Raw genomic sequence first — 57,671 nt, 5'->3', positions numbered from 1 at the left:
CTCGCGGTCGTTGTTCCAGCTGTTTCCCCCATTCCATCGGCGTCGTGGCCGCGAATCGAACGGTTCGGCAATGTAAGCGACAAGGCTATCGCCTTTCTGCTCGAACTGAAGCTGGAATTCTTTCTTACCCGTTTCCAGATCCTGGTTGTTTTTTGCCGTAATAGACTTATCGACCTCGATCACGACTTTATCGCCTGAGTAACCTTCGACTTTGATAAAGCCGTTGACGTTGTAGATCGCCAGCGCGCTGTTCGCGGCTTTCGACACAGTGAACTCTTTGCTGATGTGCTCCTTAAATTCCTGAGCAGTTGCCGGCGATTGAGCACAAGAAAGTACCAGCCCCGCCAGTACGGGGATTATTAATCGTTTCATCGTAGTTGATTGGGGTTTACGTTTCGTTATGCGTTTTTGTCATCCTGAGGCCGGAAGGGTCTTTGGTAGTGAGGAAGTTTAATGTCTTTCCGGCGTCAAGATAATTCTCTAATACTTTGCTCAATTTTACCTTTTACCAGCCCGTTCAGGTTATCGTCCCGTAGCAATTGCCGCAGGTGTTTGATCGAGCGTTTTTCCTGCAACTTCACCATCACATCGGCCAGCGCCGACTGAACCAATGGAGAATCCTGCCGGGCAATCGACTGTACCAGTCCTTCGCGTACTTTCGGGTTATCGGCTAATTTGGCCAGGGCTTCCAGCGTAACCAGCCGCACATTCACATTCTGGTCGTTGTTGAGCGTTGTCAGCAGGGCGTCGACGACCTGCGCGTTCACTTCACTGATTTCTTCCGTATAACTTACCGCCCGAAGCCGTTCAGAAGCCGCCGGGTTTTCCAGCCCCGACAGGAGCATCATTTGGCGCATTTCCTGTACCTGTGTCGATAAGGTATCAATCTGTTGCTGATAGGCTGTAGTTGGTACGGCCGTGCGATTTAGCCAATAGCCACCGGCTATGCCAACGCTTATCAGAACAAGACTATAGGCCAATCGATAAGCGAACTTGGGCGTCCATACTTGCCGCAGTTTGGCTAGTAACGTATCCACCACGCTTTCCTCCTGAATGGTAACGGTATCCTTATACGTATCGAGCATGGCCTGGAACCGAACCCGTGCCGTGGCACTGGGCTCTGGTGTGGGTAAGTTGCCCATAAGTTGCCAAAGCTGGCGAACCGAGTTGGCTTCGGCCATACAGGCAGGACACTGCTTCAGGTGCATGTCGAGACGGGCCCGGTCGGCGTCAGACAACCGATCGCTTAACCAATCGGCTAGCTGCTCGTTTGTCTGTTCACAATTTAGGGGCTGTTCGTTCATGGTCAATAGTCAGATAAATTCTCTTCAACTCGTTCATCGCGCGGTGTACCCGAACTTTTACGGCTCCTTCGGTTGTGTTCAGCACCCGCGCAATCTCGTCGTATTTCAACTCCTGAAAGCGGCTCAGTACCAGCACTTCCCGGTGTTCGGTACTGAGTTTGGCCATCGCGTGGTGAAGCGTATCCATCTCCTGCTGTTTCAGGATTCGCTCATCAGCGGCTGGCCCACCGCCCACCCGTTCCGCCACATCCGCCAGGTCATACTGCTGGGCCGACCGTTTGTTTTGCTTGCTTTGGTCGACCAGCACATTCCGGGCCAGGTGGTACATCCAGGTTCGAAATTCGCCGTCGCCTGTGAAGGTGTGGCGGTATTTCAGCATCCGGTAGAACACGTTCTGCAGCATGTCTTCGCTCGCTTCGCGCTGACTTGTCATGTGGAAAAGGAAGCCGAACAGAGGCCGATGGTATCGCTCAAAAAGCAATCCCATCACATCCATATTGCCTGCCTTTACCTGCAGCATGAGCGCGTTATCTGTCAGAGCGTTCAACCGTCTAAGGATTGTGTTTGGTGGATTTTGGACTGGAAACCGCGCGAAACCGACAAGGTTACAGCGAAGAGTAAAAAAATTATTTTTTATTGGTTCAATGGCGCGAGGCTCCGGCCTCGCGCCATTGAACCGCCATCAAAACACGAAACAGGCCACCGGGTAGGGCGGCCTGTTTCGTATGAAAGGTAGGACGTATACTGTGAAAAGAAAGTTATTGATTGCCTGTTTTGATGCCGAAGCTACGTTCGGTCTCTCGGATAATCGCTTGTTTTTCGCGCTCCGTTTTCCCCACGACATTGGCTGTCCGTTCGATAACCAGTTCTTCGCCATCTTTCTGGAACGTGTACTGCATCCACAACCGTCCGTTTTCTTTATCCTCCCGAACCAAGACTGAAGAGGGGGCAACATCGCTGGGAGAGAGTGACGAACTAGCGTTGGCTTCCATACGGTCAGCCTGCGTCTCGGCAACGCCTGACGAGTAAACAATGTGTTCCTCCGTTGCCTTTCTTATGCGCTGATTTTCGTGTTTTTGTTTACCGTTTCTCATCGAAACCGCATCGGAAGAAGCCCGGTCCAGCGAATCGACAATGTGGTTTTCAAGCGCTTTTACGGCGCTCTCGTCCATCTCCGAAACGTCGAACGAACGACGGTAGTGAATGGAGCGGTCGGGCTGCTCAATGTCTATGCGAATACGAAGCTGCCGACCATCGTTCGTTATTTGTTTACTGGACGAACGTTGTGCTAACGCGCTGAAACCAACTGTAAGCAGGAACAGAGTAAATAGCGTTTTCATATGTATCGGCAAAAATAATTAGATCAGGTAAGTAGAATTACGCTATCCATGATCGTGCCATCTATACATGCTATTGTCTATCAGCAAGTTAACACATGATATAAGCGACAATTGTCCACTATCGGACAAAATCTGTACGACAGCGGACAATTGGTCGATCACGCAAAGCCGGGTGCTTAATAACTATCGTTTTGCTTCAGGTAACCCGGTAGGTTAGACGCCCCATCAATGGCTGTTTGCGGAATCGGGAAAATTCGTTTCAGCTTATCGGTGTTGGTCTTTTCGGTCCAAGTTCCTTCGTATTTGCCGAAACGGATCATATCGGTGCGCCGGACCATTTCCCAGTACAGTTCGAAACCCCGTTCGCGGAAGAGCAGATCAAGATTCATAGACGTAAGCGCAGGCGGGGGTGTTGTTGTGTTCCGGGCGGCCCGAACGGTATTTACATCGGCCAGCGCACTGGCGGCATCCCCATTTTTACGCAGCTTGGCTTCAGCCCGCATCAGGTAAATATCGGCCAGGCGCAGAATAATAATGTCGGCTTCTCCGAAGTTACGGCCGCTCACCGATTTCTTGCTGAATTCGTATTTTTCGACGCGATAGCCGGTGTTATACTCACTTCCCGCCACGGTATAGTCAATTTTCTCGGTGAAGTTTACGGGCAGCGTGGGTTTATTACGGGTATCGTTAAAGAGTTTACCCACCTTGAATTTTCCATCCGGGCACTTCAGGAAAACACCGTTTTTACGAATTAGGCCGTACTGCTGTCCGCGCAGAATACCCCGGTTGATGTTGAAGTCAGCTTCCGCTACGCACGAATCTGCCGGGTTGGAATAGATGCTTAAATTCTGCTTGTAAAACCGTGGATCGACCGCTGGGTCTTTGGGCGCATAAGCCGTTACCCAGGTTTGGTAATAATCAGGCGTAATGGCGGGGCCATCGGTACCATTGGCTGCCGGATAAGCCGGTATGGGAAACTGGTCGCCCGATATCGAAAAATAGGCCATACGGTTGTGCCCGTTAAGATCGGCCCGCTGATCGACGGCGAAAATCAACTCCCTGTTGTCGTGGTTAGCTGAGCCGAAGATCGAAAAGAAATCATTCGACAATGAATACTGCCCGGATGCAATAATCTTGTCGCAGTACTCAACCACCTTATCCATGTCTGCCGGAGCAAAGGTAAACGAAGCGGCAAAACGGTCGCGGTATACCGCCGAATTGAGGTAAAGCCGGGCCAGCAGCCCCCAAACGGCTCCTTTGGTCAGGCGACCTGGTCCAACGGTCGTTTCCAGATTCGGCTCAACGGCCAGAAACTCCTTCATCAAATAATCCAGTGCTTCTGCGTTTCGCAGAATAATCGATGTAGCACCCAGATCGTCTTTTAAGAATACGACCCCAAACATGTCGAAGAGCAGCATGTTGTAATAGGCCCGCATACCCCGCGCTTCGGCCAGATAGGTTTTAGCGGATGGGTCCTTCAGAGTGGGCAGTGTATTAATGGCTGTGATGGATCGGGAGAGCCCCTGTAAAATAAAGCCCCACGTACTTCGAATGTTTGGGTCGGTACTGGTGTGCGTGTGCTGGTGCATGGCAATGTAAATGCCATTGTCGCCCCAGTCGGCACCACCCCGATAGGGAAGAATGGCCTCGTCGGTCGAAATTTCCTGCATCGTGAAGTAGTTCGTATGCAGGAAGATATCCGGCAGCCGGGCATACACAGGGGCGATAATGCCATCGGCGGCCTGTTTGTCGGAAAGGCCCGTCGCCGATGTTTCGTCCAGAACAACTTCGTTTAGGTTGGTACAACCATTTATGAACAGAATGCCAACCAGTGTCAGCAAAATAGGTAGTTTCAGTTTCATGATGTTTTGCAGATTAGAGCGTCAGGTTCAACCCAAATACAACCGATCTTGCTTTCGGATAGCTCAGGTAATCAATCCCGTACGATGAAATTTCATTGATTTTTCGGTCTGAGTTTACCTCTGGATCATAGCCGTTGTATTTCGTGATCACGAACACATTCTGACCCGTTACGGACACCCGTAAGCCCGATACCCAGCGTTTGATGCCTAATGCTTTGGTATTGACATTATAGCCCAGCGACACGTTATTCAGCCGGAAGAACGAGCCGTTTTTCAGATAGCGCGTGGAAACCGGCGCTGCGTTGTTGACGGATTCGTTGGGGTAAGCGATGGCCTCCGGCGTAGTATTAAGCCCTTTCGAGAGCCGCAGTTTGTAGAAGTTGGAGTTGGCTGTGTTGTCGTACAGTTTGTTGCCCGATACGCCGTTGAAATTAGCGGAAAAGTCAAAGCCTTTGAACGACGTATTCACGTTGATGTTGAATTGCTTCGTTGGCAGCGCACTGCCAGCCGCAACCCGGTCTTTATCGGTGATCAGTCCATCACCGTCGGTATCGCGGTAGGTACTTAAGCCTTTATCGTCGAAGCCCGTGAACTCTTTCAGGAAGAACGTGCCAATGGGTTGCCCGTTCAAATAGCCATTGATCGTTGCCGAGGTTAGGCCCGAGCCCGACGCTGAACCCGACGGGATAACCGAATACGGTGAGTTATTGACGATGTTATCGATAAACGTAACGTTGCCGCCTAGGTCGAAGCGGAAGCCGCTTTTCGCCATGTAGTGGTACATCAGTTCCAGTTCAAGCCCTTTGTTGGTGATGGTCATATCCGGCACATTGGTCCAGAATGTACCCGCTGGCTGAACGGGGTCGGCTGGAATAACTTCGAGCAGGATATTGCTGGATACTTTTCTGAAATAGTCGATACCCCCGGAAATAGCGCCGTTGAACAGCGCGAAGTCCAGACCCACATCGGTCTGGTTCGATACTTCCCACTGAATATCAGGATTGGCCAGCCGGGAATATGATGTACCAGCCGGGTAAGGACCCGTAGCCGTCAGCGGATAACTGGTTGATGCGGATACCTGCGAGGTGAACAACGCCTGGGTGATTTTGGACGGAATTTCCTGGTTGCCCGTCCGGCCCCAGCCCGCACGAATTTTCAAATCGCTAAATGGCGACGACTTCATAAACGCTTCTTCGGACAGACGCCAGCCTGCCGAGAACGAGGGGAAAATCCCGTATTTATTATTCGCGCCAAACTTCGAAGAACCATCCGCCCGGACGGTGGCCGTCAGCAGGTATTTGTCCTTGTACTGATAATTGACGCGGGAGAAAAACGATTGCAACTCATTGAGGGTCGCATAACCCGTCGGTTTGTTGTTCGTCAGCGTCAGGTCCTGCCCCAGGCCCGGATTGTAGATCGGTAGAATATCCGAAATAGGGAATTTGTTGATGCTGTACGCGCGCCCCTGAATCGAAAACTTCTGGTATGAGTGTCCGGCCAGCGCGGTCAGGTTGTGATCGCCTTGTGTGAGGGTGTACGTCAGGTAGTTTTCAATGAGCCGGTTGTTGTTATACGTATTGTTCGTTTCTAACCGGCCATCCTGAAAAGGTACTGCATTGGGCAGCGTTTGCAGATCACGCGTAGAGCTGGAATTGTCGATACCAAAGTTTAGTTTGTAGACCAGCCCTTTTATAATTCGGAAGGAAGGCGATATGTTTCCAACAATTCGGGTGATCTTGGTAATGTCCTGGTTTAACTGGAGGCTGGTTAGCGGGTTCGAAATTAACTGGTACTGAGCCGGTTTGCCGAGGGCATCATAAGCCGGATAAGTCGGGTTGTTCGAAATGGCGCTACCCAGCATACTCTCGATCGGTGGCCGCTCATTGTTCGTGTATGATGCACTGAGGTTGGCATCAATAGTCAGCCGATCCTCTAGCAGTTTCTGCGACACATTAATTCGCCCCGTATAGCGATCCATCTGACTACCCTTCAAAATACCATCCTGATTTTGTAGACCAAACGAGCCGTAGAAGGTCGTTTTTTCTGAGCCACCGCCCAGTGATATATTATGGTTTTTGGTAAACGCTGTTCGGGTAATTTCCTTTTGCCAATCAGTATTGCCTTTCAAATCATCCAGAACACCTCCAACGAGTGGCACCTGTTGCCGATACTCATCGGGCGAAAACACAGGCAAAGCCCGCGCCAGGGTAGAAATCCCGTAACTGGTCGAATAGTTGAGCGTCGATACACCCGATTTGCCCTTCTTGGTTGTAATGAGCACAACACCGTTCGCGCCACGAGAGCCATAAATAGCCGTTGCGGAAGCATCTTTCAATACGTCGATCGACTCGATGTCCTGCGGATTCAAAAAATTGAGCGGATTGATGGCTCCGCCACCGCCCGTACTCGAATTATCAAGCGCGAGGCCGTCGAGCACAAAAAGAGGTGTGCTACCGGTCCGGACGCCCCCCGGTCCGCGAATCGTAATCGATTGAGCACTGCCCGGCTCGCCACTGGCGGAGGTAACGTTGACCCCGGCTACTTTACCCTGTAGCAGTTGTTCGGGCGAGTTGATGATCCCTTTGTTGAATTCAGTGCTTTTCAGCGATTTCACCGCGCCCGTCATGTCCTTCTTGGCCGCGCTGCCATAGCCAATAACGACCACCTGCGACAGTTCGGACGCTTCGGCTTTCAGCTCAATGTTAAGAACTGTCCGGTTACCTACAACAACTTCCTGCTTTTCGTAGCCAATGAAGCCGAAAACCAGCACGGCATTTCCATCGGGGACAGATATGGAATAGTCACCATTAGCGTCTGTTGTTGTGCCGCGCTGGCTTCCTCTAATCACAACGGTACAACCCGTTAGCGACTCGTTGGTAAGGGCGTCTTTGATGCGTCCTTTCACGATAATATCCGCTGTTTTGTGGCGTTCGGCTACTCGTATATGGCCGTAAACCTGCGGTGTCTGAATCGCCAATGCGATAAGCAGACAACTCGTAATCAAAAACTTCAGCGGTGGAGGAGATGTGTAAAATCGACTCATAGTTGGCTTGATTAGTGGGGAATAAATGGACAATAGTAGGGTTAATAAAATTATTTACAAAGCCAGGCGGGCCTGTTAATGATTAGATAACAGGGCACTGATTATTTGTAATCCTTATTTCTGGTAAAATCAACTAAATACGGAAATATACTCAGAGCGAATGCCGGGAAGTAACCAGACTCATTAAGTAAATATGAAAGCAGGATTAAGCCCGAGGGCACAATCCTGCTTTCATACGCATGCCAACTGTCCTTGCGTAAACAGAATGAATCGATTAGATATATTACGCTATTGTTAACAAGAAGCTGCTGCTGGTTTACCGGTGCGGGCTATACGTTATTCGGACCGAAGCGATTTAACCGGATTCATCAGAGCCGCTTTTATACTCTGGAAACTTACGGTTAATAAGGCAATGACCACAGCCAATATGCCCGCCAGCGCAAACACCCACCATTCGATGTCAATCTTGTAGGCGAAATCCTGTAGCCAGCGGTGCATGGCGTACCAGGCAATGGGGCTAGCCAGCGCAATAGCAATCAAGACCAGTTTCAGGAAATCTCTCGACAACAGCGCAATGAGGCTCGATACGCTGGCACCCAATACCTTCCTCACCCCAATTTCTTTTGTCCGCTGTTGCGCGGTGAATGTAGCCAGACCTAGCAGCCCTAAGCAGGCTACCAGCATGGCCAGGAGGGTAAAGAAGCTAAACACCTGACCAAACCGCTCGTCGGCCCTGTATTGCTTGTCATACCGTTCGTCTAAAAAGGAGTAATCGAAGATATCGTCGGGGAAGTACTGCACCCAGGCCTGCTTCACGAGCGCAATGGTACGAGCCGGGTTACTGTCGGCCAGCTTGATCGATAACCGGCCATTCACTTCAGGGTCAAGGCGCAAAATAAGTGGTTCGTACGCTTCGCGAAGCGATTGCTGGTGGAAGTCGTCGACCACGCCGACAATCCTGAGTTTGTCGCCCCAGAAATCGATCGTTTTACCAATCGCTTTTTCGGGACTGTCGAAGCCCAATTGTTTAATGGCAGTTTTGTTGAACATCACGGCATCCTTGGCCCCTAGCTTATTATCAAAATTCTGTCCGGCAATCAGCTTCATGCCGAATGCATGCACAAAATCATAATCGACGCCAATTACCCGGTACTGCTTGCCTTCCGCTTCAGGTGCGCCTGCCAACCGGATACCACCCGCGTTAAACTCTACTTTTTCGCCAGGAATATTACCCGATACGGTGACACTTTTAACAATAGCTTGCTGAAGTAATAATTCCTTGAAAGCCTTTGTGCGACCTATCCGCGTGGAATCGTTTGACGGCCGACTTAGGACTAGCGTCTGGCCAATGTCAACGCCCAGGCTCTGGCTCCGCATGTATTGCAATTGCCGGAACACGGTGATGGTGCCAATCAGCAGAAAGATCGATGCTGAAAACTGGATGACAACCAGCGATTTTCGTAGAAAAACATCCTTCCGAAATACCTTAATACCGCTTTTGAGTACCGACACGGGATTAAATTTCGACAGAACAAAAGCCGGATACGCCCCCGATAAAAAAGTACCGACACAATACATGGTGCCCAACGAAAGAAAGAACGGTGCCGATGCCACGAATGCGTAGGTCAGGTGCTGATCGGTAAACGTATTGAACAGGGGAATTGCGGCCATAATGAGCAGAAAGGCTACAACCACCGCGATAAAATTCAGCAACGCCGACTCAACCATGAACTGGCTGATGAGCTGGCTGCGGAATGAACCAACGGCCTTCCGCACGCCCACTTCCTTGGCCCGACCAACGGAGCGGGCCGTAGCCAGATTGATATAATTGATCCAGGCGATGGCAATGATAAAAAACGCCACGCAGAGCAGGATATACACCGAATTGCCATCACCATTGGCGTTGGCCTCGAACATCAGATGTGAGTATAGATGAATGTCGGGCAGGGCTTGCAGATGAAGCACAAGGCCAGAGCCTTTTTTGTTATCGATCAGATCATGTTTAGCCAGGTAGACCGGAAATTTTGCGTCCAGTTTTTGCGGGTCAACGCCCTGTTTTAATACCAGGTAGGTCAGGCAGCCGTCCCAACTCCAGGCATTATCCAATTCTCTGTCGGGGTCGTTTTTGGGGTTGACCAGTCGTTGAAACGTGCTGAACGACATCAGGTAATCAGCTTTCAGGTGTGTATTCTGCGGAAAATCCTGGTACACACCCGTCACCTTGATCGGGAACTCACGCTCTATTTTGATGACCTGGCCCATCGGGTTTTTGGTGCCGAAGAGCCGCTTGGCCAATGAGGTTGAAATAACGCCTGTATTCGGCTCCGTCAACGCCGTTTTCGGATTGCCAGTCAGTAATGAGTAGGAGAACACATCAAAGAATGATGCCGTCACAAACGCTCCCTTTTCAACGGTCATTTTTCGGTCATTTGCTTCTAGAAATAGGTTATCTCGCATAGACACTTTCACGTAGCGCTCTATTTCTGGAAACGCATCGGCCAGTTTATTCCCCACAGCAAATGGGCCGCCTGCCCATTCGGTCGAGAGCATACCCTTTTCGTACCGTTCGGCTTTGACCCGAAAAATACGATCGGCTTTTTCATGAAACTGATCATAGCTCCGTTCAACCGCTACATATTGAAAAATGAGCAGCGTAGCCGCCATCCCCACCGCTAATCCAGTGATGTTGATAACCGCGAATCCTTTGTTGCGGATTAGATTGCGAAAAGCGATCTTGACGTAGTTGCTGAACATAATATTGCTGGGATTATTCGGACCGTAATGATTGGACTGGATTCATCAGGGCGGCTTTTATACTCTGGAAGCTCACCGTTACCAAGGCAATGCCTACTGCCAGTAAACCCGCCAGCATAAACATCCACCATTCGATGTCGATTTTATATGGGAAATCGGCCAGCCATTTGCTCATGAAATACCAGGCTACCGGCGATGCGATGAGCAATGCAACCAACACAAGCTTGACAAAATCAATAGAGAAAAGGCTGAAAATATGCGAGGTCGATGCACCCAGTACTTTGCGGATGCCCACCTCTTTCGTGCGCGATTCGGCCATGAACGCCACGACGCCATAGAGACCCAGACAACCAATGAAGATAGCAATGCCCGCCAGTAAGCGGAACAGGGAGTACATCCGCTCTTCGCTCTTATAAAAGTTGGACAGCGTCTGGTCCAGAAACTCGTACTTGAACACAAAATCAGGGAACGTGGCATTCCAGTGCCGTTCGACCTCGCTGATGAGTTGGCGTATGGCTTCGGTACCACCCTGCTGGGTTGATAGCTTGATGCCAAGCACGTGATATGCATCCCGGCGGGAAGTCAATACACTTGGATTTGTTTGCTGATGGAGCGAGAAGGTGTTGAAATCTTTGACAACACCCACGATTTGCTTATTGACATTACCGCCTGCGTCCACGGCCAGGTATTTCCCGATAATCTGCTGCGGCTGCCGAATGCCTAATTTTTTCACTAATGATTCATTCACTACCACTTCCAGCGTTGTATCTGCCTGCCGATACAGCCGCCCGGCAATCAGTTTCAGGCCATACGTATTGAAATAGGCTGTATCGGCGAAGCGCATAACGACACCAAAATCAGCCTCTTTAACAGCATTGTTGTAGGTAAAACTTGCCCACCAGTTGCCATCCGACGATGGGATCGAGATGCCATAGCTCAAGGATTTTATGGTAGGTAGGCCAGCTAATTTAGCCTTCAGGGTTTCCAATTGCCCTGGTTTGCGTTCGGGAATTTGCACTGTCAGTACAGCATCTTTATTATAACCCAGATCGGCAGTGCGAACGTAGGTCATTTGGCTATAGGCGATGATCGTACCAATAATCAGTATTTGTGAGATCGCAAACTGAAACACAATTAAGCCCCGCCGAAGCGTTAACTGGCTGTTGCCGATCATACGGATTTTTCCGCGAAGGGCCATCACCGGTTGATAACCTGACAACACCAGGGCCGGATAAAAACCGGCCAATATCGTTGTCAGGCTTGCCAGCAATACAACAAAGCCGACAACCGATGGGTTGACTAAAACAAGGGCAGCGGCTTTAATGTCGAGCAATTCAGCCACATAAGGCAATGACAGGTAGGCTACAATAAAGGCCAGCCCAACGGCTAAACCCATTAATAATCCCGTTTCGCCCAGAAACTGCCGCACTAACTGTGCCCGTGTACTGCCCAGTACTTTCCGAACGCCCACTTCTTTGGCCCGCCGAATGGCCTGCGCCGTGGCCAGATTGATGAAGTTGACGCAGGCTGTAATCAAGATGAACAAGCCAATCAGCGCCATTGCCCACACCATTCGTTTGCTAACCGTTCGGTTAGCCGAGTTGCCTGTGCGCGTGTCGAAATGAATGTTGGTTAGCGGTTGTAATTCGTACTGCAAATGCTTGGCATCCTCCGGGCGCATGTATTTATTGACGAACGGCACCAACGCTCGCTCCATCTGAACGGATGTCAGGGTTGGCGGCAGGGTCAAATATAGCTGAGCACCACTGTAGGTAGATTTCCAATCGTCCCAGCCGCCGTTGGTTCCAAATTGCTTTAACGACGCAAAGGAAAGCAGCACCTCAAACGGTACACTACTGGTGACCGGTGGATTTTGGACCACACCGGTCACAACGAAATCCATCTTGTTTTCAACCCGAATGGACTTGCCCAGCGGGTCAGCGTTGCCAAAATATTTACGGGCCATTCGCTCCGACAGCACCACCGTGTTTGGGTTTTTAACCGCCGTTTGTGGATTGCCTTCTTTCCATTGGTAATCGAACAATTTGAAATATTCAGGCTCCACAAAAGCCATAACACCTCCGTCTTCGAGAAACTTACTGGATGTCTTGTCGCCTAGTTTCACTAAGCCGCCATATAGCTCATAGACCATCGTTAGCTGATGTTTCAGCTGGGGGAACTCGTTGCGAAGAGCGGCTAAAGCCGGGAGTGTAACCCCCGTATTACGGTCATCGCCCTCCGAGTCACGATAATAGGTGATTATTCGGTAGGTGTGGTCGGCGTTGGCGTGGTGCCGGTCGTAGCTGAGTTCATACCGAATAGCCAGGAATAATAGCAGGCAGCAAGCCAGCCCGAAGGTAAGCCCGACAACATTGATTACCGTATAATTCCAATTACGCTTCAGGGCGCGGAGGGCAGTGGTAAAATAGCTTTTCAGCATAGCCTTATTCTGATTTTAAACTCTCTATGGGATTTGTCAACGCAGCTTTCACGCTTTGGAACCCTACTGTGAGCAGGGCAACGCCTACCGCCAGTAAGCCCGCCAGCGCAAACACCCACCAGGCAAGGTCCACTTTGTAAGCAAAACTCTGCAACCATTGACTCATGGCGTACCACGCTATTGGTGTGGAAATGACAATCGCGATAATGACCAGCTTCAGGAAATCTTTGGAGAGTAGGGACACGATGCTGATCACGGAGGCTCCTAACACTTTGCGGATGCCAATTTCTTTGGTGCGCGCTTCGGCAGCCAGGGCGGCTAGTCCGAACAAGCCCAGACAGGCAATCAGGACCGCCAGGATTGTAAACGAAAGCAACAATTGTCCCTGCTTTTGCTCGGCTTTGTACTGTTGGGAGAAGTTCTCATCCAGAAAGTGGAAACTGGGGCTGGCCGACGGGTCGAACTGCTGGTAAACCGTTTGGATGTAGGCCAGGGCTTCTTTGGCTTCACCGGGCCGGATGCGGATGTAGAGATTGTCCTTTTCAAACGGGGCGGGCATGTCTAACACCAGGGGTTCTATTTTGTGCTGGAGAGAATACGTATGAAAGTCCCCAACCACACCAATAACCTGCGCTTCAAACAACTTATCTTTATCAAGATAAGATTTGACGCGTTTGCCAATAGGAGATGTCCAGCCCATTTTTTTTACCAGTGCTTCATTGACCAGAACCGCTCCCATGGCATCGCCGGGAAACGATTCCGAGAAATTACGACCCTGCTTCAGCTTAATTTGTAAGGTGTTCAGGTAGTCTGCATCGACAGCAAATTTCTGGACGGCCTGCGTACCGGTAGGCATAACCCCGTTTTGCTCGAAGATCATCCCTTTCATACCGATGTTGTTATTGCCAATGGGGTTGCTTGCCCCTGATACCGCTTCGATGAGCGGGCTTTTTCGTAATTCTTCTTTCAGCGATTGAATCTGTTTGCGGGCGGCTTCGCTTTCCAGGTGGAAGGTAAGCACCTGATCTTTGTTGAACCCTAGGTCTTTGTGAAGCACGTAGCCCATTTGCTGGTAGATGACCCACGAACAGGCAATCAAACCCACAGCCGCTACAAATTGAAAGACCACCAGCGCCTTCCTAAAGCCAATGCCGCCAATCTTGCTGCTCGTTTGCCCTTTCAGCGCCACTACCGTTCGGAATCCGGATAAAACTAAAGCCGGATAAATTCCGCTCCCCACCCCTAACAATAAGGCAAACAGCGCCACAACACCCAGCATCAGCCACGGGCCGTAGAGTGTCAGTGACAATGACTTATCGGCCAACTCATTGAACAGCGGTAAGGCCATGTTGGCAAATACGATGCCAACGAGGCTGGCCAGCAGCGCCATCAGCACCGACTCGGTGATGAACTGCCCTACAAGTTGGCTCCGTTGCGAGCCAATCGCTTTCCGAACGCCCACTTCACGCAGTCGACCTATCGACCGGACGGTGTACAGATTCACGTAGTTAATACCCGCCAGGAGCAAAATAAGGGCGGCTACCAGCGCAAAAATGTAAACGGTTTGGCTATTGCCATTGGCGCTGGCTTCGTAGTCTAGATGCGAGTGGAGGTGAATGGAGGGCAATGGCTGGAGTTCCATCCGGTAGGTCACGCCATCGCCCATTTCCTTCTTCAGGTATTTGGGGAAGAAGCCAGCTAACTTGGCTTCCAGGCCTTTGACATCGGCGGCTTTATTGAGTAATACGTAGGTGTACAACTCGAAATTCTGCCAGCCGTTGGTGTAGTTGGTTGGCATCGACCGCAGGGCGCTGAATTGCAGGTGTGAATTCGTCGGTACATCGGCAATAACTCCAGTTACGATATTGGCAAAGTGATTGCTGAATTCGATCGGTTGCCCGACAGCTTTGGACGCATCGCCAAACAACTTCTCGGCGAGGGTTTTAGTGATTACAATACGTTCGGGCTGAGCCAGCGCCGTAGCCGGATTGCCGTAGAGAAAAGGAAACGTAAAGACATCGAACACCGATTGATCGGCGAACATAACATCGTTGGTTTCGATTTTTTTGTCCCGGTAGGTAATCAGTCCACCGCCTTCGGGATAGAGCCGAACGGTCTTTTCTATTGCGGGGTAATCATTTTTCAACGCACCCGCGAACGGGGCCGATGTAGGGGCTAGTTGCAGGTTGCCGCCCGCCCATTGTGCATACTGCACGACCCGGAAAATCCGGTCGGCATTGGCATTGAATCGGTCGTAGCTCAGTTCATGCCACACATACAAAACCATCAACCCTACGGCGGCTATACCCACGCCCATGCCGACAACGTTCAACGTGCTGAACAGCCGGTTTTTCCAGAGATTTCGGAAAGCAATCTTGAGGTAACTGCGAAACATGGGCGATTAGGGTTTAAGACAGTTAAGAATACGCATAGTATGCCAAAAGTTGTACCACAATAATAAATTGCTGACTATTAGGTGGTTAATATTCTGAATGATCCGCGATGTCCGAATGTGGACAAGTTTTTGTACAGTTGCGGACAACTTTGTTTGTCTGCAGATAGGGTTGTCAACGTAGCTGCTTTCGGGCGAAAGTCGAACAAGTTGATGTCGTTTGGCTTTTACTGTTTACGGGCTGAACCGCGAACGATATGAAAACAGAGTTGGAAAAGATGCTGGCCGGCGAATTATACGACGCCAGTGATGCACCTTACTTCGCATGCGAACCAAGGCCCGGATGTTGTTCTCTGAGTTTAATCGGACGCCTTACGATGCCGAGCCGGAGCGGCAAGCCATTCTGGGCCAATTGTTGGGCGGCATGGGTGCTAACCTGAATATTCAGCCGCCGTTTTATTGCGATTATGGGTCAAATAGTAGTATCGGCGCAAACGGATTTCTGAACTTCAACTGCATCTTTCTGGATTGCGCCCGGATCACAATCGGTATTAATTTTCAATGTGCGCCCAATGTTCAGTTATACGCAGCCTACCATCCTGTCATTGCGGCTGAGCGCATCAAGGGGCCGGAGTTAGCCGCTCCTATTACCATCGGCGACAATACAGCAATCGGAGCCGATAGCGTGGTTACGAAAGACATTCCCGCTACTGTATTTGCGGCTGGAAATCCCTGCCGCGTCATTCGAACATTGGATTGATTTTATTATTTATACAGATGGCACAAGGCCAGAGCCTTGCGCCATCGCGTCTCCTGACCGGATGGTGTTGCTGACGCACAGGAGACGCAAATATGTGTCTTTACTCACTCCGCAAACTTTTGACCGGGTTCATCAGGGCGGCTTTTACGCTCTGGAAGCTTACGGTCAGCAAGGCAATACTAACGGCGAGCACGCCGGCCAGGGCGAACACCCACCAGGATAGCTCTATTTTATAGGCGAAATCCTGCAGCCAGCGATTCATGACGTACCAGGCCACGGGTACCGAGAGCACGATCGCTACCCCGACCAGCTTCAGAAAATCTTTGGAGAGCAAGGCCACGATACTGGCGACGGATGCACCGAGGACCTTCCGTACGCCAATTTCTTTGGTGCGCTGCTCGGCCATGAACGTGGCCAGACCGAACAGGCCCAGGCAGGCGACAAAAATGGTCAGGCCCGCAAACAAACCCAGGATTTGCCCAATTTTTTGCTCCGTCCGATAGGTATCGTTGAAGCGTTCATCCAGAAACGAGTAGGTAAATGGAGCCTCTGGCGCCAGTTGGCTCCATTGTTTTTTCAGATTGGCCAATAGGCCCGTCAGGTCTTTGGTTTTTACTTTCACAATGACCGTACCAGTAGCATTGCCCAGCACCATGACCAGGGGCGAAATGCGCTCGTGCAGCGATCTAAAATGGAAATCCTTGACTACACCAATGACCCGATACGTGCCTTTGTTTCCTTCGTTATTCGTGTTGGTTAGGGTGTGCCCGATGGCTTTGTCGCCCCAACCTAGCGTTTTGGCGGCTGTTTCATTCAGAATGACACTAGCTGAGTCAGTACCGTATTCCTGAGAGAAATTTCGTCCGGCGGCCAGTTGCATACCCAGGGTTGGAATGTAATTGTAGTCGACATCATACCGCAGCGTTTTGACCAATTGAGTGGAATTCGCTTCGGGATACACCATGAAGTTATTGTTATTGCTGGGGCCAGCGGGCAGGTAACCCGATGTGCTGACATTCAGTACGCTGGGGTCCTGCATGATCTGACTGCGGAACACGTCTTCTTTCTTTCCTAACAGCCAGGTTTCCGGCAATACTAGTACCTGGTCTTTGTTGTAGCCCAGCTTTTTGTTTTGAATATAGCTAAGCTGGCGGTAGACCACCGTGGTGCTGACAATCAGAGTGATCGAGATGAAAAACTGAACTACGACCAGCCCGCTCCGCAAGCCGATACTTTTGCTATCACCGGTAAACTTGGCGCCTTTCAGTACGGCCACCGGCTTAAATGACGAGAGGAAAAAGGCAGGGTAGCTCCCGGCCAGCACACTGACCAATACCCCGAAAAGCAGCAGCCCCGGTAAGAGCCAGGCATTCGCCAGGAAATTGATCGTCAGCGTTTTTCCGGCCAGTTCGTTGAAGGTGGGCAGCGACGCGTACACGATGCCAGTGGCCAGTAATAACGCAATACCTGTGAGCAACATGGATTCGATCAGAAACTGGCTGGTCAGGCTTTGTCTGACCGAACCGAGCACCTTCCGAATACCTACTTCTTTGGCACGTTTGGCCGCTCCGGCCGTGGATAGGTTCATGAAGTTGATACAGGCAATCACCAGCATGAACAGGGCAATAGCCCCGAAAATGTAGACGTACTGAATGTTGCCGGGAGGGGAGAGGTCGTAGGCAAAACTCGAATACAGGTGAATGTCCGTCAGGGGCTGTAAGAACAAACCAAGATCATTGCCCCTCTTCCGGAACTGGCTCATGCTCATCCCAAACGACTGCTGGATTTGCGGCCCCATGTATTTGTCCACCACCTGTGGCAGCTTGGCTTCGAGTTGTTTGTAGTCGTAGCCTTTGGGTAAGACCAGATAGGTAAAAAATTCGGACGTCATCCAGGAGGATGCCTTGGCTTCCGGAAAGCTCGCCATGGAGGCAAAGAAGTCGGCCTGGATGTGGGAATTCGTTGGCATCCGGTCAATTACACCCGTCACCTGAAATGTTGTATTCCAGCTTTTGATCGTCAAAACCTTGCCCAGCGGGTCAGCATTACCAAAATATTTATGGGCTAATTCCTGCGTGATAACCGCCGTGTTGGGGCGTACCAGGGCTGTTTTGGCATCTCCCTGAAGAAGCGGGAACGTGAATATCTGGAAAAAGTTGGAGTCTACATAGGCGAGTGAGGCATCGCGGAAGGTCTTATCGCCATAGGTAATGAAGGGTGAACCACCCTTGCGCAGGCGTGTTGCTTCCTGCACTTCCGGGTAATCTGCTTTAAGCGTTTGGGCAACGGGTGGCATCACATGGGCTTCGTTCATCTTTCCGCCCTGCATAGACCCTCGAAAGAACACCCTGACAATACGATCTGCTTTTTCATTGAATCGGTCGTAGCTCAGTTCATCGAGCACGAACAGGCTAATGAGCATGCAGGTTGCCAGGCCAAGCGCCAGCCCAATGATGTTGATCGCTGAGAAGGCTTTGTTGCGAATCAGATTCCGCCAGGCAATTTTAATGAAGTTCGTTAGCATGGGACACGGTAGTTTTCCGGCAATGTACTAAACCCTGTATCCCAAATGGCGTACCATGATTGCAATCTTCTGTTTATCATTAAGTTATAATTAGCCAGAAACAAGCCGTGTCCGCAAACGGACGGTTTTCGTTCAGTTGCGGACACGGGTAATCAGATACTATTGTGAAGTGTTATTCGCTGCGTAAACTCTTCACTGGATTCATCAGGGCCGCTTTGATGCTCTGAAAGCTAATGGTGAGCAACGCAATGCCGATAGCCAGTACGCCCGCCAGCGCGAACACCCACCACGATAACGCTACTTTGTACGCAAAGCCCTGCAACCACTCGTTCATAGCATACCAGGCCAGTGGCGACGCAATGGCAATCGCCAACAAGACCAGCTTCAGGAAATCTTTGGAAAGTAACCCAATAATACTGCTTACGGATGCGCCCAATACTTTGCGCACGCCGATTTCTTTAGTGCGCTGTTCGGCTGTAAACGCCGAGAGCCCAAACAGACCTAAACAGGAAATGAAAATAGCCAGGAACGCAAAGTAATTGGCCAGACTGCCCACAACGGTTTCGCTCTTGTACAGCTTCTGGTATTCATCATCAGCAAAGCGGTAGGCAAACGGAAACTTCGGGTTCATCTGCTTCCACAAGCTTTCGATACTGGCCAGTGCCTGCGTGGTTTGTCCCGGTTGCGTCCGAATGAGGAAATTCTGTGAGCCAGGTTCAGTGCTTAACCGGATGATCAGGGGCGCAATGGGAATGTGCAGCGACTGAAAATGAAAATCCTGCATGACGCCGATGATCTTCCCCGGTTTGCCCCACATGGTAATTGGCTGCCCCACTGGGTTTTTATAGCCAATGCGTTTGGCGGTCGCTTCGTTGATGAGGTAGTTGGTCGTGTCGGTTCCAAATTCGGGGGAGAAGTCCCGGCCGGTCAGTTTCACCTTCAGCGTTTTCATGAGGTCATACCCCGCGGCTGTCTGGGTGATTTCAATATTCACATTCGGGTCTTTTCCCGGCCAGGTTACCCCGCCGGTGCTACTGCCGATGTTGGTCGGGGCCTCCTGCATGGACGATACCGCCAGGATACCAGGTTGCCGAAGCAACTCATCTTTAAATGTTTTGTAGTTCGACTGACTGGTGAGTTCGCCCTCCACTGGAACGTAAATCAAATTCTCCCGCTCGTAGCCAAGGTTAGTCGTTTGCACGTAGTTAACCTGCCGATACACGATGATCGTCCCTGCGATGAGCAGCATGGACAGCACAAACTGAAATACGACCAGCCCCTGCCGAAAGAACCGGGCCCCGGCTCCGAATTTTAGGGTGCCTTTTAAGACCCGCACTGGCTCCAGCGATGACAGAAACAGCGCTGGATAACTACCCGCTAGTAGCCCGGTAAGCAGCGTCATGACAACCAGACCCACCCAAAAGGAAGGCTGTATGGTTTGCAAACTGATGTGTTTGCCCGTCAGCGAATTAAAGGAGGGAAGCGCCAGGAAAACCAGGAATAAGGCAATGCCTAAAGCCAGCACCGTAAACAATAAAGCCTCCCCGATAAACTGACCCGCCAGGATGCTCCGGACTGCGCCAATAACTTTCCGAACGCCTACCTCCCGAGCGCGTTTGACGGAGCGGGCGGTGGCCAGATTCATAAAATTGATGCAGGCGATCAGCAATAGGAAGACAGCGACAATGGCAAACAAACGCACATACTCGATACGACCGCCATCCTGTTGGCCATTCTTGAAGTTCGAATACAGGTACCCGTCCGGGTAAGCTTGTAAAAAGAGCTGGGCATCGAAACTTTTGCCAATGTCTTTATTATACTTCCTCAGAAAGGGTTTCAGCTTGGTCTCAAAAGCAGCTATGTTGACCTGTCCGCCATTGTTGTCGGAGCGAAGCATGATGCGCGTGTGGGGGCCATTATTGCCCCACTCTTTCATCCATGGATTCCGCGTCAGACAGTCGTACCAGTTCAGCAGGAAGTCGTAGCTGTCGGACGAGGTTTCAGGCAGGTTTTCGAAGACAGCCGTAACCTGGTAATCGTTCTTGTTATCGATACGAATGCTTTTGCCAAGAGCCGCCACAGGATTGCCGAAATAAAACTCGGCTACTTTCCGGGAGATGGCCAGGCTGTTTGGCGAATTCAGGGCCGTGGCAGGCGTACCGGCCAGCAGGGGAATGCTGAGCATCTTGAACCAGTCCGCACCTGCCCAATGGCCTGTTTCTTTGTTGATCTTCTCACCAGCGGCAAACGTTACATTGGCGGCCCATCCCGTATAGCCAGCTGCATACACGACTTCCGGGAACTGCCTTTTCAGTTCATCGGCTAATATGCCGGGCGTAAATCGGCCTGTCTGCACCTGTCCGTCGTAGAACTGCCGTTGCATAACGTTGTATAGATACGGGCCGTTTGCATGGTAGCGGTCTATGCTTAGCTCGTCCTGAATCCACAGGAAAATGAGCAAACTACAGCCCATACCCAGCGCCAATCCCAGAATATTGATCGCCGAAAAGGCTTTGTTGCGAATGAGGTTTCGCCAGGCAATTTTGATGTAGTTCGTCAGCATCGGGGTTCGTTATTTTCGGGTTGTGGGCACGCCTATTTCTTTCTCAATAGTGTCGATGATGCGTTGCCGCTCCTGCTGCGATTTATTTTGTGCATCGAGGGTTCGGTCGTAGGTAAAATCGTCACCATCTTTCCGGAACCGATAGCGCAGGTGCAACTGCCCCGATTCTGAATTGTAGTTCACCTCTTTAGTATAGGGTTGTTTTCCACCCACGGCCACCGTCATGTTATCGCCATTGTTGATCGATACAATCGTCTGATCACTGCTGTTGATGTCAATCGACTCTGGCTGACGAGGTGGCGTAGGGGGCTTGGGAACACCCGGCGTGCGTGGAACCAGCGCGGCACGCGGAGCAACGGGCGGCCGGGGTGGTTCAGGAACGGCCACATTCAGTGAATCCAGAATGTGTTCGCGCAGGGCGTTTCGCTCGGCTTTGTTCAAACTGGACACATCGAAGGTGCGATCATAATCAATCGGCTTATCGTCGACGGTGCCTTTTATCCGGATCGATAGCGTTTTGCCGTCGTCGTTGATGCTCCGGCTGATGGATGAATGCTGGGCAAGAGCCAGCGATGTGGTAAAGGCCAGTAAAGTGGTTGCGAGCGTTTTCATGTTGGTTATTGATTGGTCGGTTTCGATAAGCTGCCCCAAAGTCAATGGATCAGGCGCGAAGGCAGTTATTAGCTAACAGACACCAAATTCTGCTTTACGTTGCTCCATACCTCACTCACTCCGTAAACTTTTGACTGGGTTCATCAGGGCGGCTTTGATGCTCTGGAAACTCACTGTTAGCAACGCAACGCCTACGGCCAGCAGGCCCGCTAGCGCAAACATCCACCAGGCTATGTCGATTTTGTAAGCAAACTTCTGGAGCCATTGATTCATAACGTACCAGGCTATGGGCGAACTCAGTACCAGCGCTACCAGCACCAGCTTAACGAAATCGAAGGTGAACAAGCCAAAGATATGAGCCGTCGAAGCGCCCAGGGCTTTGCGGATACCCACTTCCTTGGTTCGGGTTTCGGCCATAAAAGCGACCACGCCATACAAACCCAGACAGCCAATGAAGATGGCAATCCCCGCCAGCAACTGGAACAGCAGGTACATCCGTTCTTCGGTCTTGTAGAAATTGGCAAGTGTTTCGTCCAGAAAACTGTATTTAAAGACAAAGTCGGGGAAGGTGGCGTTCCAGTGCGTTTCGATCGTTTTCAGGAGTTGGCTGATGGCTTCAGGGCTGGTTTGGCCCGCGGCTAGTTTAATTCCCAGACTCCGGTATTGATCGCGGTAAGAGGTCAACACACTGGGTTCGATGTGCTGATGCAGTGAAAACGCGTTGAAATCTTTGACGACGCCAACAATGGGCTTTTTCATTTCTTCGCCGTTCACCGTCATCAACTTGCCAATCACCTGCTCGGGCTTCTGGAAACCGAGCCGTTTCATAAAAGCCTCATTGATTACCAGCTCCCGGATGGTGTCGGCGGGCTGGTACATGCGTCCGGCCAGCAGCCTGAGGCCGTAGGTATGCACGTAGGCGGTATCGGCCGGGCGCATCAGCACACCATAGTCGGGTTCTTTGTCTGAGTTACCGAAGCGAAACCCCGTTGTCCAGTTGCTGCTTGAGGACGGTGTTGTCATGGCAAAACTCATGGACTGTATACCGGGTAGACCCGTCAGTTTCGCTTTCAGACTTTCGAGCTGACCGGGCTTTTTCTCCGGTATCAGCACCGTTAGCACGGCATCCCGGCTGTAGCCTAAATCAGCTGAGCGGAAGTACTTCATCTGGCTGTAGGCAATGATCGTTCCAATAATGAGCAATTGTGAAATGGCAAATTGCCCCACAATTAATCCCCGGCGGAGCGATAGCTGCGCGTTGCCCCGACCCGATGCCCGGATCTTTCCTTTCAACGCCAAAATGGGTTGGTAACCCGACAGGACCAGGGCCGGATAAAAGCCTGCCAGTGTGGTGGTCAGTATCCCCAGGACACACAGAAAGAAGATAACGGTTGGGTCGAACAATGTTGCGCCCCCCGGCTTTATGTTGAGTAACTCGCCCACATACGGTAGTGATGCCTGTGCAACGATAAAGGCCAACACCATCGACAGGGCTGTCAGCACGCCGGTTTCACCCAGGAACTGACGAACCAGTTGACCACGCGAACTGCCCAGCACTTTCCGAACGCCTACTTCTTTGGCCCGCCGAATGGCCTGCGCAGTAGCCAGATTCACAAAGTTGACACAAGCTGTGACGAGGATAAACAGGCCAATTAGCGCCATTGCCCAGATCATTTCCTTGCTGACCGTCCGTTTGGCATAATTGTCGGTACGCGTGTCGAAGTGAATGCTGGTCAGCGGTTGCAACGCGTAGATCAGGTCACGAGCATCATCGGGTTTGTGGTATTTGCTGACGAAGGCAGCCAGTTGTTTGTCCATCTGGGCGGCAGCCATCGGTTGATCAGCTGGGGCATTGGGCAGCTTCAGATAGATCTGCGCCCCACCGTATGTCGACTGCCAGTCGTCCCAGTTGGTGCTGGCGCCAAACTGTTTTAGGGAAGCAAACGACAACAGGACACTGAAGGGCACGCTACTCGTGGTGGGCGGCTCCTGCACCACACCCGTTACGACAAAATCGGTCTTGTTTTCAACCCGGAGGGTTTTACCAATTGGATTGCCTGCACCAAAGTATTTTTCAGCCATACGCTCGCTCAACACAACTGTATTGGGATTGTTGAGCGATGTTTGCGGACTGCCGTTTTTCCAGGTGTAGTCGAACAGGCGGAAGTATTCGGGCTCCGCGAAGGCGATGACGCCATCACCTTCCTGAAATTTTTTAGTCGCTACATTCGCTCTCCCCCGCACGCTGACAACCACATTCGCCAATCGATAAACCATTGTTACATCGTGTTTCAACGATGGGAAATCGTTTCGGAGAGCCGGTAGCGCCGGAAGTGGAAGGCCAGCCTGCCAGCGGTCTTCCGTTGATTGTCTATTGCCCGAAATTAGCCGGTAGGTTTGCTCCGCGTGTGCATTGTGCTTGTCGAAGCTTAGTTCATAGCGAATGGCCAGAAACAAGAGCAGACAGCAGGCCAGGCTGAGTGTTAGCCCCAGCACGTTGATGATCGAATAACTCCAGTTGCGCTTCAGGGCGCGGAGGGCGGTCGTAAAATAGCTTTTAAACATAATGTTGGGTATTTGTGTAGAGCCGCAATCTCTTGCGGCTCCTGTGCGTCAGCAATTTTAGTATCTACAAAACCATCCGGTTGCTGAGCCGCGAAGGGTCGCGGCTCTACAAGTTTATTCCGATCGCAACGATTTAACGGGGTTCATCAGGGCAGTCGAAATCGTTTTGCCACCAACGGATACCACTACCAGTAACAGGACAAGAAGGGCGGGTGCAGCAAAAAGCCACCAGTCTAGCTCGATGCGGGCCGCGTAACTGGCCAGCCACATTTTGACTAAAAAATAGGTAATCGGCAGGCCGATTAGTATGGAGAACAGGACCGTTCGTATAAAATCGGTCGAGAGTAAAATCATCAGGTTTGTTGTACTGGCGCCAATGACTTTGCGAATGCCAATCTCCTTCGTTCGTTTAGAAACGGTGAACGTGGCCAGGCCGAACAGGCCTAAGCAGGAGATCAGAATGGCGAAGCCCGTCAGGGCGCCAAACACCTGCTGAAAGCGGTCGTCGGCTTTGTATTGTTTATCATATTCACTGTCCATGAAGAAATAGCTAAACGGCGAATAGGGAAAATTAGCCTCGTATACCTTCTTCAATGTCGCGAGTTGTTCCTTGGAATTTCCCCCGGCAAACTTTACGCTGGCGAATGAATCGAAGTTGGGCGAATACATATGGATGATCGGAATGTAGGCCGCCTTGGGCGATTCGTAGTGGTAATTTTTGACAACGCCCCGAATCGTTGCCTTGCGCCCCCAGAGGTCTACCCGTCTGCCAATGGCTTGTGCGGGTGTCGGGATTTCCCAGAGCCGGAGGGTTTCCTCATTGACAATAAGTTGCCGATCAGTTGTATCCGAAAAGCCGGGCCGGGTGGTAGCATCGAAGTTTCTGCCCGCCAGCAACTTGATACCCATCAGGTCAATAAACGAGGTGTCTATCTGAGTCAGGTAATAATTGTAGGAGGTTTTTTTGTCGACGTCCGATAAATTAATACCCGTTGTCGTATTCATCTGGGTCGATCCCATGCCCGGTACGGTACCGGACAGAGATACGGCCTTTACCTGTGCCTGATCGATCAGCATTTGCCGAAACGCTCCGTAATCCTGCTGCGCCTTGCTTCCCACCGGCGCTTTTACCACAAGCGTGCGATCAATGTTCACCCCCAGGTTTTGTTTCCGTAGAAAATTGACCTGCTGATAAACGGCGAACGTTTGTACCAGCAGAATCAGGGTAATGGCGAATTGAAAAACCACGAGCGACTTGCGCAGCAACGTCCCTTTGCCAGAGCGCGAAAAATTACCTTTGAGAACGGTAATCGGATCGAACGAAGACAGAACAAAAGCTGGATAAAAGCCCGATAAGGCAACACTTAGTACTAAAAACGCCCCAACGCTCTCCCAGAAAAATACGTCCCCGAATACGGTAAAGCCATCGGGCAGGCCCGCCACCTCAACAAACACCGACCGCAGCGCACCGACTAATCCCACGGCCAGGATTCCGGCAACAATATTGACCAGAACGGTTTCTGTGAAGATTTGTAGTCTTATCTGGATCTGGGTCGAGCCAACGACCTTTCTCATGCCAATTTCCCGTGCTCGGTCGAGGGCTTTGGCGGTGGTCAGATTCACGTAATTGACAAAGGCACTGAAGAGCACCAGGAGCGCCACGCCCAGCAGAAAGTACACGGACCGGGCGTCGCCATTCGGTTCGGTTTCGAAGTTCTTATGCGAGTAGAGGTGAATGTCGCTGATTTTCTGGCCGATCATCCGGTGATTTCTGACCTTCTTTTCGCGAATCAATCGGTTATTGAGGGCCACCAGCGATTTTGTGAACCCTTCATAACGGGCGTTATCGGCTAGTTGCACATAGGTGAGGGTATTGTTTCCATCCCAGTTGTCTTCCTGTTCACCAAAGTCCGACAGCATCGTCGGATACGAGAAAAGCATATCAAATTTCAAGTGTGTGTTAGCTGGACTATTCGGTACGACGCCTACTATTTCGAATAGAACGCTGCTTTCCGATCTTGGGATTTTCAGGGTTTTGCCCACTACATCGAGCGTATTGAAGTAGGTCAGCGCCATTTTTTCTGTCAGCACAACCTGCCGGGGCTTGGTAAAGAGATTGGTTCGGCTTCCCCGGAGTAGCGCGTAATTGAACATCGAGAAAAAGGAAGAATCGACGGCGAAGACATTATCGACCAGGTAATACGTATCGCCAATCTGAACCGTTAACATGGGCTCACCAATGGGATAAGCGCGGGTGAAATTGACGACTTCACTCATTTCCCGCTTCGCTTTAGGCCCAAGTGGAGGATTGGTTTCCGTGTCCTGTGCGTCGACCGAGCCACCGTTCATGTAGTCGATGGTGAGTCGCACAATCCGGTCAGCCAGCGGGTTGGTGTTCTCATAGCTCAACTCGAACCGCACATACTGGATAATGAGCAGCGCCACGGCCAAACCGGTGGCTAGCCCCACCACGTTGATGAGCGTGAACGTGGTGTCTTTCCTGAAAATTCGCAGGGCGATTTTGATATAGTTTCGTAGCATACGTGTAGGTAGTGACGCAATACCTTTCGGCTGTTTTAGGCAATAAACCCATTCGGGTCAAAAGCCAGTTGGGTGCTGAGACGCGAACGATCGCGTCTCTACATTATTCGGATCGTAATGAGTTGACGGGGTTCATCAGGGCCGCCTTGATGCTTTGGAAACTGACCGTCAGCAAGGCAATGCCGATTGCCAGAAGGGCGGCTACCACAAACATCCACCATTCGATGTTGATTTTGTAGGCAAATTCCCCCAGCCAGCGGCTCATAATATACCAGGCTATCGGAATCGCCAGGACAATAGCGATGAACACCAGCTTCAGGAAATCTTTGGAAAGTAACGTAACAAGGCTGGTAACTGACGCGCCCAGCACTTTCCGAACCCCAACCTCTTTAGTCCGTTGTTCAGCCGTGAACGTAGCCAGACCAAACAAGCCCAGACAGGCAATGAAAATAGCCAGGCCCGAAAAAGCCAGAAACAGATTGCCTTGACGCTCGTCGGACCGGTACTGTTGGGCAAATGTTTGGTCCAGAAAGGTGTACTCAAAGGGTTGGTTCGGGTTAACCTGTTTATAAACGGTGCTAACATACGCCAACGCGTCGGGTATTTGCTGTGCCGCAACTCGCACGAAAAGCTTGTCGCCCCGATCCGCATGCGTAACCAGAACTAGCGGCTCTATCTGGTTACGCAGCGAACGTAAATGAAAATCGTGAATAACGCCGGTAATGGGTATCCGCTTCGAATCAAATTCTACCAGACCATCTTTAAAGGATTTCCAGCCCAGTCTTTTAAGCATGGCTTCGTTAACGAGTACCGCTCCTGTCGAATCGCTGGCTAAGTCAGCCGAAAAATTTCGGCCTTCTTTCAACTTAATCTGCAAGACGTTGAGAAAATCGCGATCCACGGAGAAGTATTCTGTACTAACGGGTTGCTCTTTACCACTGGCATAGAAATCAAATGTGGATTTGTCGTTTAGTTCACCACCTATTGACCCATCGGTTAGCGTAGCACCTTTAATAATAGAATTTTGTAATAGCCTATCTTTCAAAACATTGGCTGATCGTTGAGCCGTTGGCGCTTTGAGCGAAAGCACCATAACCTGTTCCTGGTTGAATCCCAGTTGTGTATGCCGCATGTATTGTAGTTGGCGATAAACAACGACCGTTCCCACGATCATGACAATCGAAATTGTAAACTGTAAGACGACCAGTGATTTACGTAAAAAAACGCCTTTGCCACTGGTCGAGAAGGTTCCTTTCAGAACGGCGGTAGGATTGAAACGGGAGAGTACAAAAGCTGGATAAAGCCCACCCACTAAGCCAACCACCAAACTGAAGCCGAGCAACAAACCAAGCGTCCTGATGCTCCAGAAGTCAATAGTCAGTGTTTTATCCGTTACGTAGTTGAAAAGTGGAAGCAGACCATTTAACAGGAGCAGACTAACCACAAGCGCCAGTAACGACAACAGGATCGACTCAGACAAGAATTGGCCAACTAACTGAAGACGCAACGAACCGACGGCCTTTCGGATGCCGATTTCACGGGCTCGGCCGGCCGACCGCGCCGTTGCGAGGTTAATGTAATTGACAATGGCAATCAGCAGAATGAACAAGCCAATGGCTGAGAACGTGTAGACGTAAGCCATATTACCTACATTTTCTTCTCCCATCAGGTGGCTCGAAAAAAGGTGCATACGTGTCAACGGCTGTAACGCAATATCGAACGTAACCCCCTTTCCCGTCTCATCGCCGATGGCCCGGGCAATGTACTTTTTATAGAAAGCGGGCATTTTACGAGCCAGCTTTTGTGAATCACCATTGGGGTGAAGCATCAAATAGGTAGCTGAGCCAAAGTTGTCCCATTTGTCTGGCTGAATGCCATTGAGCGGGGTATTGCTATAAGGCAGAATAGCGCCAAATTTCAGGTGGTGATTCGTTGGAGTATCGCGAATCACCCCCACCACGGTCAGCGGGTGCTCGTCTTTTACGTTGACTATCTTACCCAATAACCCCTCCGTTTTGCCAAATAGCGACATGGCCAGTGTCTGAGTCAGCACAACGCTGTTCGGTTTTAACAAAGACAGCCGAGGATTGCCATCGAGAAATGAATAATCGAAGAACGAAAACAAAGTCGAATCGGCGTAAATGACATTCTTAACGTAAAGCGCTTTCTCACCAATTCGGAACAAAATTTCGTGGCCGGGTTTAACCCGCAGTACATGACTGACTTCGGGATATTCCTGTTGAAGGGCTGGTCCCATTGGCGCTGAAACAACCCCCAGATTCAGATCATTATCGCCCCATTTGACATGCAGGTTTAGCCGGTAAATATCAGCTGCACGGGCATGGTATCCGTCGAACGTGAGTTCGTCATAAGCGTAGAGCCCCAGCAGAATAGCGCCGACCATTCCACTAACCAAACCCAACAGCGTGAGGGCGCTATATAGTTTATTGCGAACCAGGTTTCGCCAGGCGATTTTCAGATAGTTTGATAACATAATGCGGGGCATTTATTCGCTTCGCAGCGATTTTACCGGATCCATCAGGGCGGCCTTTATACTTTGGAAACTGATCGTCAGTAAAGCAATGCCTACTGCCAGCAATCCTGCCAGGGCAAACATCCACCACGAAAGATCAATCCGGTAGGCGAAATCTTCTAGCCAGCGATCCATGGCAAACCAGGCAATAGGTACGGCCAGAACAATAGCGATCAGCACCAGCTTTAAAAAATCCCCGGAAAGGAGTGCAATGATGCTGACAACGGATGCGCCCAGTACTTTTCGAACACCGATTTCTTTGGTCCGTTGTTCGGCCGTGAACGCGGCCAGACCAAACAGACCCAGGCAGGCAATGACAATAGAGATCACGGCAAAAACTGTAAACAGCTGACTCGTTTTCTGTTCTGCTTTGTAGAGAAACGCAAACCGATCGTCCAGAAATGAATACGTGAACGGAGCCGGTGGGTTAAATGATTCCCATTGTTTTCTAAATGAAGTGATGATATCAGAAACATCGGCCGCTTTAACTTTCACGATGATAGCGCCAGAGTTTCGTCCGAGGAGCATCATCAGAGGAGCTATTTTTTGCCGGGCCGAGGCATAATGAAAGTCTTTCACAACGCCAATGATGGTGAACTCATGTTGTCCGGAACGAACAATTGTTTTGCCAATCGGACTGGTATTTCCCAGCCCTAACTCACGAACCGCCGTTTCATTGATAACGGCGGCTGTTGAATCGGTTGAAAATTCTTTGGAAAAAGACCGGCCTTCTTTCAATTCCATGCCCAGCGTTTTAAGGTATTCCTCGTCGACATGATAAATGTTGGTAGTAATTTCGGCGTGGCCTTTCGTGTCGTTTTCCCGTTTGGCGTAGATCACGGACCCATCCATATTGTTCATGCCAACCGGGATGTTGCCAGAAAGGCTGGCTTGAATAACGCGGCTATCTTGCTGAAGCTGCTGTTTGAAAACGGGCTCGTTTTGCCCCAGCATATACGAGTCCTGAATCACCAGCACCTGGTCTTTATCGAAGCCAACTTTCTTGTTTTGCATGAAATGCAACTGTTGGTAGGTTACCATCGTGGCCACGATCAACGTTCCGGAAACGGCGAACTGGAACACCACCAGGCCACTCCTGAGGCTGCTTCTGCGACTGGTTTGCACCGCTGATCCGCCTTTTAAAATCGTCGTTATTTTTGAGAAAGAGAGCAGAAATGCCGGGTAAGCACCCGCCAGAATACCGACGAAAAGGCCAAATGCCAGCAGAATACCAACATGTTTCACCGACAGTAAGGTACGAATCGACATATCTTTTCCCGCCAATTCATTGAAGGAGGGCAAGAGTAAACCAACGGCCAAAACCGCCAGCAGCAGGGCAATGAAGGTCAGCAATGTAGACTCAAGTAGAAATTGCCTGATCAACTGGGTTTTGACCGAGCCCATTACTTTACGAATGCCAATTTCTTTTGAGCGCCCCGCAGCACCCGCTGTCGATAAGTTGGTAAAATTGACAATGGCCAGGAGCAGAATAAAAACCGCCAGAATACTGAATATGTATACCGAATTAATGTCGCCGTTAGCAGCCAACTCAAATTTAGATGCCGAATGCAAATGAATATCGGTCAAGGGCATCAGGAAAAATCGGAACGTGTTCACCGATTTCTGCGCTTCGGCCAGACTAACACCCATGTCCGCCTTTATTTCGGGCACCACGTATTTCGCTACCAGCTGGGGGAACTTCGCTTCCAGCTTCTGGGCATCTGTGCCTTTGTTCAGGACTATGTAGGTGTAAAACCCAACATTGCTCCAGGTTGGCGACTTGACAGGCATATCGGCTGTACTTAGAAAGGCGTCGAAGTGGAAGTGCGTGTTGCCGGGGATTCGGTCAATGATACCGGTCACTTTTCGCACCTCTTGCCCTTTGCCAAAGAGAAGAGCCTTACCCATGGCCGGGCTTGTACCAAAATATTTTTGAGCAAAGGCTTTAGTAATGACAATGGAACCGGGCTCTTTCAAGGCGGTTTTTACGTCGCCCTCCAGCAAAGGAATAGAGAACATCTGCAGAAAGTTAGAGTCGGCCATGGCAATGAATTGCTCCTTGAATTGCTTCTCCTGGTACCGCATAAATACTTGGCTCCACGGTACCAGCCGGGTAACCGCCAGTACCTCCGGGAATGCAGCCTGGATGCCCGGCCCGACAGCCGCATCAACATTGGAGAAATCCGTAATGCCGCCATTTTCTGTCAAATGAAGCTCCACCCGATACATCTGGTTTGCCTGAGTTGGATAGCGGTCGTAACTCAGTTCATCCGTGACAAAAGCCGCTATCAAAATACAACAGGTCATTCCGACGGCCAGACCCACAATGTTGATGAATGAAAAAACCTTGTTTTTCATCAGGTTCCGCCAGGAAATTTTGAAATAGTTTTTGATCATGTTTGTGTAGAGCCGCAATCCCTTGCGGCTATTTCTGGGAATAAAAACCATCCGGGTAAAAAGCCATCCGGGTGCTGAGACGCGATACTTCGCGTCTCTATATTATTCAGATCGCAACGATTTCACCGGATTCATCAGGGCGGCTTTTACACTCTGAAAACTTACGGTGAGCAGCGCAATCAGGACCGTCAGGCCACCCGCCAGCAGGAAGACCCACCAGTGGATGTCCGTCCGGTAGGCGAAGTCGTTCAGCCAGGTGTGCATGGCATACCAGGCAATGGGTGAAGCAATCAGCAAAGCTACCAGCACTAAACGCATAAAATCTTTGGAGAAGAGGGCAACTAAACTCGCTTCCGACGCCCCCAGCACTTTGCGAATACCAATCTCCTTGGTCCGTTGCTCGGCCATAAACATCGACAGGCCGAATAAGCCCAGGCAGGAAATCAGAATGGCCACACTCGCGAAGACGCTAAATAGGGTTTGCTGGGTTTGCTCCCGGGCGTAGAGCCGGTCAAAGCGCGAATCCAGAAACTTGTAGTCGAAGGGACGTTCCGGAAAAAACTGCTTCCAGACCGACTTGACACGCTGGATGGCCGCCGGAACATTGCCTTTGATGGGAATGGAAATCCAGTTGAAATTTTGTTTGCCCATCACCATCGCAATGGCGGCCATCTGCTGATGCAGCGACTCGAAATGGAAATCTTTCGTTACGCCAATGATTTGCCCGTCGGCCCGGCCGTAGCGGAAGCGCTTGCCGATGGCCTGTTCGGGTGTCCAGCCCAACTGGCGCACAGCGGTTTCGTTGAGGACCACCATGGACGTATCGGTAGAAAACGAACGCGAGAAATTCCGTCCGGCGGCCATTGGAATCTGGTACGTGGGGATGAAATCATAGTCGACACGTAAACCACGCAGATTAATCTTCACTGGCGCCATGCTGTCCCCTTTTGGGGCTGCGGCATCGTAGGAGTCCAATAAGCGGGACGATGGTATCCGGGATGAGCGGCCCATATCGGCCACAACGCCCGTTTGCACCAGCTGCTGTTTCAGCGTTTCGTAGTTTGTCGTCGAATCACCAACATCCGACAAGAGCAGCATCTGGTCTTTCTGATAACCCAGTCGGTAATTTTGAATGTATTTCATTTGGTTATAGACCACCGCTGTGCTGATAATGAGCGCGATAGCAATAGCAAACTGCGTAATAACCAGTACTTGCCGTAGCTTACCCGTGCGCATGGCCGATCCTATCTGCCCTTTTAATACGCCTAGTGGCCGGAAGGATGTCAGGAAGAACGCCGGATAACTGCCCGCTACCAGCCCCGTCAGCAGCGTAATGGTGATGAGGATGCCCAGAAAGGCCGGGTTAAGGAGTTGACTAAACGCCAGCTGTTTCTGGGTAAACGCATTCAGCGCGGGTAAACACACCAGCACCAGCCCAATGGCAATGCCTAACGACAGGGTAACCAGTAAAATGGATTCGCTCAGGAACTGTCCAATGAGCTGGGAACGCAAAGCCCCTACAACTTTGCGCATCCCAACCTCTTTGGCCCGTCCCGCCGAACGGGCTGTTGCCAGATTCATGTAATTGATGCAGGCAATGAGCAGAATGAATAAACCAATGGCCGAAAACAGATAGATATACGTAATGTCGCCGGTGGGTTCCACCTCCGAATCGGTATGTGACCGCAGGTGAATATCCGTAAGTTTTTGCAGATTCAGCACCGACCAAGTAGCAGCTTGTCTGCCTTCTTCGGAGGGAACGTATTTGTTTTGAAATGCTGGGAAATTAGCCTCAATACGTTTTGGATCGGCGCCCGGCCGTAAGAGCATATACGTATTAAACGAGTTGTTGCTCCAATTGGTACGCAGCCCTTCAGCCCCATAAACGCGGTTGTCATTCAGGGTTGAGAAGGAAAGCAGGAAGCCGGGATGAAAATGGGCCTGGGGCGGTAGCGGTTCATATACACCCGTTACGGTTAAGTCGAACTGATTGTTCAATCGGACAGTTTTGCCAATCGGGTTTTCCTTGCCGAAGTATTTTTCGGCCATTGGCCGGGAAAAGAGAATGGAGAATGGGTTGACAAGCGCCTGATCAGGATTGCCGCTCACAAAGTCGAAGCTAAATACTTTAAAGAGGTTCGCTTCGGCAAAAAACATGTCTTCCTCATTGAATGAATGCTCGCCATACCGTACCAGGCCACTATTGTCAAGCGTCCTGACCACTTGTTCTGCTTCCGGGAAGTCCTGCCTGATTAATGGACCAAACGGGGGAGCTGCCTGCGCCAGTCGTAACGATACCGTTCCTTCTGACGATAAAAATGTTCGGTTAACCCGATACGTCCGGTCTGCATTGGCATTGTAGCGATCATAGCTCAACTCATCCTGTACATAAAGGGCAATCAGTAGGAAGCAGGCAAGTCCAACCGCAACGCCAGCCATATTAATGACGCTAAATGCTTTGTGTTTGCGCAAGTTGCGGAAAGCGATGAGCAGGTAATTACGTATCATAACTGGACAGGTCTTATATGGCACAACAAATCAATATGCCAAATGCCGTACCAGAAAGATAACCGTTTGATTATCAATAAACTTTGTTTGGGGTGGGCTTAGGAAGTGTCCGCAAACGGACGCTGTACGTACAGTTGCGGACATGCAGAGTTACAGGCCGGTAGCCTGTACAATAATGAGGACCGATTGACCTGCTAAGCCAACGGATGGTTGTCTATTTCTTGGTAAAGTTACATACGGTGGGCCTTTATTGATTTCTGAACTTTCTACAGATTTCCTACAGATTTTGGTAGTAGTCTTGCTATATAGATTTCATTCTTTTTTTAGTGAATTTATAACGTGTGTCTTGATGGCATAGAGCAGTACTCAACAACTAGTTTTAATCGTATGGAGTCTGAAAAGATGTTCCACCAAAGGAGTAGTATCCCTCTTTTGGTGGTAGATAAAAATAAAGATCATCAATTATTGATTGGATACTGCTTGCGAACAAAAATCCCACAGGCCGAACCTACTTTTGCGGCCACAACGCAGGAAGCGCTCTCTTTTCTGAGGCATTCATTTAACCAAAAGGAAGATTTTCCCAAGCTACTTCTTCTTGACCTCAGTCTGCCAAAAACAATTCACGGTTTTGCTTTGCTAAAGGAGATTCGAATTTGCTATCCGCTTCTTCCGGTTATCATTTTAAATACTAAACAGGACCAGTCTCTTGTCAATAGAGCCTATCAGCTAGGCGCTCATTCGTTTATGGGGAAACCTTTAAATTTGGAAGAGTGGGAAAATCATTTTCAAATGATAAAAGAGTACTGGCTCTGGACCGTAACTCTATCTTGAGGAAGTCAATTAATTCGTAAACCATTCGCGCTTTCGTTTAGGAAAAAACGATATAATTACTGTTTTTATCTGCTTTTAGTTAGCCATAAATAGCTGGATAAAAGCAGATAAAAACAGTAAGAAAAGAAGCAAGAAAAACGAGGTAATGACCAAACGGCCTACTATATCCCTCTGCCCTGGATTAACCGCAAAATAATGGCTATAACCGCAATTACCAGCAGGATATGAATAAGTCCGCTAGTAGCAATACCCGCGCCTAAAACGCCCAGGAAGCCTAGTAACCAGATGATAATGAGAATGACAGCGATGGTATACAGGAGATTGCCCATGGTTTTTTGTGATAGAGAGTGAACGATTAATTGGTTGACTGTTGACAATTACAACCTATATTTTTTTAAAATGTTTGGTCTGTAACACTTCGCCGGTTAAACCAATGTGTTCATTTACCCATCTAATGCAAAGAAATAGGCCAGCTGCTAAACTCGATTTTTCTTATTATCATAAACGTAGTTCCTTGCCTTTTGTGGCTTTATTTGTCTTCGGTCATTGTATCAAGATTGTAAACTTATAAACAAAATGCAATGAGCTATATTTAGTTCGCTTGGTTTAAGCTGATGTTTGAAAAATGTTTTTTTGCTACATTAAACTTAAGTTTTGGTAGAGTCAGTATAGACTTTTTTAGCCTTGGTCAATTATTCATCACGTTAAAACTATTCTTCAGCAAGTACATGATAAAACAGCCGATGCAGACAGGTTTTGTGCTCATTCCAGGTTACAAAGATCCTCAAGATACACAGAGGATGATCAGATTAGAAGGTAATGGGAATTACACAATTATTCATTTTGCTGATAGCTCAAAAATTTTGATGGTTGCTCAAACATTGAGATATTTTGAAGAGCAAATTCCCAATTTTATTCGGGTTAACAAATCTGCATTAATCAATCCTGCTCATGTTGACGAATTAATTCGAACAGGACCAAAAACCATGCTTTTGCGTCTGGACGACGGGCTGGAGTTACTCGTTTCCCGCCGTCGGATTAGTGATGTAATAATGAAATTGGCAAGTTGATCCAGACTAATTCGATTGCCTGATAACTGTGCCGTTGCGAATCTTACTCAGACCGCAAACTTTTGACCGGATTCATCAGGGCCGCTTTGATGCTCTGGAAACTCACCGTTAGCAGGGCAATCCCGATAGCCAGCAGACCCGCCCGCACAAATACCCACCAGCCAATGTCAATCCGGTAGGCAAAATCCTGCAACCAGTTAGTCATGGTCCACCAGGCAAGGGGGGAGGCCAGCAGAAGGGCAATGACAACCAGTTTGACGAAATCTTTTGAGAGAAGGGCTACGATGCTGACGACCGATGCGCCGAGCACTTTGCGAATACCAATCTCTTTGATACGCTGGCCGACACTGTGCAGGACTAACCCGTATAAACCTAGGCAACAGATCAGAATAGCCATGCCGGTAAAGGCGTTGATGAGCCGGGCAAGGAGCGATTCGGTTTGGTAAAACCGGGCCACTTGTTCGTCCATAAACTGGTATTCAAACACTTCATTCGGGAATAGTTGCTGCCACGTTTGCCGGATTCGCTGGAGTGTCTGCGCTGGATTATGCCCCGAGATTCGGATACCCGCTCGGGCATACCAATCAGCTTTACTGGCGATTAAACAAGGTCCTATGGCCTCCCGAAGTGATTTCTGATGAAAATCTTTCACCACGCCAACAATGGGTAGCGGAACGGGCGAGGAATAGTACTGGAGTTTTTTGCCCAGGATCTGCTGTGGGTTGCTGAAGCCAAGCTGGTGAGCCAGCGTTTCATTAATCAGGTATTCCTGGACGGTGTCGCTGGGCACTATATTACGACCGGCTACCAGTTTTAAGCCGTACGTTCGGACGTAGTCGGCATCGGCCAGCCGGTCCCGAACGGGAAAAAGAACCCACTCGTTGCTCCCGTTAAATTTAAAGGAGCCGCCAAACAACTGATCACTCGATGGAGGGCGGTGGCTTAAACTGACCGACACAATGTCGGAATACTGCGAGATCTGCTTCTTGAACGCTTCCTGCCGGGCCTTTTGATTGGCTGGTACTGATACAAGCACGACATTTTCTTTCTGAAAGCCCAGATCGGCCTGCTGTATGTATCGAATCTGATTTGCCACGACCAACGCTCCGATAATGAGCGACTGACAAACGACAAACTGCGTGACAACCAGCACCCGCCGTACGGTAAAACCCCGCCCCGAAACACCCGTAAGCTTTCCTCTCAGCGCAGCCCAGGGCGAAACGCCCGACAGAACAGCGGCCGGATAGCCACCCGCCAGCAGCATAATGATCACCAATAGCAAGCCGATGAACAGGGACGTAGATGGGTCGATCTGTAACGTTAGCGGTGTCTGAACCCAATCCGTGAAGGAGGGAAGCAGCAGTGCCACCAGCAGCAGCGCCAGCGTGGCAGAGGCTAAAACGATCAGGCTTGTTTCGAGAAGAAACTGGCCGACTAACTGACTCCGTGAACTGCCCAGCGTTTTGCGAACGCCAACCTCTTTACCCCGTCGGAGCGCCTGGGCCGTGGCCAGATTGATGAAGTTGATGCAGGCCGCCACAATCAATAACACACCAATGATGCCCAGCGACCAGATCATCGAAGCACGAATCGTTTCGCCACCCCGCTTCACGTCGACGTGAATGTCTCGTAAAGGCTGCGTGTGAAACTGATAGAATTTTGCCTCTGCGCCGTATTGCTTCCGGGCTAACGCCGGGAATGCTTTTTCAAGACTCAGGGCCGCTTCCGGATCTTTGAGCCTGACATATAGCCGGTTGGTGCTGTTAAGAAATCCCCAGTTGGTTTCCTCATACGCGGGATCGATTTGCTTTAACGTAGCCATCGAAATAAACAACCCCAGATTCGTGTCGGTCATGGGCGGTGGGTCGGCCACAACGCCCGTGATGGTTACCTCCGTTTGATTATTGATGGTTAGGGTCTGCCCAATTGGATCGGCGTTCCCGAAATATCGCCTTGCCCACGATTGGATCAGCACCGCGCTGTTGGGCTGACGAAGGGCGGTTTTGGGGTTACCCTGCAGCCATGTATAATCGAGTATGTCGAACCATTCCGGCTCAACCTGGCCCGTGCCTTTGTGTTCGAGAAAACGCAACGGAGCAGACTGTCCCATTGCCGTCCGCCTGACCTGAACGGTTAACTCCCGGTTCATGATCAGGAATGCCGCCTGTTCCACCTGCGGATAATCTTTCCGGAGTGTTGCGGCCATAGGCAGGGGTGCTTCCGGATTGTACTCAATGGAGCCATCGGCCAGGTGAAGGTCTGTGTTTATTCTGAAAAGTCGGTCCAGATTAGCATGGTGCCGGTCGATGCTTACATGATGGCGCAGGAACAGAAAAATCAGTAGTCCACCCACCATCCCAACGGACAGGCCAATGATAGTCAGCAACGTATATATAAGCTGGGAGCGGAGGTTCCGAAGGGCGATTGTAACGTATGAACGTAGCATAAATGGATTTGTGTAAATCATTCACTGCGCAAGCTCGTTACCGGATTGGCCAGGGCTGCTCTGATCGTCTGGGTGCTGACAACCAGCGCCGTCAGCAAAGCCAGACAACCAGCTACCCATGCAAACGGCCACCAGGACAGCTCCGTGCGGTAAGCAAAATGAGTAAGCCAGTCACCCAACAGATAATACGCGATTGGCCAGGCGATACCATTGGCAATCAGCAGGATCAGGACAAACTCCTTCATAAACAGGTTGACGATACCCAAAGTCGATGACCCCAGCACTTTCCGGATACCGATCTCCTTGGTCCGCTGGGTCACGTTCAGCGAAACCAGCCCCAGTACACCCAGCAAAACGATGAGCAGCGCAAGTGTAGTAGCCAGCCGCGATGCCTTCTGTAATTGAATCTCGATCTTATAGAGTTTCTGAAGCGTGTCGTCCATGAAGGCGTAATCGAACGGGGCATCGGGGAACAGGCGCGCCCACTCGTGTCCAACGGCTGCTACCGTTTCAGGTAATCGGCCAGAGCCAGCCGCGATCTTAAACGAAAAGTAGCGGTAAATAGGGTTGCTGCGGTTGTTGAGGAAGATAAGGGGTTTGATCGTTTGGTGGAGAGAGCCGAAGTGAAAATCGGTGAGAACGCCACTCACTCGATACCGCCGGTTGTTACCCTGAAACCGCACCAATTGATCAATCGCCTTTGCCGGGTTGCCCCATCCCAACGCCCGTGCAGCGGCTTCATTCAACACAACGTTCAGGGAATCACCCGGATTGGCGGTGAAATAGGCTCCTTCCCGAACGCGCAGACCATACGTTTTCGCAAATTGCTCGTCGGTCGTCAGCACCTCAGCAACGATGGCCTGCGTGCTGTCGCGCCCCTGTGGAAACAGGCGACCACTACCGCTCGTTCGGCCATCGGGAATTTCAAACGAAAGACTCACATGGCTCACACCAGGAATGCGCGCCAGTTGGTGTCGCACACCTTCCATTCGCTGTACGCCCTCCCGCGACCAGTCTCGGGGCACCGACGACACGGTCAGGATTTGCTCTTTCTGGTAGCCTAAATCTTTGCTGAAGAAAAAAGAAACCTGTCGGCCAATCACTACAGCGCCCACAAAAACCAGGATGGCCACCGTGAATTGAAACACAATCAACGCCCGGCGAAAGCCGATGCCCTTTTGCACCGATGCCGTCAGCTTACCTTTCAGTGAATCGACAGAAGGCAGCCCGGACAGCACAAAAGCCGGATAGCTACCAGCCAGTAAGCCAATGGCTAACGCCAGTATCATGACCGCCAGGAAGGCGTAAGGCGACCAGCTTATTACCGACGGTATTGGTTTGTCGAGCAAAGCCGCGAAGCTCGATCGAAACAGTTCATAGCCGCCTAAGGCCAGCACCGTAGCGCCCGCGGTTAAGAGAAGCGCTTCGACCAGAAACTGAGCAATTACCTGCTTTTTAAGGCCACCCAGCACTTTCCTAACCCCAATTTCCCGCAACCGCGTAGCTGACATGCCGATGGTAATATTCACGAAATTGACCACGGCCATCAGCAGAATGAAGAGCCCAATAACGGCCAGTGTAAATACCATTTTTTCAACCAAACCAGCGTTTGCCTTCAGGTATACTGTTGATAGAGGGCTGAGGTAAGCGGTCAGGTTTTCTTTAAAACCGGGAGGGGCATACGTAGCCAGCGTTTGGGTAATGGGTTGAGTTAGCTGGTCGGCGGTTATGCCCGGCTGTAACTCCAGATAAGTAGGAATATACTGATTCTGCCAGGAGCGCATAGCGGCTTCCGGCATAAAATAACCAACGTTACGCATCGGAATAAACACCTGATCGGGCAGCGATAACAGGTTGGTGACGCTGTTAAAAGGTAGTTCTTTCAGGATGCCCGTAATGGTAAATACCTGCTTGCCACTTGCCGGCGTCTGTACCGTTAGTTGCTGGCGAAGCACATCGGTTTTACCGAAATATTTTTGAGCCAGTGCGGCCGTAATAACGATTGAATTAGGGGCCAGAAGTGCCGTGTTTGGATCGCCATAGTCCAGCGGAAAGCCGAACATGGAGAGTAGGGTTGAGTCGCCAACCTGGATTTGTTCTCTAAAGTGATTCTGGTCTTTCGACACAATGGCTGTGACACCGTAAAACCGGTAATAATTGGCTACCAGCGTTGGGTATCGCTCCTTGAGCGTGGGGCCAATGGGCGCCAGCGTGGTTATGTCCATGCCCATACCTGGCTCTTTCCATCGGCTTTGCACAAGGTACTGCTGAGAACCATGGCGCAAGGTTTTGTTAACGGCTAGTTCGCCTAGAATGTAGTTGCCAATTAGCAACAGAAACGTAATACCAACCGTTAGGCCGAGTAGCGTAACCAGAGCGTAGAACCGACGCCGGAGCAGGTTGCGTAGCGCGATTTTTATGTAATTCTGAAGCATGAGTCAACCGGTTTAGGCGTAGCACTTATTGATTAGCACCAAGAAGGGATTTGCTGCCGTGAAGGTATTAACTATCGCCTTTTGTTTGGATTCTTGCCTGAATTACAGTGCGTTAAAAAATGTTAAGCTTTTCGGTTGTGTTGATTTTGAATAAATTGACTTCACGTATACTACAGCAAGTTCCAAAAAAGGAAGGAACCACAAAGGCATAGAAAACACTGAGGGCCATGCACGAAAAGTAAATCTCAAAAACCTCTGTGTTTTCTGTGACTCCGCTTCGGCGGTCCGATGTGGTTCATTAAAAGCAGGTACCTAATCTCCTCAGTTCGGAATCAGGCCATGTGGCGGGGTCGAATAGTGATGCATCTACCCAAAAATCCCCGATTTGGCTTTCTGCCCAGCGCTTCCTAGAAATGCTTTTCTGGATAGACCACGACTGGGCAACACGTGTTGGAATAGACTGTGGTAAGTGGCACTATGCTAGGCATAGCGCTTTATGGGCGGAATTGAGAAATAGTCCCTATAAAGTAGAACAACCAGACTTTTTTGTTTTACTTAGTCTACTCAGCCTGTTATATGCGCTCAGCTGGCCTGCTCTTGTTTGTTTGGTTGACCAGTCTCATTCTGTCAGTGAGTTGTGTCGATCCTGAAGACTTATCGCTACGGGGCACCGTCGACTTAATTGTAGTGGATGGCTCTATAACCAACTTAGCCGAACCCCAGTTGATCCTCTTGAATCGATCTAAATCCGATCCTTTGACAGGACGATTTGGTACAACACCCATTACCAGGGCGAGCGTTGAAGTAGTTATTGATTCTTCTCAAATTATTAGCTGCCACGAAACGGTGGATGGCACTTATCAATTACCCAACGATTTTCGGGGGCAGGTAGGTCATGCCTATCAACTCCGCTTTACCCTCCAAAACGGCACTCGGTACATATCCAGCCAGCAAATTATGCAACCGGTGCCTGCGATTGATAAAGTCAGCTCACGCTTTAATCCTAGAGCCATTTCGCCCCCTATTGGGAACTTCTATACGGCAGGGCACGAGCTATACATTGACTTTACCGACCCGGTCAACGAGCGCAATTTCTACCGTTGGGACTGGAAACTTTGGGAAAGACAGGAATGGTGTAAAACCTGTTACCAAGGCATTTATTCGATCTTTACTGTTAAAGCTGACTTGACGCAGCAGGGCGATATAGGCAATATCTACTACTATACATCCACTAACACGGACTTGCTGGAAGATTGCTACTATGAATTGACACCCCCGCCTTACTCTAAAAAAAACCCGTTACCCGAATATTTGTATGACTACAATTGCCGAAGCCAGTGCTGGGAAATTATTTATAGCCATAACACCAACGTTTTCGATGATCAATTCAGTAATGGCGGACACGTATTGGCTCGTAAAGTAGCGAATATCCCATTCTATCAGCAGGCCGCCTGCTTAGCCGAAATTCGCCAAAGTTCATTAACGGCTGATGCCTACCGGTATTTTCACCTGTTTCAGCAACAGACTCAAAATACAGGCGGCTTAGCTGATACGCCACCCACGGCACTGATTGGTAACGTATTAAATGCAGCAAATCACCGGGAAGGGGCAGTAGGCTATTTTACAGCATCGGCGGTTTCAACCAGCCGTTACTGGCTCGATCGAAAAGACGTATCAGGCCGTTCGTTAGGGAATTCCGACCCTGCCAACCCATCCATGCTGTTGGGAGCCGAATTATTCTTTGCGCTGAATCTCCGCCAGCCTAAGCCAGAGCCATCCCCTCCCTATCAACCTGAACTTTACCTGATCAGTAGTCCTCCCCGTCCACCAACTGCCGTCTGTGCGCCCAGTAATAGCAAAACACCTTATAGACCTGAAGGCTGGCGAGACTAATTTTGTTGTGTAAGTGCCTTACTGTTCGTCTACTAGTAGCTCTGCTCAATGAATAAGTGTCAACAGCCACTTATGCATGTTCAATAACCATTGTCCGTACTTTCCCATTCTCAAAGCGGTAGACATGATTGATTTGACCATCGCTCACTATCTGTCCACTTAAATCTCTGATGACCTGGTGAACCTTTACCGCAATCTGACCACCAGGCTTTATCTCAAACGAGAGCGGCTCTACCGTAGGATTGATTTGTTGCCATTGGCGTAACCAATAAGCGCGTACCTCATCATGGCCAGCTACATAGCCACCTTCCCACCCGTTGGGCCAGGCCACATCGGTGTGCATATGGGCCAGGACGGCATCAATATGGCGGGCATTAAAATCCAGATAAAGCTGACGAAGAATGGGTTGATAGTCCATGGCTTAGTAAACGGTTTGAGACAGGATTGAATGAGTCAAAGCTAAGCCAGGTTTTCATCGGTTGAGCGTCGGTATCGATTGAGATTTTGACAGGTTTTCTTGAGAAGACTACAACGGCTAAGTTGTTCTAGACGTGGTCTTGCGGTTCAGATACGCATGAACGCCGGGTCTGTCTTTATTCCGATCGTAAACTTTTGATCGGATTCATCAGGGCCGCCTTGATGCTTTGGAAGCTCACCGTGAGTACGGCAATACCGATTGCCAGGAAACCGGCTACCACGAAAACCCACCATTCAATGTCGATTCGGTAGGCGAAATCCTGCAGCCAGCGATCCATGGCATACCACGCAACAGGCGACGCAATGATGATGGCCATCAGGACAAGTTTCAGGAAGTCTTTGGAGAGCAGCGCCACCAGACCGGGTATGGACGCGCCAAGCGTTTTTCGAATCCCAATCTCTTTTGTCCGAAGGCGGATCACGTACATAGCAAGCCCCAGCAGACCCATGCAGGCGATAAAGATCGCCAACAAGGCAAACACCCCAAAAATTCGTTGGGCGACCTGCTCCGACTTGTACAAGGCGCTCCAGTCAGCGTCGAGGTACGAGTAATGAAAGGGTTGATCGGGTAGGTATTGCTTCCAGACGCGTTCGATCTGGCTGACGACGGAGGCTGGCGCATCGGCCTGTATCCGTACCGCCAGCTCATTGTCGACCCGACGGAAAAGCCGGTCATTCAGGATAAACAGCGGACTGATGCGCTCGTGCAGTGAGCCAAAATGAAAATTTTGGACGACGCCGACGATGGTGTAAGTGACAGGCGGACCACCCCGAGTTGAAAAATTATCGGGACTGGTAATTTGCTTGCCAACGGGATCTGTCAGCCCTATTTGGCGGGCTGCTTCCTCATTGAGAATCACCGACAGCGAATCGTCGAACTGGCGGGTAAACGGGCGCCCGGCCAGCATACTCATCCGTAATGTTTGCAGGTATTGTTCATCAACCACGCACCCTTTGCCCGTAATGGTTTCATTCTCGCCATTTTTTCGGAAGGTAATCCCGAAAAATCCTTCTTCGCCGGGGGCGCTGCTCGTTCCTCCCACGCTGGCAACGCCAGCCAGTTTAGTAATCTCCTGCTTAAAGGCTTCTGTGTTTTTATCCAGAAATCCGGCACCCTTTAGCTTAAGAACCGATTCTTTCGTGAAGCCTAACTCTTTCTGCTGAATAAACGCCAGTTGACTGAATACGACAATCGTACTCACGATCAGTAGCACAGATATGGCAAACTGAAAGACCACCAGTCCATTCCGTAACAAATGGCCCTGTCGGGTGGAAGAAAACTTACCTTTCAGGACTTTAATTGGCTCGAAGGCCGAGAGTACACCCGCCGGATAGCTGCCCGCCAGCAGGCCAACGGCAATGGCTCCTCCAAATAACAACGGCAGCGTTTGCCAGCGTACCAGCGACAGCAGGGTAAGAGCTTTGCCCGCCAATGTATTGAATGGAGCCAGTAAGGTAACAACCAGCACTAAAGCCACGATCAGGCTAAACAAGCTAAGCAGAACCGATTCGGTCAGAAATTGAGCCGCAAGTTGATTAGTTGTCGAACCAAGCGATTTACGAATGCCTACCTCCCGCGCCCGCTCCGACGAACGGGCCGTAGATAGATTCATGAAATTGATGCAGGCAATCAGCAACACGAAAGCCGCAATAATGGAGAAGATAGAAACCAGTGAGCGGCTACCGTTGGCCTGTTGTTCAACTTCGAGGTGCGAATCGAGGTGAATACTGCGCAGTGGCTGGAGAAAATAGAAATAGCCGTTGCCCGCCTTTATATAGTCACGGTAAGAAACCCCAAATGTACGCTCTACTTCGCCTGCTGCGTATTTTTCGACTACGGCAGGCAATTTGGCCTCAACCGTTTCGGGGCTGGTATTCGGTTTCAGCAGTAAATAGGTGTAAGCCGAGAAACCAATATGATTGGGCTGTTCGGGTTCCGGTCCCCGCGCCGATACCAGAAAATTAAATGTGAAATGAGTATTATGGACTGGATCGGCACAAATGCCTGTCACCTCCAGCTTCGGCCCCTGCACGATTTCCAGCACTTTGCCTACTGGATTGGCAGACCCGAATAAGCGAGCCGCGGTGCTTTGGGTCAGTACAACCGTGTTGGGGCGGGTCAGTGCCCGCTCGGCCTGGCCACGCAGAAAAGGCACCTGAAAGACCTGGAAAAAGGTCGAATCGACACCTTGTACACCCCGCTCTTCAACCGTGCGGCCGTCAATCTTAAAGAGAACCGGGTCGTTGTTATTGCCAAAACTAAATACACGGGTAGTCTGCTCGATTTCAGGAATTTCTTTCTTGACCGATTGCGCGTACGAAGGGGGAATAACGGCGTATTTAGTACTGCGGCCCGGATACCGGCGCTCAAGCGCCATACGGTAGACACGCTCGCCGTTCGACCAGTGCTGATCGTAACTCAGTTCGTCGGCCACGTAGAGCACAATGAGCAGACAGCAAGCCATACCGATGGCTAAACCGGCTATGTTGATAGCTGTGTTGGCTTTATGTTTGGCCAGATTCCGAAGCGCAATTTTAAGGTAGTTATGTAACATATAAAGAGTGCAACCGCACTGGTCAAGAGTTAAATACGGGACCTGTTCATCTTGATGGCGCAAGGCTCTAGCCTTATGTCTATTATTTTCCGGCCTCTGGCCGGTATTATAAATAACTTAGTTGCATACCGGCCAGAGGCCGGAAAATAGTAGACACAAGGCCCGAGTCTTGCGCCATCGCGTCGACATTACTCGCTTCGTAAACTCTTCACCGGATTCATGAGGGCGGCTTTTATGCTTTGGAAACTCACCGTTACAAACGCGATGCCCACAGCCAGTAACCCCGCCATCGCAAAAACCCACCACTCGATGTTGATTTTGTAGGCGAAGTCGTTCAGCCACTGGCTCATGGCGTACCAGGCAAGGGGAGAAGCCACTAAAAGCGCAATCAGAACGAGCTTTAAAAAGTCTTTAGAGAGTAAACCAACAATACTGAAGACACTGGCGCCGAGCACTTTCCGAACGCCAATCTCTTTGGTGCGCTGCGCCGTTGTATAGGCCGATAAGCCAAACAGGCCCAGGCAGGCCAGAAAGATGGATAGGAACGAAAAAATGCTAAAAATGAGTCCGGTTCTTGTTTCGGCAGCGTAGAGCTTGCTGAACTCTTCATCCATAAATTCGTAGGAAAAGGGCCGGTCGGGGATGAGTGTCCGCCATTTGCTTTCCAGAAATCGGAGCGTGTTGGGCAACTGACTGCCCGATAGTTTAACCAGCAGAATCTCACCGCCATTCTGCGGAAAAAGAACCAGTGGGCCAATTTTCTGCTTCATCGACGCGAAGTGAAAATCGGCCACAACGCCTTTTATTTCGCCCAGTCGCCCATTCATATCCAGCCACTGACCAATGGCTTGCTGGGGTGTCCAGCCAAGTTCTTTTACGGCGGCCTCGTTGAGAATAAACCGACTTCGGGTGAGGCTGTCATTATCCGTGCGCGAGATACGGTCCATGTCGGCGGCATTCAGGTTGCTGCCCGCAATCAGTTGTAAACCCATCGTGGGTACGTAATCTTCATCGATGGTCAGTCCGGCTACCATTTTCCGCTGATCGGCCGCCATGTTAGCACTGCGCATCCCATACCCGCCTTCCACAAATACCGGCGAATCAGATGCCAGTGATACATGTTGAACATCCGCATTTTGCCGGAACTCACTTTTTATGGCCGCTATTTTCTCATTGACCTGCTTATCAACGGGAAGCATCAGCACATGGTCTTTGCTGTAGCCTAATTTCTTTTGTTGCACAAAGGCCAACTGGTTGCGAACCAGCAAGGTGCTGATGATGAGGAAGGCGGTAATGGCAAACTGAAAGACAATCAGCGCCCGCCGAAACTGACCCGCTCCAGCGGTTTTCAGATGCCCTTTCAGGACGCGTACCGGCTCAAACCGCGTCAGTACCAGGGCCGGATAACTGCCTGCGATCAAGCTGACAACCAGGCCAATACCTACCAGAAGCAGGAGGTTGCGGGGTTCGAACCAACTGCTAACTGAAAACTGCCGGTCCGACAGGTCGTTGAATACCGGCAACGCCAATGCCGCCAGCAACAAGGCCAGCACCAGCGCAATGGACGTAACAATCACCGATTCGCCAATGAACTGCCCGAAGAGTTGCCCGCGCATGGCACCCATCACTTTCCGTACGCCCACTTCCTGCGCGCGCTCCACCGCCCGCGAGGTAGCCAGATTGACGTAGTTGACGCAGGCAATCAGCAGAATGAGCAGAGCTATCGACCCGAAAATATAGATGTAGGTCAGGTCGCCGTTGGGTTCGAAGCTGCCCTCAACCTGCGAATACAAATGCACCCGACGCAGCGGCTCCAGATTATACGTCAGGTAACCCCCCGCCGACATTTCCTCTTTCCCGAACTGTGTTTTCATGAAGCCCGGAATTTTGGCCTGTAAAGGGGTCATGGCTTCGGGTTTACGAAGCAGTAGATAAGTGGCGTAATTGGACGAGAACCACTCTTCGTTTTTTGCTGCGGGCAGCGTTAGAAACGACGTCAGCAGGTCGTATTTGATCTGCGAATTAGCGGGACTGTCTTTCACAACGCCCGTAACGGCATAATCCCGAAACGACCCGCCCGTATTGATGCGAATCGTTTTACCCACCGGATTCTCGTCGCCGAAGTATTTGCGGGCTGTGCTCTCCGACAGCACAACTAGGTTTGGGGCAGCCAGTGCCGTTTGGGCATTGCCTTTCAGGAGCGGGAATGAAAACAGGGTAAAGAAAGCCGAATCGGCGAAGACGATCCGTTTTTCGCTGAACTGCCGGTCGCCGGTATTGACAACTCCATCCCGGTTAATGAGCCGCACGCCCGATTCTATTTCGGGAAACTGCCGCCCAAATTCTTTCACGACTTTGGTACCCGTTTGCGGGATTTTGGCGACCTTACCCTCCATGCTGTACTCCATGGTTACGCGCACAATTCGGTCGGCTTTCTGCTGAAAATCGTCGTAGCTCAGTTCATGGGTGATGTACATGAACAGCAATAGGCACGAGGCCAGACCTACGGCCAGCCCAACAATATTGATGCTGGAGAAAACCTTGTTTCTCCACAAGTTTCGAACCGCAATTCGGAGGTAGTTCTGGATCATACTTTTGGGCTTTGATAGCGCGAGGCCCGAGCCTCGTGCCATCCAATACGACATTACTCGCTTCGTAAACTCTTCACTGGATTCATGAGGGCGGCTTTTATGCTTTGGAAACTCACCGTTACAAACGCAATGCCCATGGCCAGTAAACCCGCCAGCGCAAATACCCACCACGCAATGTCAATTTTATAGGCGAAGTCGGCCAGCCAGGTGTTCATGGCATACCAGGCAATTGGGCTGGCTATAACAATAGCAACCACAACCAGCTTCAGGAAATCTTTGGAGATCAAGACCACAAGGTTAGGTATGCTGGCACCCAGCACTTTGCGAACGCCAATCTCTTTGGTCCGCTGCTGAATCGAGATCAGGGCGATGGAAAACAAACCCATACAAGACAGCAAGATGGCAATGCCAGCTGCCGAGGAGAAGATGGTTGCCAGCCGCTGTTCCTTTTTATACCAGCGCTCGGTGTTTTCATCCAGAAATGACCCGATGAATTCCTGCTTGGGGGCAATCGTTTTCCAGGCGCTCTTGATGATGTCCATCGCGCCCATCAGGTTTTGCGGATTGACGCGGACCAGAATATACTGGATTGGGTTTTTTGACTGCATCTGCAGGGCAATCGGTTTGGCTTTCTGATGCAACGAATACAGGTTGAAGTCCGAGACGACGCCAACGATCTGAAACGATTTGTTGTCGGGCTTAATGTACTTGCCAACGGGATTGGCTTCGCCCAATGCCTTTGCCATGCTTTGCGTAATCAGCACGGCTGAACTCGTATCGGTGCTGAAGTCGGTGCTGAAATCACGGCCCTGCACCAGTTTAATGCCCATTGTTTTCAGGTAATCGGTGTCTATTCGTAACCAGTCGCAGGTGATATCGCGTTTGCCGTAAAGAAAACCGAATACCATCCGGAACGAACTATTATCCAGGCCCGCGCCAATGTTCACACCCGACCCCGATACGGCGGTAATGTTGGGTTGGTTGGCCAGCCGGTCGCGCATGGCTTTCAGGGCTACTTCGCCGTTAAGTTCGCCCCCTACCGGAATACTGACCACCTGTTCTTTGGCCAGCCCCATGGGTTTCTGCTGCAGGTAGGCAATTTGCTGGTGAACGATGATGGTGCAAACAATGAGCAGACAGGCAATCGTAAACTGGCTCACAATAAGTGAATTACGTAACAAGCCGGGCCGACTCACTTTCACGCGGCCTTTCAGTACCTCCACGGCATTGAAACGCGTCACAAACCAGGATGGGTAACCCCCGGCTATCAGCGAAATAAGCAAAAAGCCCAATCCCGTTGCCAGTAACGTACTTGTATTCAGGAAGTCGGTCAGCGCCAGATGGCTTCGGAAGAGTCGGTTAAACGTAGGCAAACTCGCATAAGCTAGCCCCAGACCAATGAAAAGAGCGGTCAGGCAGAGCAACAGTGTTTCGCCCCAGATCTGCCCGAACAACTGCCCCCGCCTGGCGCCCAGCGATTTGCGGACGCCCACTTCCCGAGCCCGCGAGAGCGATTGGGCAATGGTCAGGTTAATAAAATTGATACAGGCAATGGCTAATATAAACAAGCCAACCAGCAATAGTGTGTACACATAAGCCCGGCTAATGCCCTGGCCATGTGTCGTTTCCGTATTGAAATGGACCTCCCGCAGGGGTTCCAGCAGCAGGCTTTTCTGAAAGCCCAATTCATTTTTGGGGTAGCCCTGCTTCTGCTGATCTTTAATTTCCTGGGCAAAATATTTTTCTATAAAGGCCTGCGTCCGACGCTGGAGCGTTTGCGGATCGGTTCCGGCTTTCAGCTTGATATACACATCATGATTGCCGTGGTCCCAGCGGGTTTTGTTTTCCTGATAATCCGAAGCATTGTCACTGCGAATCAACGCATCGAAATCGAAGGTGGAATTTTTGGGCGCATTGCTCATGACACCCGTCACGATAAAAGCCTGCCAGTTGTCGTTCAACCGCAGCTGAAGCGGTTTCCCAATGGGATCTTCTTTTCCGAAAACGTCCTGCGCCATTTTTTCGCTAATGACAATGTCGCTCAGGCTATTCATTGCCGTTTTAGGATTACCCTTCTGAAACGGGAACGTGAACATGCGCAGGAAATCAGGATCGACCATTCTGACATCTTTGCCAAACGTTTGGCCGCCCCGCCGAACGCTCGCACTTCGGTCGAAAAAGCGGGTAACACCGTCAACCTCTGGAAACTCAGCTTTCAGGGCCGGTGAAATCGGGTAGGGCATGGTCGCCCCTTTGTCGGCTGTGCCATCGCGGTTGGAGGAGAGAAAGTTGAGCCGGAATATTCGGTCGGCATCCGCATGGAACGAGTCGTAGGAGAACTCAAACGTAGCGGTCAAAAAAAGCAACACACATGTACCAAACGCTACCGACAACCCAACGATGTTGATCAGCGTGTGCGTACGGTGTTTCCAGAGAGTACGTAGGGCAATTTTGAGGTAATTGCTGAACATGAGTGTTCCTGCTAAATTTGTTTAAAATGAATTCCTTCTGTAGAGCCGCAAGTAGGCGGCTCTACAGAAGGATGGTTTGTTACGTATAAATTGCTGACGCATATGAGCCGCATACTTGCGGCTCTACGACGACGATGACAGACAATATTATTCTGATCGCAAACTCGTTACCGGGTTCATCAGGGCGGCTTTGATGCTTTGATAACTCACTGTCAGGAACGCGATCAGAACGGCCAGCGTACCGGCTATACCAAAAATCCACCAGGTCAGGTCTGCGCGATAAACAAAGGTATCAAGCCATTTTCCAAGGGCCCACCACGCCAGTGGTGTGGCCAGGACAAGAGCAATCAGGACTAATTTCAAAAAGTCTTTGGAAAGTAACCCAACGATATTGGCAACCGATGCGCCCAGCACTTTTCGTACGCCGATTTCTTTAGTCCGTTGTTCAGCGGTGAAGGCCGCCAGCGCAAACAGGCCCAAACACGAAATCAGGATCGCCAGCATACCGAAGTAGTTGACAAGTGTGTTCACCTGTTGCTCACTCCGGTAGAGATTCTCGTACTCCTCATCCACAAAGTGGTAATTGAACGGATAATTCGGGTTGAATTGCTTAGCGAGTTGCTCAAGATCACTAATGGCCTGCCGGGTTTGTCCGGGTCGGGTTTTCACCAGCAGATAACTCGTATTCCGGCTGTCGAAGCAAAGAATCAATGGGCTGATCGCCTGATGCAGCGAGTTCAGGTGAAAGTCTTTCATAACCCCGATAATCTGACCTTTGCCCATCCAGAACGTAACCTCTTTGCCAACTGGGTTTTTCATACCCGGCGTGGATTCGCTCATCAGTTTGGCCGTCGCTTCATTGATGATGTAATTGGCCGAATCGGCGGGGCTGTCTACGCTGAAATCACGGCCAGCGGCTAGTTTGATGTTCATGGTGCGCATAAAGTCGCCCCCTACAAACATGCAGGCCACACTGGTTTCCAGTTTGGGGTCTTTTCCCGCCCATCTTAAATCGCCGGAGGTACTTTGCACGTTGACCGGCAGCGACATGGTCGTTGTGGCAGACGCTACGGTTGGCTTCCGCATCACTTCCTGCCGGAAAGCTTCCACCTTTTTGGGTTGGGCAATTTCACCCTCCAGCGGGATGTACACCACGTTCTCGCGGTCGAGGCCAAGGTTTTTCGTGCGCAGATAATTCATCTGCCGCCCAATAGCCAACATACCCACAATCAGGAAGATGGACAACGAGAACTGAAAAACGACTAGCACCCGCCGGAACAGGGCCGGACCGGAACCGAACTGGAGCCGTGACGGTGCTCCGTTTCCTTTCAGGATTTTGATCGGCTGGAGCGAGGATAAAAAGAAGGCTGGGTAACTACCGGACAGAATACCCGTAATCAGCACCAGTACCAGAATACTGATCCATAGCGACGGATCGGTTGCACCAAGCGTCAGCTGCTTTTCGAAGAGGGTGTTGAAGGTGGGTAAAAGCATCCAGACAAATCCAATCGCCAGTATCACAGCCAATAGGCTCATGATAATCGATTCGCTCATAAACTGCCCGATCAACGACGACCGCAGCGCCCCCACCACTTTCCGGACACCTACCTCCTTGGCCCGCTCCGACGAACGAGCCGTGGCCAGGTTCATGAAGTTGATGCAGGCGATGAGCAGAATAAACAGCGCTACAACAGAGAATATACGGACATACTCAATTCGACCGCCCACTGGCTGTCCATTTTTGTATTCACCGTAAAGATGCAGATCGGTTATTGGCTGGAGGGTTGGCCGCCCTGTCGCGAAATTTTTTCCCGCAAAACGAGGGTAAATACTGGCCATAGCGGCTTCTGCCTGCGCCTGTGTTGTGTTGGGTTTCAGGCGGACAAAGGTCTGGAATGAATTGTTGCCCCAGGTTTTCATCCAATCCTGCTGGTGTTGCTTCCAGTTAACCAGCCAGTCAAACTGTAGCGTAGAGGTAGTGGGTAAATTGGCAATGACGGCTCCGACAACGTAGAATTTGTTGTTGTCGAGTTGCAGCGTTTTGCCTAAAGCCAGCCCATTCGGGAAATACTTTTCCGCTAGTTTCTGGGTGATAATAATCTGGTTGGTTTGAGCTAAAGCCGTTTTGGGATTACCGTAGATAACCGGTAAGTCGAAGACGCCAAAAAAATTGTCGCTCGCATAATGGCCTTTTTCTTTGGCCGCTTTCTCGCCCACTTTAATCAGCGTCTCATTGGCGAAGTTAATCTTCGTCGTTGCGGCTACCTCTGGCACATCCTGCGCTATGGCTTCCTGCAGCGGACCGGGTGTTACGAAGTTCGTTACCGTTTCGCCATTGTACGGAAAATTGACCCGCACGTAGTGGATCCGTTCCGCATCAGGCAGAAAACGGTCATAGCTCAATTCGTCCTTTACCCAAAGACCAATTAGCAGGCTGCAAGCCATGCCCAGTGCCAAACCAAAGACATTGATACCCGAATAGAGTTTACTTTTCATTAAACTCCGAACGGCAATTTTGAGGTAGTTGCGGAACATGGTGGTTTCGGCTAAATTTGATATACCAAAATCGTAAACACGTAGACAATAGCTGCTAATGATAAATTATCCAGATCCCCGAGCTGAAAAGTTTATGGTTCATGACGACGGTGTCGATGCTCCAATGCCAGAGACAATGCTCGGTGAATACACAAGCCCCACACCTGATTTAATCCTGTTCGATATCCAGACCGACTAGACGCCCGTGATCATTGAAATTTGTCAGACACGCGGAGCCAATGGCGATCTTGAAAAGATTATTAATCTAATTGATGGCGAACTGTATGGTATTCATGAAGGCTTCGTCTTTAACTACAAAACGCAGCAGTAGCTCCGCTACCAGCTTGGCGATGGCGGAGTGGCTACCCATTCATCGTTCTCGGAGGTGTTGCAGGTAGACTTAAGCACATTTCTGTAACCCCTCTTTTCGAGCATCCTAAACGTGGAAATTTTCCGTTACTACTTTCCCGTCGAACAGGTTCACCGTACGGTGCGCAAACCCGGCGTCGTAGGGTGAGTGAGTCACCATGATGATGGTCGTCCCTTCGTCATTCAGCTCACCCAGCAGTTTCATCACTTCTTCCCCGTTTTTCGAGTCGAGGTTACCGGTCGGTTCATCGGCCAGAATCAGCTTGGGTTTGGCGACTACGGCCCGGGCAATGGCCGTCCGTTGCTGCTGACCGCCCGATAGCTGTTGCGGGAAGTGATTCCGGCGGTGCATAATGCTCATCCGTTCCAGGGCTTCTTCAACGCGCTTTTTACGCTCGTCGGGTGGCGTTTTGAGGTAAAGCAGCGGCAGTTCGACGTTTTCATACACGGTCAGTTCGTCGATCAGGTTAAAGCTCTGAAAGACAAAACCGATGGAGCCTTTGCGGAGTTGCGCCCGCTGCCGTTCGGTCATTTTGGCAACCTCGGTGCCATAAAAGTTGTATTCGCCTTCGCTCGGGTTGTCCAGCAAGCCCAGAATATTGAGCAGAGTGGATTTGCCGCAGCCCGATGGCCCCATAATAGCCACGAACTCGCCGTCTTTAACATCCATGTTGATGCCATTCAGGGCGGTGGTTTCTACTTCTTCAGTCGAGAAGAGTTTCTGAAGGTTAATTGTCTGGATCATAGTGAAAAGTTTGTCTGAACCGGATGGGATGGCGTGAGGCTCCAGCCTCGTGCCTGTTATTCCTCGGCCTCTGGCCAAAAGTCCGGCTGGAAGCCGGGTAATAAACGGCGCGAGGCTGGAGCCTCACGCCATCTATTTTTTAAAATTCTAAAACTTCGTTATCGCCAAAATTCTCATAACTGCTGGTAATCACCTGTTCGCCGGGTTGCAGGCCGTCCAGTACTTCATAAAATTCCGGGTTTTTGCGGCCCAGGGTAATCTGACGCTTGACCGCCCGTTTCCCCGACTTATCGACTACGTACACCCAGTTGCCACCCGTATCGGAGAAGAAACCGCCAACGGGAATCAGGGTCGCTTTAGCCGCCTTTCCTAATTCCAACTGAATGGGCGACGACTGGCCGCGCTTGATACCCTGGGGCGTGCCGTTCACAAACGTCATATCCACTTCAAACCGGCCGCTCTTTACTTCGGGATAGACCCGCTTGATTTCAAGTTCGTGCATTTTTCCGTTGAATTCAAACGAACCTTTCAAGCCGGCGAAGACCCGGCTAATGTAGTGTTCATCAATGCCAACCCGCATTTTGAACCCATTCAGGTCATCAATCTGGCCGATGTTCTGGCCCCGGTTAATATTTGAACCAACTTCTACATCAATGCTGGATAGTTGCCCTGACACCGGTGCTTTTACCACCAGGTTATCGAGTGTCTGCTGCCAAAGAGCCACATTTCGTTGGGTACGTTGCAGCGTGCCTTCCAGTTGTTTAATCTGAAATTTCGCGTTTTCTTCCTGATACTTTTGCGTTTCGATTTCAATGGTACGCTGGGCTGTCAATCGCTCGTAAGCGCGTTTCGCTTTCAGATAGTCTTCTTCCGACACGACTTTGTCTTTGTATAACTTTTCCTGCCGGTCGTAGGTATCTTTCGCCTGAGAAATCTGGGCATCTACATCTGCCAGGGTTTTGCGCAACGTAAATCGTTCGATCTGAATTCGCTGACGGGTATTTTGCAGGTCATTGACGAGTCGGTTGGCTTCGGTTTCGGATTGCAAAAAACTTAGCTTCAGGCTTTGGTTTTCAAGTTTTAACAAGACTTCACCCTGCTTGACCGTATTCCCCCCTTCAACGAGTTTTTGGGTGACGTAGCCCCCTTCAATGGCATCGAGCCGGATTGTTTTTAGCGGTTGCACAACACCCGTTACGGCAATGAAATCTTCAAATGGTCCTGTTGAGACTGCTGAAACGGTGATTTTATCTTTTTCAACATTAAGCTTCGACCGCCGATCGGCGAAGAGGAATGTGTAAGCTAACAAGCTTATAACCAATACGCCACCTCCAAAAATAGCCAGGCGTTGGGTTGTCCAGAAACGTTTAGGTAAGACGCGATCCATTACTATTAAAGCGCGAAAGAGTGAAAGGGTGAAAGAGCGGGACACCGTTGCCGTGAACAAGCAGGGCCAGGCTCGAATCTCATTCGCTATAAAGCCATGTGCCAATAGTCATGCCAGTTGGAGACTGTTTCTGATAGTCAGTATGTTAGGCTCTATTCCTCTTCTTTAATTGTCCGCTTTCGGACGAATCTTGTCCGCTTTTAGTGCTCACGCACGTTGGAGCGTCATGCCAGGCCGCTCGTTCACTCTTTCACTCCCTCATTGTTTGCCCTCACTTCTACCAAAACATAGGGTGACAGTGTTTTGGCACGGGTATCGGGATTCATAAAGTCATACGTCAACTGACTGACGTGGAAATAGGGAAACATGGCCAGCGGCTTTACTTCAAAGCCATGACTCTCCAGCGAATCGGCATACTCGGCGGTCGTGAATACTTGCTGAGGGGCCTTCTGTACTTGCATCCGCATGGCAGTGTCTGAACGGGCGTATACAGTAGGTGCATGCGCGTAAAACTCATACGTCCAGAAACTGCCGCCACCAACGCCTGTCCCCGGTTCATAAAGCACCGTAGGACGCCTGGCCAGTTTGGCATCTGCGTTTACATAGTCGGCAGTTGCCATGCCCGCCTGATAACGCAGGAATGTTGGATATAAAAACAGATTCAGCGTGCCCGCCAGCACCAGCATTGAGCCGATCATCCGCCCCGATAAGGACAAGAGGCTATTTTTTCGAAAGATACTGAACGTGCTGAGCGTAATGACCGCTACCCAAACCAAGCCACTGATTAATCCGGCCGGTTGAACCAGCACCAGCAAGGCAACGGCAATACCCGCAATGGCCAAGCCGATGATGGTCTGCCCAACCGTCCACTTTCGTAAGCTGGCTATGTTCAGATTAACCAGAAATTGGGCGGTTATAACGGCATAAAATGGAAAAACAATGTTCATATAGTGGGGCAATTGAAACCCCGACAACGAAAACAAGACAAATGTAAGCAACCCGGAACCCAGCGAAACATATTCCAGCGAATCCGACGGGAGCGCGCCGTTTTTTCGTTTGACCAGGCCCATAATCTGCCTTCCGACGCCCACATACAAAGGCAATGACCAGGGTAAAAATGCCCAGAGCAGCGTGTGAACAAAGAAAAACTTGTCGCCTTCGCCTTTGATCGGGCCCGTATTAAAGAATCGCCCGAACTGGCTGTCCCAGAAAAAGAACTGAACACCCGACACACCTTTAGCCCCAAAAACCACTTTTTCCGGGTGCCGGTCGAACTGCTGATAGAGGCAGTAAATTTCGGGCAGGGTAAAGGCAAACGATAAGACGACCGCAATATACCAGCGAGGTTTGAGTAACTCCCGCCAATGGCCCGTCAGTAGCCAATGCAGGACTAAACCGCCACCAATCGGAATAAGCACAAAAATACCTTTGGTCATCAGGGCGCATGCGGTCAGGAAGGCACCAATAACCAAGTGAAGCGCATATCGTCTGTCGCCCAGAAACACCCGGTAGAAATGATACACCGGCCCGATAATGAGCGGCATCAAATATGGTTCTGCCCGGACGTCGCTGTTCGACAGAACGCCGTGGAAGGCGGTCAGAAGAACCAGGGTTGCTACTTGCGCCGTTAGCTTTGAATAGGTCAGGCGGGTGAATTTATACGTATACAGTACGCTGCCCAGAAAAAACAGGAGTGCTGGAAACTTGTAACCAAATGTGTTAATGCCA

Annotated in this window: 34 protein-coding genes (2 of these 34 cut by a window edge); 6 read left to right on the top strand and 28 right to left on the bottom strand. The window is 50.4% G+C overall.

What is annotated here, in order from left to right; translation table 11 throughout:
• The 9 genes from SD10_RS24795 to SD10_RS24755 form a co-directional block, all read right to left on the bottom strand.
• Positions 1 to 372: the start of a DUF4097 family beta strand repeat-containing protein gene (locus tag SD10_RS24795; RefSeq protein ID WP_046577652.1), read on the bottom strand. Its footprint begins 501 nt before the window's first position; only the first 372 of its 873 coding nucleotides appear in the window; the start codon lies at positions 370 to 372; its stop codon lies beyond the left edge, outside the window.
• 95 nt (positions 373 to 467) lie between these two features.
• On the bottom strand, positions 468 to 1,304 hold the full coding sequence (locus SD10_RS24790; protein WP_046577650.1) for a HEAT repeat domain-containing protein: 837 nt from the start codon (positions 1,302 to 1,304) through the stop codon (positions 468 to 470).
• On the bottom strand, positions 1,279 to 1,824 hold the full coding sequence (locus tag SD10_RS24785; protein ID WP_046580117.1) for an RNA polymerase sigma factor: 546 nt from the start codon (positions 1,822 to 1,824) through the stop codon (positions 1,279 to 1,281). Before SD10_RS24785 ends, SD10_RS24790 begins: the two co-directional genes overlap by 26 nt.
• A 238-nt stretch (positions 1,825 to 2,062) precedes the next feature.
• Positions 2,063 to 2,644, bottom strand: coding sequence for a hypothetical protein (locus tag SD10_RS24780; RefSeq protein ID WP_046577648.1), 582 nt, complete (start codon positions 2,642 to 2,644; stop codon positions 2,063 to 2,065).
• A 176-nt stretch (positions 2,645 to 2,820) separates the two neighbouring features.
• Positions 2,821 to 4,506 (bottom strand): RagB/SusD family nutrient uptake outer membrane protein, encoded by a 1,686-nt coding sequence (locus SD10_RS24775; protein WP_046577646.1) that lies wholly within the window; start codon positions 4,504 to 4,506, stop codon positions 2,821 to 2,823.
• A gap of 13 nt (positions 4,507 to 4,519) precedes the next feature.
• Positions 4,520 to 7,549, bottom strand: a complete 3,030-nt coding sequence (locus SD10_RS24770; protein ID WP_046577644.1) for a SusC/RagA family TonB-linked outer membrane protein — start codon at positions 7,547 to 7,549, stop codon at positions 4,520 to 4,522.
• A gap of 336 nt (positions 7,550 to 7,885) precedes the next feature.
• A complete protein-coding gene (locus tag SD10_RS24765; RefSeq protein ID WP_046577642.1) occupies positions 7,886 to 10,303 on the bottom strand; it encodes an ABC transporter permease in 2,418 nt (805 codons plus the stop codon).
• Positions 10,304 to 10,316: 13 nt separating this feature from the next.
• Complete coding sequence (locus SD10_RS24760) at positions 10,317 to 12,743, bottom strand: ABC transporter permease (RefSeq protein ID WP_046577640.1); 2,427 nt, start codon at positions 12,741 to 12,743, stop codon at positions 10,317 to 10,319.
• Between the two features lie 4 nt (positions 12,744 to 12,747).
• Positions 12,748 to 15,138, bottom strand: coding sequence for an ABC transporter permease (locus SD10_RS24755; RefSeq protein WP_046577639.1), 2,391 nt, complete (start codon positions 15,136 to 15,138; stop codon positions 12,748 to 12,750).
• Between the two features lie 322 nt (positions 15,139 to 15,460).
• Here SD10_RS24755 and SD10_RS24750 point away from each other — a divergent pair, with 322 nt between their 5' ends.
• Positions 15,461 to 15,895 (top strand): sugar O-acetyltransferase, encoded by a 435-nt coding sequence (locus SD10_RS24750; RefSeq protein ID WP_316933120.1) that lies wholly within the window; start codon positions 15,461 to 15,463, stop codon positions 15,893 to 15,895.
• A 100-nt stretch (positions 15,896 to 15,995) separates the two neighbouring features.
• On the opposite strand, the gene SD10_RS24745 is transcribed toward SD10_RS24750, so the two are convergent.
• From SD10_RS24745 to SD10_RS24710, 8 genes are all read right to left on the bottom strand, one after another.
• On the bottom strand, positions 15,996 to 18,419 hold the full coding sequence (locus SD10_RS24745) for an ABC transporter permease (RefSeq protein WP_046577637.1): 2,424 nt from the start codon (positions 18,417 to 18,419) through the stop codon (positions 15,996 to 15,998).
• Positions 18,420 to 18,591: 172 nt separating this feature from the next.
• Complete coding sequence (locus SD10_RS24740) at positions 18,592 to 20,982, bottom strand: ABC transporter permease (protein WP_046577634.1); 2,391 nt, start codon at positions 20,980 to 20,982, stop codon at positions 18,592 to 18,594.
• 9 nt (positions 20,983 to 20,991) lie between these two features.
• On the bottom strand, positions 20,992 to 21,594 hold the full coding sequence (locus tag SD10_RS24735; RefSeq protein ID WP_046577632.1) for a hypothetical protein: 603 nt from the start codon (positions 21,592 to 21,594) through the stop codon (positions 20,992 to 20,994).
• 111 nt (positions 21,595 to 21,705) lie between these two features.
• Positions 21,706 to 24,159 (bottom strand): ABC transporter permease, encoded by a 2,454-nt coding sequence (locus SD10_RS24730; protein WP_046577629.1) that lies wholly within the window; start codon positions 24,157 to 24,159, stop codon positions 21,706 to 21,708.
• Positions 24,160 to 24,273: 114 nt separating this feature from the next.
• The gene (locus SD10_RS24725) at positions 24,274 to 26,700 is read right to left on the bottom strand and encodes an ABC transporter permease (protein WP_046577627.1); all 2,427 of its coding nucleotides are present in this window, start codon (positions 26,698 to 26,700) and stop codon (positions 24,274 to 24,276) included.
• A gap of 103 nt (positions 26,701 to 26,803) precedes the next feature.
• The gene (locus tag SD10_RS24720; RefSeq protein WP_046580115.1) at positions 26,804 to 29,194 is read right to left on the bottom strand and encodes an ABC transporter permease; all 2,391 of its coding nucleotides are present in this window, start codon (positions 29,192 to 29,194) and stop codon (positions 26,804 to 26,806) included.
• Between the two features lie 12 nt (positions 29,195 to 29,206).
• Positions 29,207 to 31,630 (bottom strand): ABC transporter permease, encoded by a 2,424-nt coding sequence (locus SD10_RS24715; protein ID WP_046580113.1) that lies wholly within the window; start codon positions 31,628 to 31,630, stop codon positions 29,207 to 29,209.
• A gap of 102 nt (positions 31,631 to 31,732) precedes the next feature.
• Positions 31,733 to 34,138 (bottom strand): ABC transporter permease, encoded by a 2,406-nt coding sequence (locus SD10_RS24710; protein ID WP_046577625.1) that lies wholly within the window; start codon positions 34,136 to 34,138, stop codon positions 31,733 to 31,735.
• 387 nt (positions 34,139 to 34,525) lie between these two features.
• Between SD10_RS24710 and SD10_RS24705 the strand changes: the two genes are divergently transcribed.
• Positions 34,526 to 34,969, top strand: coding sequence for a response regulator (locus SD10_RS24705; RefSeq protein ID WP_227699064.1), 444 nt, complete (start codon positions 34,526 to 34,528; stop codon positions 34,967 to 34,969).
• A 161-nt stretch (positions 34,970 to 35,130) separates the two neighbouring features.
• On the opposite strand, the gene SD10_RS29565 is transcribed toward SD10_RS24705, so the two are convergent.
• A complete protein-coding gene (locus SD10_RS29565) occupies positions 35,131 to 35,298 on the bottom strand; it encodes a lmo0937 family membrane protein (RefSeq protein ID WP_148562506.1) in 168 nt (55 codons plus the stop codon).
• Positions 35,299 to 35,697: 399 nt separating this feature from the next.
• On the opposite strand from SD10_RS29565, the gene SD10_RS24700 reads away from it, so the two are divergent.
• Entirely contained in the window at positions 35,698 to 36,039 is a 342-nt protein-coding gene (locus tag SD10_RS24700; protein WP_158500595.1) for a LytTR family DNA-binding domain-containing protein, read from the top strand.
• Between the two features lie 43 nt (positions 36,040 to 36,082).
• Here the strand turns inward: SD10_RS24700 and SD10_RS24695 are convergent, their stop codons facing one another.
• Together SD10_RS24695 and SD10_RS24690 are read right to left on the bottom strand one after the other, a co-directional pair.
• On the bottom strand, positions 36,083 to 38,485 hold the full coding sequence (locus SD10_RS24695) for an ABC transporter permease (RefSeq protein WP_046580110.1): 2,403 nt from the start codon (positions 38,483 to 38,485) through the stop codon (positions 36,083 to 36,085).
• Positions 38,486 to 38,502: 17 nt separating this feature from the next.
• Positions 38,503 to 40,920, bottom strand: a complete 2,418-nt coding sequence (locus SD10_RS24690; RefSeq protein ID WP_046577622.1) for an ABC transporter permease — start codon at positions 40,918 to 40,920, stop codon at positions 38,503 to 38,505.
• A 576-nt stretch (positions 40,921 to 41,496) separates the two neighbouring features.
• Between SD10_RS24690 and SD10_RS24685 the strand changes: the two genes are divergently transcribed.
• Positions 41,497 to 42,813 (top strand): DUF4249 domain-containing protein, encoded by a 1,317-nt coding sequence (locus tag SD10_RS24685; RefSeq protein WP_046577620.1) that lies wholly within the window; start codon positions 41,497 to 41,499, stop codon positions 42,811 to 42,813.
• A 70-nt stretch (positions 42,814 to 42,883) separates the two neighbouring features.
• On the opposite strand, the gene SD10_RS24680 is transcribed toward SD10_RS24685, so the two are convergent.
• From SD10_RS24680 to SD10_RS24660, 5 genes are all read right to left on the bottom strand, one after another.
• A complete protein-coding gene (locus tag SD10_RS24680) occupies positions 42,884 to 43,231 on the bottom strand; it encodes a nuclear transport factor 2 family protein (RefSeq protein ID WP_046577618.1) in 348 nt (115 codons plus the stop codon).
• 175 nt (positions 43,232 to 43,406) lie between these two features.
• Complete coding sequence (locus tag SD10_RS24675; RefSeq protein WP_046577610.1) at positions 43,407 to 45,845, bottom strand: ABC transporter permease; 2,439 nt, start codon at positions 45,843 to 45,845, stop codon at positions 43,407 to 43,409.
• Positions 45,846 to 46,033: 188 nt separating this feature from the next.
• The gene (locus SD10_RS24670) at positions 46,034 to 48,436 is read right to left on the bottom strand and encodes an ABC transporter permease (protein WP_046580109.1); all 2,403 of its coding nucleotides are present in this window, start codon (positions 48,434 to 48,436) and stop codon (positions 46,034 to 46,036) included.
• Between the two features lie 53 nt (positions 48,437 to 48,489).
• Positions 48,490 to 50,907 carry an ABC transporter permease gene (locus SD10_RS24665; RefSeq protein WP_046577607.1) on the bottom strand — a complete coding sequence of 806 codons (2,418 nt, stop codon included), beginning with the start codon at positions 50,905 to 50,907 and terminating at the stop codon, positions 48,490 to 48,492.
• A gap of 147 nt (positions 50,908 to 51,054) precedes the next feature.
• Positions 51,055 to 53,442, bottom strand: coding sequence for an ABC transporter permease (locus SD10_RS24660; RefSeq protein ID WP_046577606.1), 2,388 nt, complete (start codon positions 53,440 to 53,442; stop codon positions 51,055 to 51,057).
• A 58-nt stretch (positions 53,443 to 53,500) separates the two neighbouring features.
• Between SD10_RS24660 and SD10_RS30195 the strand changes: the two genes are divergently transcribed.
• Both SD10_RS30195 and SD10_RS30330 read left to right on the top strand, forming a co-directional pair.
• On the top strand, positions 53,501 to 53,641 hold the full coding sequence (locus SD10_RS30195) for a hypothetical protein (RefSeq protein ID WP_227699063.1): 141 nt from the start codon (positions 53,501 to 53,503) through the stop codon (positions 53,639 to 53,641).
• A 6-nt stretch (positions 53,642 to 53,647) separates the two neighbouring features.
• Positions 53,648 to 53,773 (top strand): hypothetical protein, encoded by a 126-nt coding sequence (locus tag SD10_RS30330; protein WP_262507334.1) that lies wholly within the window; start codon positions 53,648 to 53,650, stop codon positions 53,771 to 53,773.
• A 105-nt stretch (positions 53,774 to 53,878) separates the two neighbouring features.
• Here SD10_RS30330 and SD10_RS24650 read toward each other — a convergent pair whose 3' ends face one another.
• From SD10_RS24650 to SD10_RS24640, 3 genes are all read right to left on the bottom strand, one after another.
• On the bottom strand, positions 53,879 to 54,556 hold the full coding sequence (locus SD10_RS24650; protein ID WP_046577604.1) for an ABC transporter ATP-binding protein: 678 nt from the start codon (positions 54,554 to 54,556) through the stop codon (positions 53,879 to 53,881).
• 139 nt (positions 54,557 to 54,695) lie between these two features.
• Positions 54,696 to 55,943: an efflux RND transporter periplasmic adaptor subunit gene (locus SD10_RS24645; protein WP_046577601.1), complete on the bottom strand. Its 1,248-nt coding sequence runs from the start codon at positions 55,941 to 55,943 to the stop codon at positions 54,696 to 54,698.
• A gap of 242 nt (positions 55,944 to 56,185) precedes the next feature.
• Positions 56,186 to 57,671, bottom strand: the 3' portion of a protein-coding gene (locus SD10_RS24640; protein WP_046577599.1) for an ArnT family glycosyltransferase. Its footprint extends 242 nt past the window's final position; 1,486 of the gene's 1,728 nt are visible here — the last part of the coding sequence; its start codon lies off the right edge, out of view — the gene reads right to left on this strand; the stop codon is at positions 56,186 to 56,188.

The sequence above is a fragment of the Spirosoma radiotolerans genome, assembly GCF_000974425.1.
GTDB classification, from domain to species: domain Bacteria; phylum Bacteroidota; class Bacteroidia; order Cytophagales; family Spirosomataceae; genus Spirosoma; species Spirosoma radiotolerans.
This window is presented reverse-complemented; position numbering and strand designations above follow the sequence as displayed.

Bases quoted from the DNA above. Each gene is read 5' to 3' on its own strand.
- SD10_RS24790 (WP_046577650.1), bottom strand. From the start codon at position 1,304: ATGAACGAACAGCCCCTAAATTGTGAACAGACAAACGAGCAGCTAGCC.
- SD10_RS24785 (WP_046580117.1), bottom strand. From the start codon at position 1,824: ATGCTGCAGGTAAAGGCAGGCAATATGGATGTGATGGGATTGCTTTTT.
- SD10_RS24780 (WP_046577648.1), bottom strand. From the start codon at position 2,644: ATGAAAACGCTATTTACTCTGTTCCTGCTTACAGTTGGTTTCAGCGCG.
- SD10_RS24775 (WP_046577646.1), bottom strand. From the start codon at position 4,506: ATGAAACTGAAACTACCTATTTTGCTGACACTGGTTGGCATTCTGTTC.
- SD10_RS24770 (WP_046577644.1), bottom strand. From the start codon at position 7,549: ATGAGTCGATTTTACACATCTCCTCCACCGCTGAAGTTTTTGATTACG.
- SD10_RS24765 (WP_046577642.1), bottom strand. From the start codon at position 10,303: ATGTTCAGCAACTACGTCAAGATCGCTTTTCGCAATCTAATCCGCAAC.
- SD10_RS24760 (WP_046577640.1), bottom strand. From the start codon at position 12,743: ATGCTGAAAAGCTATTTTACCACTGCCCTCCGCGCCCTGAAGCGTAAT.
- SD10_RS24755 (WP_046577639.1), bottom strand. From the start codon at position 15,138: ATGTTTCGCAGTTACCTCAAGATTGCTTTCCGAAATCTCTGGAAAAAC.
- SD10_RS24750 (WP_316933120.1), top strand. From the start codon at position 15,461: ATGCGAACCAAGGCCCGGATGTTGTTCTCTGAGTTTAATCGGACGCCT.
- SD10_RS24745 (WP_046577637.1), bottom strand. From the start codon at position 18,419: ATGCTAACGAACTTCATTAAAATTGCCTGGCGGAATCTGATTCGCAAC.
- SD10_RS24740 (WP_046577634.1), bottom strand. From the start codon at position 20,982: ATGCTGACGAACTACATCAAAATTGCCTGGCGAAACCTCATTCGCAAC.
- SD10_RS24735 (WP_046577632.1), bottom strand. From the start codon at position 21,594: ATGAAAACGCTCGCAACCACTTTACTGGCCTTTACCACATCGCTGGCT.
- SD10_RS24730 (WP_046577629.1), bottom strand. From the start codon at position 24,159: ATGTTTAAAAGCTATTTTACGACCGCCCTCCGCGCCCTGAAGCGCAAC.
- SD10_RS24725 (WP_046577627.1), bottom strand. From the start codon at position 26,700: ATGCTACGAAACTATATCAAAATCGCCCTGCGAATTTTCAGGAAAGAC.
- SD10_RS24720 (WP_046580115.1), bottom strand. From the start codon at position 29,194: ATGTTATCAAACTATCTGAAAATCGCCTGGCGAAACCTGGTTCGCAAT.
- SD10_RS24715 (WP_046580113.1), bottom strand. From the start codon at position 31,630: ATGATCAAAAACTATTTCAAAATTTCCTGGCGGAACCTGATGAAAAAC.
- SD10_RS24710 (WP_046577625.1), bottom strand. From the start codon at position 34,138: ATGATACGTAATTACCTGCTCATCGCTTTCCGCAACTTGCGCAAACAC.
- SD10_RS24705 (WP_227699064.1), top strand. From the start codon at position 34,526: ATGGAGTCTGAAAAGATGTTCCACCAAAGGAGTAGTATCCCTCTTTTG.
- SD10_RS29565 (WP_148562506.1), bottom strand. From the start codon at position 35,298: ATGGGCAATCTCCTGTATACCATCGCTGTCATTCTCATTATCATCTGG.
- SD10_RS24700 (WP_158500595.1), top strand. From the start codon at position 35,698: ATGATAAAACAGCCGATGCAGACAGGTTTTGTGCTCATTCCAGGTTAC.
- SD10_RS24695 (WP_046580110.1), bottom strand. From the start codon at position 38,485: ATGCTACGTTCATACGTTACAATCGCCCTTCGGAACCTCCGCTCCCAG.
- SD10_RS24690 (WP_046577622.1), bottom strand. From the start codon at position 40,920: ATGCTTCAGAATTACATAAAAATCGCGCTACGCAACCTGCTCCGGCGT.
- SD10_RS24685 (WP_046577620.1), top strand. From the start codon at position 41,497: ATGCGCTCAGCTGGCCTGCTCTTGTTTGTTTGGTTGACCAGTCTCATT.
- SD10_RS24680 (WP_046577618.1), bottom strand. From the start codon at position 43,231: ATGGACTATCAACCCATTCTTCGTCAGCTTTATCTGGATTTTAATGCC.
- SD10_RS24675 (WP_046577610.1), bottom strand. From the start codon at position 45,845: ATGTTACATAACTACCTTAAAATTGCGCTTCGGAATCTGGCCAAACAT.
- SD10_RS24670 (WP_046580109.1), bottom strand. From the start codon at position 48,436: ATGATCCAGAACTACCTCCGAATTGCGGTTCGAAACTTGTGGAGAAAC.
- SD10_RS24665 (WP_046577607.1), bottom strand. From the start codon at position 50,907: ATGTTCAGCAATTACCTCAAAATTGCCCTACGTACTCTCTGGAAACAC.
- SD10_RS24660 (WP_046577606.1), bottom strand. From the start codon at position 53,442: ATGTTCCGCAACTACCTCAAAATTGCCGTTCGGAGTTTAATGAAAAGT.
- SD10_RS30195 (WP_227699063.1), top strand. From the start codon at position 53,501: ATGATAAATTATCCAGATCCCCGAGCTGAAAAGTTTATGGTTCATGAC.
- SD10_RS24650 (WP_046577604.1), bottom strand. From the start codon at position 54,556: ATGATCCAGACAATTAACCTTCAGAAACTCTTCTCGACTGAAGAAGTA.
- SD10_RS24645 (WP_046577601.1), bottom strand. From the start codon at position 55,943: ATGGATCGCGTCTTACCTAAACGTTTCTGGACAACCCAACGCCTGGCT.